The sequence below is a fragment of the Bradyrhizobium sp. SZCCHNS2022 genome, assembly GCF_032377575.1.
GTDB classification, from domain to species: domain Bacteria; phylum Pseudomonadota; class Alphaproteobacteria; order Rhizobiales; family Xanthobacteraceae; genus Bradyrhizobium; species Bradyrhizobium aeschynomenes.
On record NZ_JAUHHZ010000001.1, the window covers coordinates 1,992,016 to 2,049,686 of the forward strand.

General features: G+C 65.4%; 46 protein-coding genes and 1 tRNA gene (1 of these 47 running past the window's edge). 25 read left to right on the forward strand and 22 right to left on the reverse strand.

The window, feature by feature from the left end; genetic code table 11:
- The first annotated feature begins 336 nt into the window (after nt 1-336).
- Entirely contained in the window at nt 337-999 is a 663-nt protein-coding gene (locus QXZ94_RS08855; RefSeq protein ID WP_315726162.1) for a Spy/CpxP family protein refolding chaperone, read from the forward strand.
- 34 nt (nt 1,000-1,033) lie between these two features.
- On the opposite strand, the gene QXZ94_RS08860 is transcribed toward QXZ94_RS08855, so the two are convergent.
- On the reverse strand, nt 1,034-1,687 hold the full coding sequence (locus QXZ94_RS08860) for a TetR/AcrR family transcriptional regulator (RefSeq protein ID WP_315720089.1): 654 nt from the start codon (nt 1,685-1,687) through the stop codon (nt 1,034-1,036).
- A 57-nt stretch (nt 1,688-1,744) separates the two neighbouring features.
- Here QXZ94_RS08860 and QXZ94_RS08865 point away from each other — a divergent pair, with 57 nt between their 5' ends.
- Complete coding sequence (locus QXZ94_RS08865; RefSeq protein WP_315720090.1) at nt 1,745-2,476, forward strand: NIPSNAP family protein; 732 nt, start codon at nt 1,745-1,747, stop codon at nt 2,474-2,476.
- Between the two features lie 358 nt (nt 2,477-2,834).
- On the forward strand, nt 2,835-4,121 hold the full coding sequence (locus QXZ94_RS08870) for a hypothetical protein (RefSeq protein ID WP_315720091.1): 1,287 nt from the start codon (nt 2,835-2,837) through the stop codon (nt 4,119-4,121).
- A 308-nt stretch (nt 4,122-4,429) separates the two neighbouring features.
- Here the strand turns inward: QXZ94_RS08870 and QXZ94_RS08875 are convergent.
- Nucleotides 4,430-4,519: transfer RNA gene (locus QXZ94_RS08875), tRNA-Ser, on the reverse strand.
- Nucleotides 4,520-4,771: 252 nt separating this feature from the next.
- Between QXZ94_RS08875 and QXZ94_RS08880 the strand changes: the two genes are divergently transcribed.
- Both QXZ94_RS08880 and QXZ94_RS08885 read left to right on the forward strand, forming a co-directional pair.
- The gene (locus QXZ94_RS08880; protein ID WP_315720092.1) at nt 4,772-4,990 is read left to right on the forward strand and encodes a hypothetical protein; all 219 of its coding nucleotides are present in this window, start codon (nt 4,772-4,774) and stop codon (nt 4,988-4,990) included.
- A gap of 468 nt (nt 4,991-5,458) precedes the next feature.
- The gene (locus QXZ94_RS08885) at nt 5,459-6,379 is read left to right on the forward strand and encodes a septal ring lytic transglycosylase RlpA family protein (protein ID WP_315720093.1); all 921 of its coding nucleotides are present in this window, start codon (nt 5,459-5,461) and stop codon (nt 6,377-6,379) included.
- A gap of 80 nt (nt 6,380-6,459) precedes the next feature.
- Here QXZ94_RS08885 and QXZ94_RS08890 read toward each other — a convergent pair whose 3' ends face one another.
- Complete coding sequence (locus QXZ94_RS08890) at nt 6,460-10,917, reverse strand: beta strand repeat-containing protein (protein WP_315720094.1); 4,458 nt, start codon at nt 10,915-10,917, stop codon at nt 6,460-6,462.
- Between the two features lie 415 nt (nt 10,918-11,332).
- Here QXZ94_RS08890 and QXZ94_RS08895 point away from each other — a divergent pair, with 415 nt between their 5' ends.
- The 4 genes from QXZ94_RS08895 to QXZ94_RS08910 all read left to right on the forward strand — a co-directional run bounded on the left by QXZ94_RS08895 (nt 11,333) and on the right by QXZ94_RS08910 (nt 13,677).
- Nucleotides 11,333-11,878: a phage tail protein gene (locus tag QXZ94_RS08895; protein ID WP_315720095.1), complete on the forward strand. Its 546-nt coding sequence runs from the start codon at nt 11,333-11,335 to the stop codon at nt 11,876-11,878.
- A 126-nt stretch (nt 11,879-12,004) separates the two neighbouring features.
- A complete protein-coding gene (locus QXZ94_RS08900) occupies nt 12,005-12,538 on the forward strand; it encodes a phage tail protein (protein WP_315720096.1) in 534 nt (177 codons plus the stop codon).
- A 53-nt stretch (nt 12,539-12,591) separates the two neighbouring features.
- Nucleotides 12,592-13,140 carry a phage tail protein gene (locus QXZ94_RS08905; RefSeq protein ID WP_315720097.1) on the forward strand — a complete coding sequence of 183 codons (549 nt, stop codon included), beginning with the start codon at nt 12,592-12,594 and terminating at the stop codon, nt 13,138-13,140.
- An 18-nt stretch (nt 13,141-13,158) separates the two neighbouring features.
- Nucleotides 13,159-13,677, forward strand: coding sequence for a GNAT family N-acetyltransferase (locus QXZ94_RS08910; protein ID WP_315720098.1), 519 nt, complete (start codon nt 13,159-13,161; stop codon nt 13,675-13,677).
- Nucleotides 13,678-13,689: 12 nt separating this feature from the next.
- Here the strand turns inward: QXZ94_RS08910 and QXZ94_RS08915 are convergent, their stop codons facing one another.
- Entirely contained in the window at nt 13,690-14,652 is a 963-nt protein-coding gene (locus QXZ94_RS08915) for an alpha/beta hydrolase (protein WP_315720099.1), read from the reverse strand.
- A gap of 251 nt (nt 14,653-14,903) precedes the next feature.
- Here QXZ94_RS08915 and QXZ94_RS08920 point away from each other — a divergent pair, with 251 nt between their 5' ends.
- The 8 genes from QXZ94_RS08920 to QXZ94_RS08955 all read left to right on the forward strand — a co-directional run bounded on the left by QXZ94_RS08920 (nt 14,904) and on the right by QXZ94_RS08955 (nt 24,244).
- Nucleotides 14,904-16,058: a D-alanyl-D-alanine carboxypeptidase family protein gene (locus QXZ94_RS08920; RefSeq protein ID WP_409998502.1), complete on the forward strand. Its 1,155-nt coding sequence runs from the start codon at nt 14,904-14,906 to the stop codon at nt 16,056-16,058.
- A 4-nt stretch (nt 16,059-16,062) separates the two neighbouring features.
- Nucleotides 16,063-16,743: a dTMP kinase gene (tmk, locus tag QXZ94_RS08925; protein WP_315720100.1), complete on the forward strand. Its 681-nt coding sequence runs from the start codon at nt 16,063-16,065 to the stop codon at nt 16,741-16,743.
- The gene (locus QXZ94_RS08930; protein ID WP_315720101.1) at nt 16,740-17,780 is read left to right on the forward strand and encodes a DNA polymerase III subunit delta'; all 1,041 of its coding nucleotides are present in this window, start codon (nt 16,740-16,742) and stop codon (nt 17,778-17,780) included. The genes tmk and QXZ94_RS08930 overlap by 4 nt, the downstream gene beginning before the upstream one ends.
- A 69-nt stretch (nt 17,781-17,849) precedes the next feature.
- A complete protein-coding gene (gene metG / locus QXZ94_RS08935) occupies nt 17,850-19,997 on the forward strand; it encodes a methionine--tRNA ligase (RefSeq protein ID WP_315720102.1) in 2,148 nt (715 codons plus the stop codon).
- Entirely contained in the window at nt 19,997-20,788 is a 792-nt protein-coding gene (locus QXZ94_RS08940) for a TatD family hydrolase (RefSeq protein WP_315720103.1), read from the forward strand. The genes metG and QXZ94_RS08940 overlap by 1 nt, the downstream gene beginning before the upstream one ends.
- Nucleotides 20,785-21,585: an MBL fold metallo-hydrolase gene (locus QXZ94_RS08945; protein WP_315720104.1), complete on the forward strand. Its 801-nt coding sequence runs from the start codon at nt 20,785-20,787 to the stop codon at nt 21,583-21,585. The genes QXZ94_RS08940 and QXZ94_RS08945 overlap by 4 nt, the downstream gene beginning before the upstream one ends.
- A 154-nt stretch (nt 21,586-21,739) precedes the next feature.
- Nucleotides 21,740-22,360: an antibiotic biosynthesis monooxygenase family protein gene (locus QXZ94_RS08950; RefSeq protein WP_315720105.1), complete on the forward strand. Its 621-nt coding sequence runs from the start codon at nt 21,740-21,742 to the stop codon at nt 22,358-22,360.
- Between the two features lie 348 nt (nt 22,361-22,708).
- Nucleotides 22,709-24,244, forward strand: a complete 1,536-nt coding sequence (locus QXZ94_RS08955; protein ID WP_315720106.1) for a dGTP triphosphohydrolase — start codon at nt 22,709-22,711, stop codon at nt 24,242-24,244.
- A gap of 685 nt (nt 24,245-24,929) precedes the next feature.
- On the opposite strand, the gene QXZ94_RS08960 is transcribed toward QXZ94_RS08955, so the two are convergent.
- Genes QXZ94_RS08960 through QXZ94_RS08970 form a run of 3 tightly spaced genes read right to left on the reverse strand, consistent with a single transcriptional unit; the run spans nt 24,930 to nt 29,541 of the window.
- Nucleotides 24,930-26,573 (reverse strand): acyl-CoA synthetase, encoded by a 1,644-nt coding sequence (locus tag QXZ94_RS08960; protein ID WP_315720107.1) that lies wholly within the window; start codon nt 26,571-26,573, stop codon nt 24,930-24,932.
- Between the two features lie 28 nt (nt 26,574-26,601).
- Nucleotides 26,602-28,488: a TRAP transporter large permease subunit gene (locus tag QXZ94_RS08965; protein ID WP_315720108.1), complete on the reverse strand. Its 1,887-nt coding sequence runs from the start codon at nt 28,486-28,488 to the stop codon at nt 26,602-26,604.
- Between the two features lie 33 nt (nt 28,489-28,521).
- Nucleotides 28,522-29,541 (reverse strand): TRAP transporter substrate-binding protein, encoded by a 1,020-nt coding sequence (locus tag QXZ94_RS08970; RefSeq protein ID WP_315720109.1) that lies wholly within the window; start codon nt 29,539-29,541, stop codon nt 28,522-28,524.
- 529 nt (nt 29,542-30,070) lie between these two features.
- On the opposite strand from QXZ94_RS08970, the gene QXZ94_RS08975 reads away from it, so the two are divergent.
- The gene (locus tag QXZ94_RS08975) at nt 30,071-30,274 is read left to right on the forward strand and encodes a hypothetical protein (RefSeq protein ID WP_315720110.1); all 204 of its coding nucleotides are present in this window, start codon (nt 30,071-30,073) and stop codon (nt 30,272-30,274) included.
- Between the two features lie 24 nt (nt 30,275-30,298).
- Here QXZ94_RS08975 and QXZ94_RS08980 read toward each other — a convergent pair whose 3' ends face one another.
- The 4 genes from QXZ94_RS08980 to QXZ94_RS08995 all read right to left on the reverse strand — a co-directional run bounded on the left by QXZ94_RS08980 (nt 30,299) and on the right by QXZ94_RS08995 (nt 36,365).
- The gene (locus QXZ94_RS08980) at nt 30,299-31,951 is read right to left on the reverse strand and encodes a hypothetical protein (protein ID WP_315720111.1); all 1,653 of its coding nucleotides are present in this window, start codon (nt 31,949-31,951) and stop codon (nt 30,299-30,301) included.
- A gap of 29 nt (nt 31,952-31,980) precedes the next feature.
- Complete coding sequence (locus QXZ94_RS08985; protein WP_315720112.1) at nt 31,981-34,401, reverse strand: chitosanase; 2,421 nt, start codon at nt 34,399-34,401, stop codon at nt 31,981-31,983.
- A 15-nt stretch (nt 34,402-34,416) separates the two neighbouring features.
- On the reverse strand, nt 34,417-35,058 hold the full coding sequence (locus tag QXZ94_RS08990) for a papain-like cysteine protease family protein (RefSeq protein WP_315720113.1): 642 nt from the start codon (nt 35,056-35,058) through the stop codon (nt 34,417-34,419).
- A gap of 164 nt (nt 35,059-35,222) precedes the next feature.
- The gene (locus QXZ94_RS08995) at nt 35,223-36,365 is read right to left on the reverse strand and encodes a hypothetical protein (protein WP_315720114.1); all 1,143 of its coding nucleotides are present in this window, start codon (nt 36,363-36,365) and stop codon (nt 35,223-35,225) included.
- Nucleotides 36,366-36,831: 466 nt separating this feature from the next.
- Here QXZ94_RS08995 and QXZ94_RS09000 point away from each other — a divergent pair, with 466 nt between their 5' ends.
- The gene (locus tag QXZ94_RS09000) at nt 36,832-37,683 is read left to right on the forward strand and encodes a hypothetical protein (RefSeq protein WP_315720115.1); all 852 of its coding nucleotides are present in this window, start codon (nt 36,832-36,834) and stop codon (nt 37,681-37,683) included.
- Between the two features lie 434 nt (nt 37,684-38,117).
- The gene (locus tag QXZ94_RS09005; RefSeq protein WP_315720116.1) at nt 38,118-38,933 is read left to right on the forward strand and encodes a hypothetical protein; all 816 of its coding nucleotides are present in this window, start codon (nt 38,118-38,120) and stop codon (nt 38,931-38,933) included.
- Between the two features lie 45 nt (nt 38,934-38,978).
- Here QXZ94_RS09005 and QXZ94_RS09010 read toward each other — a convergent pair whose 3' ends face one another.
- The gene (locus tag QXZ94_RS09010; RefSeq protein WP_315720117.1) at nt 38,979-39,875 is read right to left on the reverse strand and encodes a hypothetical protein; all 897 of its coding nucleotides are present in this window, start codon (nt 39,873-39,875) and stop codon (nt 38,979-38,981) included.
- Between the two features lie 228 nt (nt 39,876-40,103).
- Complete coding sequence (locus tag QXZ94_RS09015; RefSeq protein WP_315720118.1) at nt 40,104-41,564, reverse strand: GH1 family beta-glucosidase; 1,461 nt, start codon at nt 41,562-41,564, stop codon at nt 40,104-40,106.
- A 196-nt stretch (nt 41,565-41,760) separates the two neighbouring features.
- Here QXZ94_RS09015 and nthA point away from each other — a divergent pair, with 196 nt between their 5' ends.
- From nthA to QXZ94_RS09035, 4 genes are all read left to right on the forward strand, one after another.
- On the forward strand, nt 41,761-42,411 hold the full coding sequence (gene nthA / locus QXZ94_RS09020) for a nitrile hydratase subunit alpha (protein ID WP_315726166.1): 651 nt from the start codon (nt 41,761-41,763) through the stop codon (nt 42,409-42,411).
- Nucleotides 42,411-43,070: a nitrile hydratase subunit beta gene (gene nthB / locus QXZ94_RS09025; protein ID WP_172182903.1), complete on the forward strand. Its 660-nt coding sequence runs from the start codon at nt 42,411-42,413 to the stop codon at nt 43,068-43,070. The genes nthA and nthB overlap by 1 nt, the downstream gene beginning before the upstream one ends.
- Complete coding sequence (locus QXZ94_RS09030) at nt 43,067-43,456, forward strand: nitrile hydratase accessory protein (RefSeq protein ID WP_172182905.1); 390 nt, start codon at nt 43,067-43,069, stop codon at nt 43,454-43,456. The genes nthB and QXZ94_RS09030 overlap by 4 nt, the downstream gene beginning before the upstream one ends.
- A gap of 165 nt (nt 43,457-43,621) precedes the next feature.
- Nucleotides 43,622-44,434, forward strand: coding sequence for a hypothetical protein (locus QXZ94_RS09035; RefSeq protein ID WP_315720119.1), 813 nt, complete (start codon nt 43,622-43,624; stop codon nt 44,432-44,434).
- Between the two features lie 54 nt (nt 44,435-44,488).
- Here QXZ94_RS09035 and queC read toward each other — a convergent pair whose 3' ends face one another.
- Nucleotides 44,489-45,199, reverse strand: a complete 711-nt coding sequence (queC, locus tag QXZ94_RS09040; RefSeq protein WP_315720120.1) for a 7-cyano-7-deazaguanine synthase QueC — start codon at nt 45,197-45,199, stop codon at nt 44,489-44,491.
- A gap of 132 nt (nt 45,200-45,331) precedes the next feature.
- Here queC and mazG point away from each other — a divergent pair, with 132 nt between their 5' ends.
- On the forward strand, nt 45,332-46,150 hold the full coding sequence (gene mazG, locus QXZ94_RS09045) for a nucleoside triphosphate pyrophosphohydrolase (protein ID WP_315720121.1): 819 nt from the start codon (nt 45,332-45,334) through the stop codon (nt 46,148-46,150).
- Between the two features lie 54 nt (nt 46,151-46,204).
- Here the strand turns inward: mazG and QXZ94_RS09050 are convergent, their stop codons facing one another.
- The 8 genes from QXZ94_RS09050 to QXZ94_RS09085 all read right to left on the reverse strand — a co-directional run.
- Nucleotides 46,205-48,148, reverse strand: a complete 1,944-nt coding sequence (locus tag QXZ94_RS09050) for a D-Ala-D-Ala carboxypeptidase family metallohydrolase (protein ID WP_315720122.1) — start codon at nt 48,146-48,148, stop codon at nt 46,205-46,207.
- A gap of 30 nt (nt 48,149-48,178) precedes the next feature.
- A complete protein-coding gene (locus QXZ94_RS09055) occupies nt 48,179-49,102 on the reverse strand; it encodes a hypothetical protein (RefSeq protein WP_315720123.1) in 924 nt (307 codons plus the stop codon).
- A gap of 198 nt (nt 49,103-49,300) precedes the next feature.
- A complete protein-coding gene (hflX, locus tag QXZ94_RS09060) occupies nt 49,301-50,680 on the reverse strand; it encodes a GTPase HflX (protein WP_315720124.1) in 1,380 nt (459 codons plus the stop codon).
- A gap of 11 nt (nt 50,681-50,691) precedes the next feature.
- The gene (hfq, locus tag QXZ94_RS09065) at nt 50,692-50,940 is read right to left on the reverse strand and encodes an RNA chaperone Hfq (protein ID WP_006613906.1); all 249 of its coding nucleotides are present in this window, start codon (nt 50,938-50,940) and stop codon (nt 50,692-50,694) included.
- 271 nt (nt 50,941-51,211) lie between these two features.
- Complete coding sequence (locus tag QXZ94_RS09070) at nt 51,212-52,582, reverse strand: sigma-54-dependent transcriptional regulator (RefSeq protein ID WP_172108838.1); 1,371 nt, start codon at nt 52,580-52,582, stop codon at nt 51,212-51,214.
- A 17-nt stretch (nt 52,583-52,599) separates the two neighbouring features.
- Complete coding sequence (locus QXZ94_RS09075; protein WP_315720125.1) at nt 52,600-54,942, reverse strand: PAS domain-containing sensor histidine kinase; 2,343 nt, start codon at nt 54,940-54,942, stop codon at nt 52,600-52,602.
- A gap of 178 nt (nt 54,943-55,120) precedes the next feature.
- Nucleotides 55,121-56,563 carry a nitrogen regulation protein NR(I) gene (gene ntrC / locus QXZ94_RS09080; protein WP_172108835.1) on the reverse strand — a complete coding sequence of 481 codons (1,443 nt, stop codon included), beginning with the start codon at nt 56,561-56,563 and terminating at the stop codon, nt 55,121-55,123.
- Nucleotides 56,564-56,572: 9 nt separating this feature from the next.
- Nucleotides 56,573-57,671, reverse strand: partial view of a nitrogen regulation protein NR(II) gene (locus tag QXZ94_RS09085; RefSeq protein WP_315720126.1) — the 3' portion only. The gene runs 77 nt beyond the window's last position; the window shows 1,099 of its 1,176 coding nt (coding positions 78-1,176); its start codon lies beyond the right edge, outside the window — the gene reads right to left on this strand; its stop codon occupies nt 56,573-56,575.

Here is a 57,671-nt window from a genome sequence, read left to right on the forward strand (position 1 = left end):
GCGCGGCTGTCGAGAAAGCAGGTGCGACGAAACTTAGAACTAATGGCGTGCGCAATTCGTCGCAGGGGCCTCGACTGATCGCGTTGCAATGAACAGCGCTGCAACGCGAAGCGGAGACGGAAGCAGGCGAGGTCACCGCGACTCGTCGCGGCCCGCATGCCGACAGATGGACTTGCGCGTTGCGGCAAAGGTAGAATTCTGGCGACTCGGGGGCCGCCGCTTCATCTCGTCGATGTGGTCTCCCTGGTGTTGGCAGGGGAGTGCGAGCCGATGACGTTCAGCCGATGGACGGGGGTGAGGCGCCGTCGTCTCTGCGTTGCAGCAGGCCTGTTGCTGATGCTCGGCGGCGCAGCGGTGCTGCCGCGTCAGGTTGCCGCGCAGGGCCTGTTCAAAGGAGTCGAGCAGGGAGCTCGCGAAGGCAACAGGGCGGCGGGCCCGGTCGGCGGCGTGCTCGGCGGCGCGATCGGCGGTGTCGTCGGCGTGGTCACCGGCGTGACCGGAGCGTTCACCGGCAACAGCGACCAGCACAGTGCGCAACCGGCGCCGCCGCCGTCGGAAAGCAAGAAGGCGAAGCCCTCGAAGACGACGAAGACGAAGGTGGCAAAGGCCGCGCCGATGCTGACGCAGTCGGGCGCGCCGCAGCTCACCGCCGAGCAGATCGTCGCCAACAGCGACGCCAATGTCGAGCGCCTGAAGGCCGGACTGAACCTGACCGAGGAGCAGGCGAAGAGCTGGGGTCCGTTCGCCGACGCCATGCACGCGCTCGGCCGCAACGGCGCCGACCGGCTCAATCTGCGCATCGCGCGGGCGAAGCGCGATCCGCCTGACGACATCGTCGAGCAGATGCGCAACGAGGCGCAGTTCCTCGTCGACCGCGCCGCCGACCAGCGCGCGGTGGCCGACGCCTCCGAGCCGCTCTTCACCAGCCTCGACGACAGGCAGAAGCAGATCTTCATCGATGAGATGGTGCGCCTCAGCCGCGAACGCGGGCTGGATTAGTTCAGCGCGCCGGCCCTGGCCTGCTGCGACTGCGTCAACCGGCCGGCATCGCGCCGCGGTATTTGGCGGCGAGCAGCGCCGCCAGCTCGACTCTCGCATCGACCAGCGGAATGGCGTCCTGGCGGGCCTTGGCCATCGCCATCGCCCCGGAATAGGCGGCAATCACCAGAGTTGCGAGGCTGTCGGGATGCAGGTCGCGGGCACGGCCGGCGAGCACGTCGGCATAGAGTTTCGCACGCAGGGCGCCGTGCCAGGCCGCGAAGATGGCATCGAGCGCGCGGCGCATCTCGGCGTCATGCGCCGAAATTTCCATCGCCATGTTGTTCAGCGGGCAGCCGGACACGGCGCGCTTGCCGGTCAGCTCGGTGATGATGGTCGCGAAGATGGCGTCGATGGCGGAGGGCGCGTCGGCATGAGCCTCCAGTGGCGCGATCCAGGTCTGCGCGACCGCCTGCGCCACGCGATCCTGAATCACCGCGAGGCCGAGATCGCGCTTGGCCGGGAAATGGTACGCCATCGCACCGCCCGACACTGACGCCTTCTCGCGGATCTCCAGCATCCCCGTGGCGAGATAACCGTGGCGGACGAACGTGTCGTAGGCGGCGTCGACGATGCGCCGCCGCACGCCCTCGGGATCGTTGGTTCGCCGGGATGTCTTCATCTCGGCCAGAGAATAGCGGCTTGACAAAACGGGTCAATCATCCTGTTGTACAAAACAGGACGATTGACCCGTTGGAGCACGGCCATGCAATATCATGCGATCTTCGAGCTGCGCCGCTACCGCATGCGCCCTGACGGACGGGACACGCTGATCGACCTGTTCGACAGCACCTTCATCGAGCCGCAGGAGGCGCTGGGGATGCGCATCGAGGGGGAGTTCAGGGATCGCGACGATCCCAATGCCTTCGTCTGGGTGCGCTCCTTCGCCGACCTGGACGCGCGAACGCAGGCGCTGCAGTCGTTCTATGGCGGCGATGTCTGGGCCGCGCATCGCGCCGCGGCGAATGCGACGATGCTCAATTCCGACAACGTGCTGCTGCTGAAGCCGGCCGGGGCCGAGCTGCCGTTCGCCGGCAATCTGCCGCGCGCCGAGGAAGGGAACCGCTCGTTGCCGGCCAGCGGCATCGTCGTCGTGAGCACCTGCTCACTGGCGCCGGGAAAGGAGACCGCTCTGGCCGGCTTCTTCTCCGAGCACGCCCGTCCGATCCTGCGCGAGGCGGGCGCGCGCATCGAGGCCATGCTCATCAGCGAGCACAGCCCGAACGGCTTCCCGAGGCTGCCGGTCCGGGAGGGAGAGACGGTGTTCGTGTGGCTCGAATGTCATCAGGACGAGGCCAGCCTGTTGCGCTATCGCGAGCGCCTTTCGCGCAATTCCGACTGGACTGATCATGTCCAGCCCTCCATCGACGCCCAGTGCTGGCGGCCGATCGAGGTGTCATACCTCACCCCCAGCTCACGATCGCTCTGCGCCTGGTGATCCCCGGCGGCGCTAGTTCCGTCTGCAGCGACCGCTACCCTGCGTCCATTTGGTCGCGTTGACCGGGCGGGCGGCGGCGGCTAAGCCGCGTCATGACGTGCGCGCCGCGAGTTGCACAACTTTCGCATGGCACCATCACAGCCGCAGAGTTTGCGCTGAAATATATGTTAACGTGCGTTGCGATCAATTCGCATATATAGAGTTGCGACGTAGACGCCCCTGCGGCGGCGTCTGGATTGCACTGAGGTCATTGTTGAGCCAGACGTGCCCGAAGCTAATCCTGGCGGGCGGCTTCCGACTGGTGTGGAGAGCCATTTTGTTATCGAGAGTGCGCGTGCGCCGATGGATTGAATCTCGGTTGGGTCGTGGCAAAGCGAGCACCGCCGAGAGGCTCGATGCGGATGCGAAACGCTTCATCGAAGCTGTGCAGGCGGAGTTGAAGGCTGCCAAGGATGACGCGCAGCGCTACAAGCGCATCACCGAGGAGATGGGCGTGATCATGGGCCGGCTGCGCGATGAGCGCGACGGCTACAGGCTGGAGTGGGAGGCCGCATCCGCGGAGCTTCGCCGGCTGACCCGACCGCGCGCGACGCCGGCCTTCGGCAATGGCTCCGCGCGCCGCGCCGGCAACGGCCATGACGGATCCGCCTTGAAGAATACGCCGCGGTCCGCGCTTCGCGTGCTGTGCGTGGGGACAGGGCGCGACGGCACGACGTCCCTCGCACGGATGATGCAGGAGGTCTTCGACAACCAGGGCAACGGCGACCGCGCGGTGCACGAGTGGGCGTCGGGCGAGCTCAACGAGCTGTTCTGCCAGCTCAAGGAAACCAACGATCCCGGCTTCGAGGATCAGATCCGCCAGACGATTCTCGATTGCCCCCATGCCTGCGTCGTCGGCAATGGATATGCGGCCGTGCTGCCGATCATCGCCGAGCTGCTCGGCGACCAGGTCACGCTGGTGCATCTGCGCCGCCGCGACCGCGCGGCCTGCATCGCAAGTCTGGCGGAGAACGCCGAGGTCGCGCCGGAGAACCACTTCTACTACGCCGACTCGCCGGCCGCGCAGCGCAAGCGGCCGACGGCTTTCCACTTCGGCGAGATGTCGAAGCAGCAATGGCTGGATCTGCCGCTGACCGAAAAGTTCGGCTGGTACTACGACAAGACCCACGCTCTGATCGAGAAGTCCAAGGGCCTGTTTCCGAATACGCTGTCGGTCGACACCGAGGACCTCGCTCTGGACAGCGTGCGCGCGGCGCTGGCCCATGCGGCCGGCAGCACCGAAGCGCCGCGGGCTTTCCACGTCAACCGCTTCGTCGATCTGCGCCACGTGCCGGCCGAACGCCGCAGCTTCGTGCAGCGCCTGCTGGGCCAGCTCGACGTCCAGAAGCTCGCTCACGACGATCTCTACGGCGTGCGGCAGGTGCTGAACGAGCTGATCTATCATCTCGCGCATTTTCCGGACGAGGCGCCGGGCGCGCTGGATGAGCTGCGCTGGACGTTGAGCGAGACCTATCGGCTTCTCGACCACCGCATCAGCGACGTTCGCGAGCTGATGGAGCGGGTCGGGGTCACGCCGGAGACGGCAGCTCCATTGACTGAGCATGGCGCTCCACGCCGCCACGACGGCGTGCGCCTGAACAGTTGAGCGGCCTGGTCCCCAGGGCCGGCAAGCTCAGTCCCCGAAGCGCGTCGTCAACCGGCTCGCTGCAGCAAAGGGGCGATTGGATCTGCCCGCCACTGCCTCGCGCAGCCATGAGCCAACGAAACCGACAGCATTGCGCGTCCGCCAAGTCTGTCCGCCTTGCCCAAGAATTTTTCAGGCGCGGGACGATGTAGCAGCGACGACCGCGGTCGAATCGGCCGTCGCAATCACAATCAGACCGGCGCTGCCGCAAAGACCGCGTGCAACGTCCGCAGGAAACTTCAAAGCGGAATCGACCATGAAAGTGGGTCTGGCGGAAGGGGTGGGATTCGAACCCACGGTACCCTTGCGGGCACGCCGGTTTTCAAGACCGGTGCCTTAAACCACTCGGCCACCCTTCCATCCGGCGTCGTGTCCGGAACGTCGGCGTCGTCCACGCATGACCGCGGCATCGACGCGATCCTTGTTTAGGGGGTGGGGTTGCGGCTCGTCAACGGCGCATTCGCGCCTGTCCGGATGCCATCGATCTCAAAGCTCGCGCTCACCTGAGCGCGAAAACCATCAGGCCCGAGCACAAGACGGCCATGCTCAATGCCGTCAGGGCGAGAAAGCTGCCCGTGAGCCAGTCCTGACGTCCTAGATCTCGGTGTCGCATGGGCCACCTGCTGTGGCTGGGTTGCCGGTTCGGCCTCGGGCGGATCGCCAAGGTCGATCGCAAAGGGTCGGTCGCAAAAGAAAACCGATCGGAAGAAGCGGAGGATCAGAAAAGACGCGGTCTTGAAAACCTGCCGGTCGAAACTGTCACCTTCAGGGTTGCACCTGAAGTGTCGCCAGTGAAGCGGACGAAAACATCGGACGAGAGCCGACCGTGACGTCGGCTGTCCGATCCGTCCAGACTCAGGCCCGCGACCGGACCCCTTCAAACGCATGAGCGAGGAAGATGCCGGCGCCAACCAAGCCCATCACCGCTGTCATTGCTTCAATCATCGTGAACACACCCTTGTTGCGCCCCGTGTGAAGGAAACGACGTGCAGCCCTGCACAGTCAAAATGATTCAGGCCCCGGAAAATGAGAACCGTCCTAAGTGAGGTTTTCACGCAACATATGTGTCTAAAAAGGTGCACTCGCAACATCGCGACGTGGGGACATGCACGCACGGGCAGCTATTGCACCCCGCGAACAACCGCGGGAAAGCTCCGGTTAACCACGGCGGGGGCCACCCCATTTCCGCCGTGTTCGGGTTGCGTTAGTCTCGTGCATTGAGTTGCAGGGGATGCGACTCGGGGAAGAGCGGCTTGGCGCGGGCAGGGCGACAGCCGCTGAAGTGGTCATTGGGGTCGATGGGGATTGGTCAAACAGATCCGGTCGGACGAGCGGCGCGCGGTGCCGTCGCTGTCCTGGCCTGCCTGATGGTCGCGAATTGCGCCTCCTCGAACAAATTCGCCAGCAAGGTCGATCCGAAATACGGCGTGTCGTCCAGCCCGCGCGTCGTCGGCTTTGGCGAGCCGGTGCCGAAGGGGGGCGGCGTGTACCGAATCGGGAAGCCCTATACGGTCGCCGGCAAGACCTACGTCCCCGAAGAGGACGCCAACTATCGCGCCGAGGGCATGGCCTCCTGGTACGGCGACGATTTTCACGGCCGCCTGACCGCCAATGGCGAGGTGTTCGACATGACCTCGCTGACGGCCGCCCATCCGACGCTGCCGCTGCCCAGCTATGCCCGCGTCACCAATCTCGCCAACGGCAAATCACTGATCGTCCGCATCAATGATCGCGGCCCGTACCACGGCAACCGGCTGATCGATGTCTCCAACAAGGCGGCCGATCTGCTCGAGTTCAAGGGCAACGGCATCGCCAAGGTGCGTGTCGAATATGTCGGCCGCGCGCCGCTGGAAGGCTCCGACGACACCCAGCTGATGGCGACCTTGCGCACCGGCATCCCTGCGCCGGCGCCGTCACTGGTCCGCGTCGCCTCGGCCAAGCCGTTCGTACCCGACATGGGCGCCAGCCATCCGATTCGCGGCGAGATCCCGCTGCCCGAGGGCCGGCCGTATACGCTGGGCAACAGCTCGGCCGACATGGCCTCGATCAACGCGACCTCCGAGTTGTCGGCATCGAGCCGGACGCGGGGGCGCAGCCTCGATAATCCGCGCGCGGTGTCCTACGATCAAGCCGGCCGTTACGTCCCGCAGGGGCAAGCGAGCGGCAATGACGGCGCCGATGAGGCCCGCGACATCATGGGCGGTCGCGGCCTGTACTGATCCGCCCCCCCCCAACCGGCACACGATTTCAGCGCACCGCCCCGATCGGGGCGGTTCTTGATTCTGGCGTCCGACACGTCCTATCGCGCCGAGAACGGTACGCGGCCGCGCGCCGAGAACGTCCAGACCTGGGTGTTGCTGCCGATGCCGCCGAGTTGGGCACCGACTCCGAGGCTGGCGCCGCCCGGCGTAACGATGCCGAGGCCGCCGGTCGCACGTGCCGACCAGCCCTGTAGCAGCGGTGTCGAGGCGAGGCCGGTTGTGAAGGCGTTCGCATCATCCTTGGAGAAGTAGTAATCGCCATAGAGGCCCGCGAACGGCGTCAGCACGATGCCGCTGTCGAACCACGACACCGGGTAGGCGACCCGCAGACCGCCCGAAGCGCGGCCGCTGGCGAAGTCGTTGGTGCCCTGCCGCGTGCCGAGCGAGTCGGTATAGGCGTTCTGGTGCTCCCACAGCGCGTAGACCTTGGCGGAAGGCTCGAGCAGCAGGCCAGCCCAGTTGTACGTGCCGGTCAGGCCGGTGGAGAGCAGCCAGCGCTGGCCGTCGAAATTGCCCTGCGCGGTCCCGGCCGTGCCGTTGTAGCCGATACCCGAATAGGCGACCGCGGCATCGAAGCGCAGGGTGGGGACGATCTTCCAGCCGAGATAGGCGCCGGTGGTCCAGCCGTCACCTTTGAGCCGTCCGTTGATGTCCTGCTGGGTGTAGCTGAACGTCTCGTAGCCGCCGACGACGCCGACCAGGAAGCTCGGCGTTGCGCGATAGGTCAGTCCCAGCATGGCATTGAGCTGCTGGCCGTAGAGCGTCGACTGGCTGGACTGAACCACGCCGCCCGTCGTCGTCGTGCCCCAGCGATCGACGCCGGTGCCGCGCACGTCGGCCCATAGCAGCCACTCCTTCTGCTCCTGCCATCTCGGCGCGGCCGATTTCTTTTGGCCGTGATCGATCGCCGCGAAGGCATCGTCGACCCGGCCGCGGCTGCGTCCACGTCCGGCAGCATAGCTGCTGCCGCCCGCACCATCGCCGGCGGCCTGCGAATCGTCGTCGCGCGGATCAGCGGAGAAATTGAAGCGCATGCGGGCATTGCCGGGGGTGACGAACGCGCCGCCATCGTTGAAGCCCGATGCGATCGCGTCATCGATCGCCCCGGAGATCGCCTGGCCCGAGTTCTGCGCCACCAGCTTGCTGACGGTCTGCTGCAGCGAGCGCAGCCTGGCGCTGTCGGCGGGTACGTTCACGGTCTGCGCGAGGCCGGGCGACGTGCTGGCCGTGAATGGCGGATTGCCGGCATAGACCGCCGTGATCGTGTGGCTGCCGGCGACCAGGGTCGTCGTCGTGAAGGTCGCGACGCCGCCGCTCAGCGTGCCCGTGCCGATCGGAGAGCCGTTGTCGTTGAACGTCACCGTCCCCGTCGGCGTGCCGCCCGACGCCGTCACGGTCGCGGTGAAGGTCACGGCCTGGCCGAACTGGCTCGGGTTCTGCGACGAGGTCAGCGCGGTCTGGGTCGCCGGTGACTGATAGGTGAAGCGATCGGCCGCCGATGTCGCGGAGGTCTGGCTGTTGTTGGTGACGGTGACGTCCACCGTTCCGGTTCCGGCGGGCGAGACGGCGGTGATCGAGGTGGCCGAGTTCACGGTGTAGCTGGCCGCGTTGACCGCACCGAACTTCACGCCGCCCGCGCCCGTGGTGCCGCTGAAGCCCGTGCCCGTGATCGTCACCGAGGTGCCGCCGCCCACGGGTCCTGTGGTCGGCGAGATCGAGCTGACCGTCGGTGCGGCCGCGTAGGTGAACTGGTCGGCTGCGGAGATCGCCGACGTGCCGCCCGGCGTGGTCACCGTGACATCCACCGTGCCGGTGCCGGCAGGCGAGGTGGCCGTGATCGAGGTGGCGGAATTGACCGTGAAGCTCGCCGCCGGTGTCGCGCCGAACGCCACGGCGGTGGCCCCGGTGAGGTTGGTGCCGGTGATGGTCACCGACGTGCCGCCGCCGAGCGGGCCTCCGCTCGGCGAGATCGCCGTCACCGTCGGTGCTGCCGCATAGGTGAACTGGTCCGCCGCCGAAATCGCCGAGGTGCCGTTGGGCGTGGTGACCCGGACGTCGACCGTGCCGGTGCCGGCCGGCGAGGTCGCCGTGATCGAGGTCGCCGAGTTCACCGTGAAGCTGGCCGCCGCACTGGCGCCGAACGCCACGGCTGTGGCGCCGGTAAAGCCGCTGCCCGTGATGGTCACGGTCGTGCCGCCCGCGACAGGTCCACCCGTCGGAGAGATCGAGCTCACGACCGGCGGGCCGATATAGGTGAACTGGTCGGATGCCGATGTTGCCGAGATGCCGCCCGGCGTCGTCACGCGAACGTCGATCGTCCCGGTCGTGCCGGCCGGTGAGGTGGCCGTGATCGAGGTCGCGGAGTTCACCGTGAAGCTGGCTGCGGCCGTGGCGCCGAACGCCACGGCGGTCGCACCGGTGAAGTTGGTGCCGGTGATCGTCACCGAGGTGCCGCCGGCGGTCGGCCCGGATGTCGGCGAGATCGAGGTCACGGTCGGCGCCGGGATATAGGTGAACTGATCGGACACCGACGTCGCCGAGGTACCGCCTGCGGTCGTGACCCGGATGTCGACCGTGCCGGTGCCGGCCGGCGAGGTCGCCGTGATCGAGGTCGCCGAGTTCACCGTGAAGCCGGTGGCCGGGGTCGCGCCGAACGACACGGCGGTGGCGCCGGTGAAGTTCGTGCCGGTGACGGTCACCGAGGTGCCGCCGCTGCCCGGTCCCGACGTCGGCGAGATCGAGGTCACCGTCGGTGCCGCCACGTAGGTGAACTGGTCGGCCGCCGACGTCGCCGAGGTGCCGCCCGGCGTCGTCACCGTCACATCCACCGTGCCGGTGCCGGCCGGAGAGGTCGCCGTGATCGAGGTCGCCGAATTGACGGTGAATCCGGCCGCGGGGGTGCCGCCGAAGTTCACGGCGGTGGCGCCCGTGAGATTGGTTCCGGTGATCGAGACGGTGGTGCCACCCCCGGTCGGACCTGAGGTCGGCGAGATCGACGTCACCGCCGGCGGACCCGTGTAGGAGAACTGATCGGACGCCGAGGTGGCGGAGGTGCCGCCCGGGGTGGTGACCCTGATATCGACGATGCCGGTGCCGGCCGGCGACGTCGTGGTGATCGAGGTCGCCGAGTTGACGGTGAAGCTCGCTGCGGCGTTGCCGCCGAAGGCGACCGCGGTGGCACCGGTGAAGTTGGTGCCGGTGATGGTGACGCTGGTGCCGCCGGCCAGCGGTCCCGAGGCCGGCGAGACCGAAGTCACCGTCGGCGCGGCGATGTAGGTGAACTGATCGGACGCCGACGTCGCCGAGGTGCCGCCTGCCGTGGTCACGCGGACGTCGACGGTGCCGGTGCCGGCCGGCGAGGTCGCGGTGATCGAGGTCGCCGAGTTGACGGTGAAGCCGGTCGCAGCGGTGCCGCCGAACGATACGGCCGTCGCGCCCGTGAAGTTGGTGCCGGTCACGGTCACCGTCGTGCTGCCCGATGCCGGGCCCGATGTCGGCGAGATCGAGCTGACCGTGGGAGCGGGGACGTAGGTGAATTGATCGGCAGCCGTGATCGCCGAGGTGCCGCCTGCCGTGGTGACCGTCACATCGACGGTGCCGGTGCCGGCCGGTGAGGTTGCGGTGATCTGGGTGGCCGAATCGACGGTGAATCCGGCCGCGGGTGTGCCGCCGAACGATACTCCGGTTGCGCCGGAGAAATTGGTGCCGGTGATGACCACCGACGTGCCGCCGCTCGCCGGTCCCGAGGTCGGCGCGATCGACGTCACCGTGGGCGCGGCGACATAGGTGAACTGATCGGATGCCGAAGTCGCCGAGGTCTGGCCGCCATTGGTCACGGTCACGTCGACCGTGCCCGCCGTGCCCGCTGGCGCCGTCGCCGTGATCGAGGTTGCGGAGTTGACGGTGTAGCCGGTGGCGTTGGTGGCGCCGAACTTGACGCCGCCGGCGCCGCTGGTGCCGGTGAAGCCGGTGCCGGTGATGGTCACGGTGGTGCCGCCCGCGGTGGGGCCCGACGTCGGTGAGATCGACGTCACCGTGGGAACGGGCAGGTTCACCGTGATCGTGAAGGACGTATTGGTGATGCCGCTGCCGGAACAGCTGTTGGCGGCATGCGAGCAGTCGCTGGCGTACCAGACCGTGATCGTATCGGTCCCGGATCCCGACTGAGTGTCGATCCTGATGCTGTATTCCGGGACCTGCGAGAAATCTCCCCCGATGGGAACCGGAATCAGCGTGTAAGTCGCCTTGCTGCCGCTATAGCTCAGATTGCTGTAGCTCAAGCCGCCCGCGGTCATAGGGACATTGTTGAAGGCATCGATGCTGGGATTGGCGCCGTTGGATTGTCCGTACAAGCCCCACAGCACGACGTCGTTCTGCACGCAGAGGCCGACGGCATTGCCCGCACCCGTGCCGTTGATCGTGATGGTGGCGCCGCTCGTCGAAGCGGTCGTGAAATTACAGGCCGCCTGCGCAGCCAGGGTTGCGCCGAGCAGCATGGCAAGAGCCACACCGACACGGGTTAGCGCCCGTCGCAGTTGCGCGCAGCCCTCGCGAAATTTCCGGCGCCCAATTCCGGTTGACAATTTGACCGTGCCCCTCGTGGCCCCTCATTGAACTGAGGGTGCCGCCCAAAAAAATTATCGTTTCCAACAAATTTGGTAACACAACCGCAACCTTGGATGCTTGGCCGCTCACGAGCAAGTTTATTCAACCCTACAGCGAACAACTTCCGCCTTGCGTTGCATGTGTGCAACAGCAGAAGTTGTGGAACTTTATGCACTTGACGGATACGCGCATCACAACTTAGACTTCTCTCTGAGGTTGTTTCTCGACGGCAAGATTTCAGCGTGCGGTGGTGGTGCTCAAAGCCCCGCTCCTCGTTTCAAAGAATGACATTGGGAGAAGAAGCGCATGCCGATGACGCCTGTGTTGGGGCAGATCATGCCTTTTGCGGGATCTCAGCCACCGAGAGGATGGGCGCTCTGCAACGGTGCGCTGCTCGCGATTCAGACGAATCAGGGCCTGTTCTCACTGCTCGGCACCTATTACGGCGGCAACGGCGTCACCACCTTCGCGCTTCCTGATCTGCGCGGCCGGGCCATCCTCGGCTCGACCGGGAGCAGCGGCCAGTTTCCGGCGGGCATGGTCAGCGGCGAGACCACGGTGACCCTGAACGTGTCGCAGATTGCCGCGCACAATCACAATTTCAATGCCTCGACCACAGCCGGCGCCGGTCGCGGTGCATCTCCCGCCAACAATCTGTTCGGGGCCAACACGCTGCCGCCGCCGCCGAATGCCAAGGCGATCTTCGCCACTGCGGGCGCGCAGGAAGAGCCGCTGGCGCTGGGCACCAACATCACGGACACCGGAGGCGGGCAGGCGCACAACAACATGCAGCCCTACCTCGTGATCAACTACCTGATTGCAATGCAGGGGGTCTATCCCTCGCGCGATTGAGGCGGCAGCAAAGCACTGCGTTTCGGCGCCACCCGATCCGTGTCCTTCAGCGCAGCTCCTTCGCCCAATTCCTTCGCACCGCGCTCAGCGCGGTCGCGCTGCAAACCCCAATGAAAGGATCTCGGGATGTCAGACCCGTTTCTCGGCGAGATCAGGCTGTTTGCCTTTCCGCGCATTCCCGACGGCTGGCTCGCTTGCGACGGGAGCGCGCAGTCGATCTCCGCCTTTGATGCGCTCTACGCGGTGATCGGCACCACCTTTGGCGGTGACGGCGTCCAGACCTTCAACCTTCCCGACCTGCGCGGCCGCGTTCCGATCGGGCAGGGGCAGCCGCCGGGCGGATCGGCGCCCTACATCCTCGGCCAAATGGCCGGCGAGGACGAGCATTTGCTGATCGAAAGCGAGATGCCGGCGCACAATCACGGGCTGCTGTCGTCACTCGCCGTCGCCGATATCACCGAACCGGGACCCACCGTCCATCTGGCGACCGCGTCGACCGGAAATCTCTACGCGCCGGCTGCCGACGCCGCACCCTACGCGGTGATGTCGCCGACGTCCCTCGCGACGGCGGGACAGAGCCAGCCGCACAACAACATCATGCCGACCGTCGTGGGCAACTACTGCATCTGCATCAACGGCATCTTCCCGTCGCCAGGCTGAAGCCCGCTCGCAATTCAATCGGCTTCATCCGTACATTCTCGAGGAGAGACGACGTGTCTGATCCCTTCGTTGGCGAAATCCAGGCCTTCCCCTTCACCTTTGCGACCGGTGGCTTCAACAATGCCTGGCTGCCGTGCTTTGGCCAGGTGCTGCCGATCCAGCGGTTCACGCCACTGTTTGCCTTGATAGGAACCTATTATGGCGGCAACGGCACGACCAATTTCCAGCTACCGAACCTGAGCGGCAGCATCACCAACGGCCAGGGCGATGGACCCGGCCTCCAGCCGCGCGTCATCGGCGAAACGATGGGCAGCAGCACCGTGTCCCTCCTGTCCACCGAGTTGCCCGCCCACACGCACAACCTGCAGCTCGGGAGCAGGGGGGCTGCGAACGCCGCGCCGGGGCCGGGCACGCCTTCGACCATGACCGCCATCGATCCCACCTTCAACGGCTTCGTGGCACCGCCGGCCAACACCACCTTCTCGGTCAATGCCGTGACACTGACCGGGCAGAACATTCCGCACGACAACATGCAGCCGACCCAGGCGCTGATCTGGTGCATCTGCTACGCTGGCCTCTTCCCGTCGTTCAACAATTCCTGACGCCACGGCGCGATCGCGGTGCCGACGATCGAAAGCGAGATCGTGTCGACGGACGCGCGTCTGCGGCTGCGTGTCGCCGAGACCGCCGACGAACCGTTCCTGAGCGACCTCTTCAGATCCGTCAAAGGCGCACAACTGGCCACCGGCGGTTTGCCGCCCGAGATGATCGAAGTCGTGCTGGCGCAGCAATTTCGTGCGCAGCGCGCAGGCTATGCGGTGCAATGTCCCGCGGCGCAGTCGCTGATCATCCTGCGCGACGGTGCGCCCGTGGGGCGATTGCTGCTCGACCGCGGGACGTCGCGATGGCACGTGGTCGATCTCGCGCTGTTGCCGGGCGCCCGCAACGCGGGCGTCGGACGCGAGATCATGCAGTCTGTCGCCGCAGCCGCGCGGCAGCAGGGCGCCGACGTGCTCTCGCTCGCGGTCTCCACCGCCAATGAGGACGCGATGCGGTTCTACGTCCGGCTGGGATTCCGCGATGTCGCCGAGGACGCCACCGCGGCGCATCGCCGGATGGAGCTGGTGCTGAGCCCCTGATCGTCGCTTCGCTCATGCGCCGACAGGCGCGACCTCGCGCAGGAATGCGATCAGCGCCGCATTCACCTCGTCGGCGCATTCCTGCTGAATCCAATGGCCGGCGCCGGGGATGATCAGCTTGCGCCTGAGATCGGGCAGCACGCGCTCCATCTCCTGAATGCGCTTGGCACCGATCAGTCCGGTCACCACGGCATCCTCGCTGCCGGCGATGAACAGCGCCGGCTGCCGGATCTGCGCATCCTGCCACGGCGCGGTGAGTGCCCAATTGCGATCGATATTCCGGTACCAGTTGAGGCCGCCGCGAAAGCCCGAGGCGCGGTAGGCCGCGACGAACGCCGCCAGGTCGGCCTCGCTCAGCCACGCCGGCAAGGGCAGGTCGGGGTTCACCGCGCCGAGGAAGCCCTTGCCTGGCGCGACGAACAGGGACTGCGGATCGGAGAAGCCGCGCGCCAGCATCGTGCGCATGGTCAGCGCCACGTCGCGCTCGAACTCGGTTTCGGCCACACCGGGCGCCTGAAAATACTGCCAGTAGAAATTCTCGATACCGCCGGCGCGGAGCGTGTCGAGCGGCCGGCCGCGTCCGCGGAACGGGGGCGGCACGCTCAGGCCGGCGACCGCCGTGAACATGTCCGGCCGGAACATCGCTGCGTGCCAGGCCACCGGCGCGCCCCAGTCGTGACCGACGATGACCGCCTTGTCCTCGCCGAGCGCCGTGACCAGCGCCACCATGTCGCCCACGATGTCGAAGATGGAATAGGCGGTGACGTCCGCCGGTGCCTGCGAGCCGCCGAAGCCGCGCATGTCGGGTGCGACGACGCGATAGCCGGCTTCCGCAAGCGCCGGCATCTGATGCCGCCACGAATAGGACAGCTCGGGCCAGCCGTGGCAGAGAACCACGAGCGGTCCCTTGCCCTGCTCGCGCACGAACAGCTCGATCCCATTGACCTTGATGACACCCGGCGACACCGCTTCCACAATCGACGTCCTATTTTTGCGCAATCATGATCGCATCGCGCGCAGCCCGGTGCAAATCACGGGACAGCCGCCGTCCCCGCGGGATTGCCGAGTTGTTTGCGCTCCGCCCAGCTGCTAGATTCCCAGCGCGCTCCAGAGCTTAGCCGATGAACCTCATGCCCTCACCGTTCCGTCGCGCCGGTTTCACCTCCGGGCGGGCCGCGCGCGCGCTCGTCATATTGACGGCGGCCTTGGCGATCGGCTGGAGCGGCATGCTCTACGCCGCCAATCAGAGCGTCCAGGGCGCGAAGAAGGATGACGGCGGCTTCGACGGCGACGCGCCGACGGCGATCCTGATCGAGGCCAACAGCGGCAGCGTGCTGTTCGAGAAGAACGCCGATGAGCTGCGCGCGCCCTCCAGCATGATGAAGCTGATGACGGCCGAGGTGGTGTTCAACGCCGTCAAGCAGGGCACCATCAAGCTCAACGACGAGTATCGGATCAGCGAGAACGCCTGGCGCAAGGGCGGGGCGCCGTCGGGCACCTCGACGATGTTCGCCGCGCTCAACAGCAAGGTCTCCGTCAGCGATCTCCTGCACGGCGCGATCATCCAGAGCGGCAACGACGCCTGCATCGCGCTCGCGGAGGGCATGGCCGGCAACGAGAAGATCTTCGCCGCCGACTACATGACCAAGCGGGCGCGTGAGCTCGGCCTGACCAAGTCGACCTTCGCCAATTCCAACGGGCTGCCCGACCCCGGCAACAAGATGACGGTGCGGGAGCTGTCGATGCTCGCCCGCCACATCATCCTGGACTTCCCTGAATTCTATAAGCTGTTCGGGGAGAAGGAATTCACCTGGAACAAGATCCGGCAGCAGAATCGCAATCCCTTGCTCAATGCGATGGAAGGCGCCGACGGGCTGAAGACCGGCTACACCAAGGAGGGCGGCTACGGGATGGTCGGCTCGGCCGTGCAGAACGGCACAAGGCTGATCGTCGTGGTCAACGGCCTGGAGGATCCCGAGGATCGCGCCACCGAGGCCAAGAAGATGCTGGAATGGGGTTTCCGCAACTTCGAGACCCGCACTCTGTTCGCGGCGGATCAGCCGGTCGGGTACGCCAAGGTGTTCGGCGGCGAGAGCCGTTCCGTCAAGCTGTCGAGCCCGGTGCCGCTCAAGGTGATGGTGCAGAAGAACGGCGGCGACAAGCTGATCGCGCGCATCGTCTACAGCGGTCCGGTCAAGGCTCCGATCGAGCCCGGGCAGAAGGTCGGGGTTGTCAGGGTCTGGCGCGGCCCCAATATCGCCATGGAGGCCCCCGTCTATGCTGCGGAGGCGGTGGGCAGGGGGTCCACGATGCGGCGCGCGATCGATGGGGCGAGCGAGCTCGTGATCGGGATGTTCCGCGCCGGGGCCGAGAAGCTCTAGAGACATGGCGGAAGCAGCTTTGAAACGTGGTCCTGGCCGCGGCCGATTCGTCACCTTCGAGGGCGGCGAGGGCGCTGGAAAATCTACGCAGATCAAGATGTTGGCGGACCGTCTGGAGAAAGAGGGTTTGCGCGTGGTGCTGACCCGCGAGCCCGGCGGTTCCCCCGGCGCCGAGATCATGCGCCATCTCGTGCTGTCCGGGATGGGCAAGCTGCTCGGCGCGGAGGCCGAGACGCTGCTGTTCGCCGCCGCGCGCGACGACCATGTGCGCAACGTGATTCTCCCGGCGCTGAACCAGGGCAGCTGGGTGCTGTGCGACCGCTTCTTCGATTCGACGCGGGCCTATCAGGGCAGCCAGGGCAAGGTCGCGCCCGACGTGCTCAATGCGATGCAGCGGGTCACGATCGGCGACCTCAAGCCGGACCTCACGCTCATCCTCGACGTCCCCGTCGAGGTCGGCCTGCAGCGCGCCTCGGCGCGGCGCGGGAGCGGTACGCCGGATCGGTTCGAAGGCGAGGACATCAAGTTCCACAAGGGCTTGCGCGACGCCTTTCACAAGATCGCGGCCAACGAGCCGCGGCGCTGCGTGCTGATCGACGCCACGGCGAGCGCCGAAGCCGTGTCGCTCATCGTCTGGGATGCCGTGCGAGAGCGGCTGTTCACGGCCGTGGCGGCGGCATCATGAGCGCGCGCAAGGTCGAGCCCGAGATCGCGGTCCGGCATCCGCGCGAGACTACGGCGCTGTTTGGGCACCGCGAGGCGGAGGCGGCGCTGCTGGCGGCCTATCGCAGCGGGCGGATGGCCCATGCCTGGCTGATCGGCGGCCCGCAGGGCATCGGCAAGGCGACCCTGGCCTATCGCATGGCGCGGTTCGTGCTGACGCATCGCGATCCCATGGCGCCAGAGGTCCGCGCAGCCGACTCGCTCCACGTCGACGCCGACGACCACGTCGCACGGCTGATCGCATCAGAAGCGCATGGCGGGCTGCTGACGCTGGAGCGCTCGGCCAACGACAAGGGCGTGCTGCGCACCGTCATCACCGTGGACGAGACCCGCGAGACGATCTCGTTCTTCGGCTCGACCGCGGCCGTCGAGGGCTGGCGGGTATGCATCGTCGACACCGTCGACGAGCTCAATCCGAACGCGGCGAATGCGCTGCTCAAGATCCTCGAGGAGCCGCCGCAGCAGTCGCTGTTCCTGCTGGTCAGCCACGCGCCGGCGCGGGTGCTCGCCACCATCAAGTCGCGCTGCCGACGGCTCTCGCTGCGGGCGCTGTCGACCGAGGACGTCATCAGCGCGGCTGCGGAGGCCACCGGCATGGACGGCGGTGAGCCGGCGCTGCGGGAGGCCGCCAAAGCCTCCGAAGGCAGCGTCTCCAGGACCCTGATGCTGATGGGCGGCGACGGGTTGCAGCTGCAGACCCGGACCGCCGCGCTGCTGGCGAGCCTGCCGCGAATCGACGCCGGCGAGCTGCATGCCCTGGGCGATGCGCTCGGCACCAGCGACCGCGTCGCGCTGGCGAGCTTTCTCGACAGCATCGAGCGCTGGGTGGCGGAACGGCTGCGGGCGCAAGATCCCAACGCGGAACTGCCGCGCCTTGCACGGCTGGCGGAGGTATGGGAAAAGATCGTCCGCGCCGCGCGCGACACCGAATCCTATAATCTGGAGCGAAAACCGCTGGTTTTCTCGGTGTTCGGGATGCTCGCCGAAGCCACGCGGTAACGCGCCGACCATCATCCCGGGATCATCAGGATCAATCCGTCCACCGACGGCGTCAAAGAGGAATCTGCCGTGGCCAAGGCCAGCAAGACAACCGTGAAGAAGGGCAAGCCGGCGACCAAGGGCGCCGCGAAAAAGGCTGCCGCCAAGAAGGCCGTCAAGTCGCCCGCGAAGGCCAAGGCCGGCGCGAAGGACAAGGCGGCGAAGGGCAAGGACATCAAGGACAAGGCGAACAAGGCAAAAGCCGCCAAGGTAGCGGCCGCGAAAGCCAAGGCACCGAAGTCCAAGGCGCCGGCGTCAAAGGCACCGACGTCAAAGGCACCGACGTCAAAGGCGGCCAAGAGCGCCCCGAAGAAGGCAGTGAAAGCGCCTGCCAAGAAAGCCGCGGCCAAGCCTTCGACGGCGCCAGCCAAGAAGACAGCCGGCAAGCCCGCTGCGGCGAAGAAGCCTGCGGCAGCCAAGCCGCCGGCCGCGCCGAAAAAATCCGTCGCCCCCGTCGTAGTCGAGACGCCGAAGGCGCCGCGTCCCGCGAAGCCCAAGGCGCCGCGCAAGCCGAAGGCCGAGGCCGCTGCAATTCCCGAGATTGAAGTTGCCGAGGTCGAGCTTGTCGAAGTGGAGGAGCTCGAGGTGACCGAGGCCGCGGAAGCCGCAGCGCCCGTCGCCGCCGCGCCCGACAACGCCAACACCTTCTACGTCACCACGGCGATCGCCTATCCCAATGGCAGCCCGCATATCGGCCACGCCTATGAGGCGATCGCGACCGACGCCATTGCGCGCTTTGCGCGGCTCGACGGCAAGGATGTGTTCTTCCTGACCGGCACCGACGAGCACGGCCTGAAGATGGTGCAGACCGCGCAGAACGAGGGGCTGACGCCGTCGGAGCTTGCGACCCGCAACGCCGGCCGCTTCCGCGAGATGGACGAGCGGCTGAACGTGTCGTTCGATCGCTTCATCCGCACCACCGAGCCCGCCCACCACACATCGGTGCAGGCGATCTGGACACGGATGCTCGAGAACGGCGACATCTATGCCGACACCTATTCCGGCTGGTACTCGGTCCGCGACGAGGCCTATTACGCCGAGGACGAGACCACAGTCGGCGAGGACAACGTCCGCCGCGGGCCGCAGGGCACGCCCGTTGAGTGGGTCGAGGAGAAGAGCTACTTCTTCCGCCTGTCGGCCTATCAGGACAAGCTGCTGGCGCTGTATGAGAGCCAGCCCGATTTCATCGGCCCGGACGCGCGGCGCAACGAGATCACGAGCTTCGTCCGGGGCGGGCTGAAGGACCTCTCGATCTCGCGCACCACCTTCGACTGGGGCGTCCGCGTGCCGCATGACGACGAGCACGTGATGTATGTCTGGGTCGACGCGCTGACCAACTACATCACCGGTGTCGGCTTCCCCGACGAGAATGATCCGAACTGGAAATATTGGCCGGCCGACGTGCACGTCATCGGCAAGGACATCATCCGCTTCCATGCGGTATACTGGCCGGCGTTCCTGATGTCGGCCGGCGTGCCCGTGCCGAAGCGGGTCTATGCGCACGGCTTCCTGTTCAACAGGGGCGAGAAGATGTCGAAGTCGGTCGGCAACGTCGTCGATCCGTTCAATCTCGCCGACCAGTATGGCGTCGACCAGCTGCGCTATTTCTTCCTGCGCGAGGTGCCGTTCGGCCAGGACGGCAACTACAATCACGAGGCGATCGTCGCGCGCATCAACGCCGATCTCGCCAACGACCTCGGCAATCTCGCGCAGCGCTCGCTGTCGATGATCACGAAGCAGCTCGGCGGCGTGCTGCCGGAGCCCGGCGAGTTGTCCGCGAACGACAAGGCGATCCTGGCCGAGGCCGATGCGATGATCGGCGCGGCGCGCAAGGCGATGGCGACGCAGCAGATCCACCAATGGCTGAACGCCGTGTGGTCAGTCGTGGCCGAGGCCAACCGCTATTTCGCGGGCGAGGCGCCGTGGGCGCTGGCCAAGACCGATCCGAAGCGCCAGCACACCGTGCTCTACGTCACCGCGGAGGTGATCCGGCAGGTCGCGATCCTGACCCAACCGGTGATGCCGGCGGCGTCGGCGAAGCTGCTCGACAGCCTCGGCATCCCCGAAGGTGAGCGCAGCTTCGCACAGCTCGGCGGGGATGTGCGCATCGCGGCCGGCACGCAGCTGCCCGCGCCGCAGGCGGTGTTCCCGCGCTACATCGAGCCGACGGCGGCGTGATGCTGGTCGACAGTCACTGCCATCTGGATTTTCCGGATTTCGCCGAGGATCTGGAGGGCATCGTCACGCGCGCCGCCGCCGCCGGCGTCGGCCGCCTGGTGACGATCTCGACGCGGGTGCGGCGTTTGCCGGAGTTGCTCGCCATCGCCGAGCGGTTCGACAACGTGTTCTGCTCGGTCGGTACCCATCCGCACAATGCGGATGAGGAAGATGGCATCACGGCCGAGGAGTTGATCGCGCTGACTGATCATCCGAAGGTCGTCGCGCTCGGCGAGGCCGGGCTCGATAATTTCTACGATCACGGCTCAAAGGACGCCCAGGAGCGCGGGTTCCGCGCGCATATCGCGGCCGCCCGTGAAACCGGCCTGCCGCTGGTGATCCACACCCGCGAGGCCGACGAGCAGTGCAGCCGCATTCTCGACGAGGAGATGGCGCGCGGACCTTTCAAGGCCGTGCTGCATTGCTACACCGGCGGACGCGAGCTGGCGATGAAGGCGATCGATCTCGGGCTGCACATCTCGTTCACGGGCATCGTGACGTTCAAGAAGTCGGAGGGCTTGCGCGCGCTTGCCGCCGAGGTGCCGGCCGACCGCATCATGGTCGAGACCGACGCGCCGTATCTCGCGCCGGGAAAATTCCGCGGCAAGCGCAACGAGCCGGCCTATGTGGTGGAGACCGCGAAGGTGCTGGCGGAAGCGCGCGGCGTGTCGTTCGAGGAATTCTCACAACAGACGACCGAGACCTTCTTCAAGCTGTTCTCCAAGGTGCCGCGACCGCAGGAGCTCTCATGACCCTGACGCTCACCATCCTCGGCTGCGGCTCCTCGGCGGGCGTGCCGCGCCCGGCGCTGGGGTGGGGCGCCTGCGATCCCAACAACCCGAAGAACCGCCGCCGGCGCTGCTCGCTGCTGGCCGAGCGCCGCGGCGCGCATGGCGTGACGCGGGTGGTCATCGACACCTCGCCGGACCTGCGCGAGCAGTTGATCGACACCCAGGTCGATCACATCGATGCGGTGTTCCTGACGCATGAGCACGCCGACCAGACCCACGGCATCGACGATCTGCGCTCCGTGGTGATGCACCAGCGCCGGCGCATTCCGGTCTACCTGAACCAGTCGACCGCCAAGGACATCATGCACCGGTTCTCCTACTGCTTCATCTCGCCGCCGGGCAGTGACTATCCGCCGATCCTGACGCAGCATTCGATCGAGGCCGGCGAGACCCAGGCGGTGGAAGGGAAGGGTGGTGAGCTGAGGCTGACGGCGTTCCTGGTCCAGCATGGCAACATTCCCGCGCTCGGCTACCGCATCGGTGACGCCGCTTACACGCCCGATCTGAACGACATTCCCGAGGAGAGCTGGGGCGCGCTGGAGGACCTCGACCTCTGGATCGTCGATGGCCTGCGGCCTGCGTCACATCCGAGCCATTTCTCGGTCAACGACGCGCTCGCCTGGATCGAGCGCTTCAAGCCGAGGCGCGCCGTCATCACCAACATGACCGCGGACCTCGACTACGAGGTGCTGCGCCAGAGCCTGCCGGCCGGCGTGGTGCCGGCGTATGACGGGATGCGGCTGGAGCTGACGGCGTAGGGTGGGCAAAGGCGCGGGCATGCGCTTTCCGCGTACGAGATCGCCATGGCGCCGTGCCCACCATCTTGCGGATGAGTACGCCGCCTGACGGCGCCGCTTTGCCCACCCTACGCAGTAATTGCGATTTGCGCGAACTAACAAGGAGCGGCTTGCCATGCTGTCGCTGTTCTTCGAGGTCGAGGTCAAGCCCGGTCATCTCGACCAGTATCTCCAGCTTGCCGCCGCGCTGCGGCCGGAGCTCGATGCGCTCGGCGGCTGCCTGTTCCTCGACCGCTTCAAGAGCCTGTCGCGCGACAATCTGATCCTGTCCTACCAGATCTGGCAGGACGAGGGCGCCATGACCGCCTGGCGCGTGCACGCCCGTCACCACGACATCCAGACCCTCGGCCGCGACAAGGTGTTCTCGGACTATCGCCTGCGTATCGCCGAGTTGGTCCACGAGGTAAAGCCAGGGCAGGCGGCTTGGCAGCCGGAGCGGCGAGGCACCTACAATGATCCGAAGCGGCGTGCGCCGACGTATGTGCTGGCCGTCGAGACGGCGGCCCCGCAATTGAGCGGCGTGAAGGACCTGCCGGTCGCGAGCTTTTCCAACGTCTACCGTGACGGCTGCTTCGCGCATCTCGTCGAGCTGCCGGACGAAGCCACCGGCGTCACGCTGAGCACGCGACTGCTCACCGAACCCGGCGCCGACAACATCCGCGTCGTCGAGGTTAGCAGAGACTACGGAATGTATGACCGCCGTGAAGCGCCACAGTATTATCCGGAGAAGAGTTAGGGGGGCGCAGCCGAGTGAGTCTGGGGCTTACGCAGACTGAATAGCGAGCCATTGCGGTGCCCAATGAATGCGCCTTCTCCCCCAGGGCGAAGCGGAGCTTCGCCCTGGGGGAGAAGGCTCAAAGGTAGTTGCTACGCAGTCACTTGGGTGAGGGTCCGTGCCGCCCAGCCAGCTTCGGTGGTTCGCATTGCAGGCATCGAGCACGGCGATCGCGAGGCCGCGCGTCGGTACCATCTGGGCCGGGTAAAATCCGAAGGTTCAATTCTATAACAAGCTTGTATAAGAAGTTAATTCCGGCAAAGATGCCACTTTAGAGTGCAGACGCCATCCTACGCTTAGGAGGAGGGAATGCAGTTCGACCACCGAGAAATTTGCAATGGTCTTTCGCCGAACCCTTCGAATCTCGGCAGCCATTTTCCTGCTGAAGGTAAAGATGCCTTCGAGATTGCATATAGCAATACCGAAAAAATTATAAATTGCTCCGCATTCCGAAGAATGCAGGGGAAAACGCAAGTTTATCCGTTTCCTGACACAGACGCTGTCCGCAACCGTCTCACACATTCGATCGAAGTTGCTCATATCGGACAAACAATTGCGGCTCGCATTTATGCTCGAGTGGCATGTGACGATACTATCAAACGGGCTGCTCAGCAGATCGTCAATAATGGTTGCTTGCTTCACGATATAGGAAACCCGCCTTTTGGGCACGGAGGAGAAGAGGCAATACGCGAGTTCTTTCGTGCTTCCACAAAGACAGAGATTGTCGAGCACGCACTTCAAAACGAACAATATAAGAATGATTTCGTCTGTTTCGATGGCAATGCACAAGGATTCCGAATCGCAACAACTCTGAATGGCCGGAAGTACGCTGGGGGGCTGCGTCTCGGAGCGGCTACGCTTTGCGCTATGGCGAAGTACCCATACGGCAGCTCTGACCCTTGTGGGAAAAAGGGCAAATTTGGATACATGACCTCTGAGGAGAAGCTTTTCGAGGCCGCATTTCAGACATGCGGCTTGGCTGATGGAAAAGGCTCAGTCTTTCGAAGCCCGCTTTCTCTAATCGTTGAGGCGGCTGATGATATCGCGTACCTGACCGCCGACCTTCAAGATGCTTATATTAATGGCGACTTAGACTTCAGTCAGGCTCAAGCTGAGTTGGTGGATCTAGCTGATGAGCTTGGCGCTTCCTACGCTCACGAGAATTTCGCTGACCAGCGTGACGCCATCTCTGAGATTAGATCATTGGCCGTCAAAAACATGATCGCTTTGGCATCGGATCAATTGTATATCGATGTATTCAGAAATCGAACTATGGTTGATCGCTATCAGCCCTTTCCGCTATGGCGCAGACAAGCGGCGGAGGCAGTAGGGGCGACCGAAGATCGAATTCGCGCCAAGAGCAATGAAAAAATCTACCGTGGAAGACGAAAGGTAACGTTGCAGGTCGCCGGGGGACGCATAATAAAATTCGTACTTAAGATGCAAATTCAAGCACTAAACGATCTATACTTTTATCTACTCAGATATCGGACGACCGTAGATTCAATGGACAGCGATATCAAAGACAAACTGTCTGGATTGCCGCCTTCTCTGGAAAAGCTCGCTGACTATTTATTCGACAATTTGGAGAAAGGCATTGAAAGTAGGGAGTCGGCACAAGTTATTCTGAGGATGCCCAACGAAACTCACAGGCAGATAAAAAAATTGTTTATCGAGTCCTGCGATTTAGATCGCATCAAAGCAGGGCACAACAAGGACGGTGGACCGATCGACGCAGAACTGGCATATAGGCTTGTACAGATCTCCCTAGACTTTGTTTCAGGAACAACGGATCGGTATCTCAACAATTATAGCAAGGACTGGGCAGGTCCTTCGCTGACCTAACAACAATGCAAACTGCAGACTCCGATTTATCCCTGTCGAAGTCTGCAGCTCTAAACCCGGCATTGGTCGAATACTTAGTTACAAGTTGCTAGGTCTTCCGGAACAGTTTCCTGCTATTCTGCTGCTTCCTGAGAGTTGGCCTCGAACACCCACCGAGCAGCCATCTCTGCAAGGGCTAATTGGACTACCCGTGTCTCTTCGCCGCTACCCAAGCCACGGAATACTCGGCCTGCACCTATCTCAATGCAGTGACGAAGGGGAGCATTCGGTTGCTTGCGATGATAGTCGCGACTGTAGTCCGCAATCTGATCAAGGACTTCTTTGATGTGATTGTCGGCCTCGACTGCCGCAGGATCTGAGAAAGTCTGTGTAGTTTGTTGCATGATGTCTCCGGTGCAGCTGCAGCTTGCGAGAACATAAAGAGAACGCGCGGGATTGTCTAGCACCTTTTACTTTACGCTCACTTTATTCCGCCGTGGTGAGAAGAGGCCGCCCCTATCAACAGTTTTGGCAGCACGATCCACACGAATTGCTGCCCTGTGTGCAATACGGCGCTTTGAATAAAGCTTGCTTCATAAGCTTGATTCTTCGCTTGATCATAGCTCAGGACCAGCCTTCGAGGAACTCAAGTGCACATGCTGGACCAACTGACGCTATCAGACCGAATCATAGTACTCTGAGCCGATCACGCCGTGATCGCCTTCGCCGAATTCACCTCGTTGCGCAGCAGGAATTTCTGGATCTTGCCCGTCGACGTCTTCGGGATAGGCCCGAACACCACCACCTTCGGCGTCTTGAAGCCGGACATGTGGCTGCGGCAGTACGCGATAATCTCCGCTTCGGTCGCCTCCGCACCGTCCTTCAGCTCGATGAAGGCGCAGGGGACCTCGCCCCATTTCGGATCGGGCTTGGCGACGACGGCGGCGAACAGCACGGCGGGGTGCTTGTAGAGGATGTCCTCGACCTCGACGGAGGAGATGTTCTCGCCGCCGGAGATGATGATGTCCTTGGAGCGGTCCTTGATGATGACGTAGCCGTGCTCGTCGAGCACGCCGAGGTCGCCGGTGTGGAACCAGCCGCCGGCAAAGGCGTCCTGCGTCGCCTTCTCGTTCTTCAGATAGCCCTTCATGACGATGTTGCCGCGGAACATGACCTCGCCGATGGTCTCGCCGTCGCGCGGCACCTCCTGCATCGTCTCCGGATTGAGCACGGTGACGGCTTCCTGGAGGGGATAGGGCACGCCCTGGCGCCGCTTCAGCCGCGCGCGCTCGGGCGCGGGCAGGTCGTCCCAGCCGGGCTGCTCGGCGCAGACGGAGGCGGGGCCATAGACCTCGGTCAGGCCGTAGACATGGGTCAGCTTGATGCCGATGCTCTCGGCGCCCTCGAGCACGGCGACCGGGGGCGCGGCGCCGGCGATCAGGCCGACCACCGGCTTCTCGCGCCTGCCCTTGGGCGCATCAGGCGCATTGATCAGCACGTTGTAGACGATCGGCGCGCCGCACATGTGGGTGACGCCGTGGGTCTTGATCAGCTCGAAGATCCTGGTCGGCTCGACCTTGCGCAGGCAGACATTGATGCCGGCCGCCGCCGCCATGGTCCAGGGGAAGCACCAGCCGTTGCAGTGGAACATCGGCAGCGTCCAGAGATAGACCGGATGCTGGCCGAGCCCGCCGGCGAGAATGTTGCTGACGGCGTTCAGATAGGCGCCGCGGTGATGCGTCACGACGCCCTTGGGATTGCCGGTGGTGCCCGACGTGTAGCTCATCGCGATCGCGTCCCACTCATCGGCAGGACGGCGCGGTTCGAAGCTCGGATCGCCCGCGGCGACGGCGGCCTCGTATTCGATCTCGCCGATGCGGCTGCCGCCGGTGTAGGAGGCGTCATCGACGTCGATCACGAACGGCTTGGGGCCGCTCATCAGCTTCAGCGCCTCGCCGATCACTCCGGAGAACTCAGGGTCCACCAGGATGATCCTGGCCGGGCCGTGATCGAGCTGGAACGCGATCGACGGCGCATCGAGCCGGATGTTGAGCGTGTTGAGCACGGCGCCGGCCATCGGCACGGCAAAATGCGCTTCATTCATCGCGGGGATATTGGGCAGCATCGCCGCGACCGTGTCACCCTCGCCGATGCCGCGACCTGCGAGATAGGACGCGAAGCGCCGGCAGCGCTCATAGGTCTGGCGCCAGGTGAAGCTGCGGCCCTCATAGACCGTGCTGACGTGGTCGGGATAGACGGCCGCGCTGCGCGCCAGGAAGCTGAGCGGCGTCAGCGGCACGTAGTTGGCGGGGTTCTTGTCGAGGCCGAGCTGGTACTGGTTCGTGCTCATGGCTGCCCTCCCTTGTCACCTCAAGAGTTTACAGGAACCCGATCGAAATCCACGGAAAAATCGCAACGATGATCAGGCCGATGAGAAGCGCCAGCATGTAGCCCCAGATCGGCCGGATACCTTCGGCGGGATCGACCCGGCCGATCGCGCAGGCGGCGTAATATCCAACTCCGAACGGCGGCGCGAACAGACCAATTCCCATCGCCAGGATGACCACCATGGCATAATGCACCTCGTGCACGCCGACGGCGCGCGCGATCGGAAACAGCAGCGGCCCGAACAACACGATCGCCGGGATGCCCTCGAGCACGCTGCCAAGGATGGTGAAGGCCACGATCGAGACCGCGATGAACGTGGCCGGGCCCCCCGGCAAGCCGGTCATGGCGGCGGCCAGCGAGCGCGAGAAGCCGGATTGTGTCAGGCCCCAGGCCATGCCGGTGGCCGTGCCGATGATCAGCAGGATCGCGCCGGACAGCGCGGCGGTTTCGATCAGCATCGGCATCAGCCGGCGCCACTCGAACTTCCGATAGATCAGCAGGCCCGCGAGCACGCCGTAGACGATACCGATGGTGGAGACTTCCGTCGCAGTCGCGATGCCCTCGACGACGGCGGCGCGGATCACGAAGGGCAGGGCCAGGGCAGGGAGCGACACGATGAACGCCTTGCCGATCTCGGCTCCGGTCGCGCGGCGGACGCCGCTCATGTCCTCGTTGCGGTAACGCCACCAGACCAGCGCGCACAGCGTGATCGCCAGCACCACGCCCGGCAGCAGGCCGCCGGTGAACAGCGCCGCGATCGAGACGCCGGTGACGGAGCCGATGGTGATCAGCACCAGGCTCGGCGGGATGGTTTCGGTCTGTGCGCCGGTGGCGGCGAGCAGGGCGACGAGATCGCCGGGCTTGGCGCCGCGCGCCTTCATCTCCGGAAACAGCACCGGCGCGACCGCGGCCATGTCGGCCGCCTTGGCGCCGGAGATGCCGGACACCAGATACATCGCGCCGACCAGCACGTAATGCAGTCCGCCGCGGACGTGGCCGAGCAGGCTCGCGAGGAACGCGACCATGGCGCGGGCCATGCCGGTCATCTCGATCAAGAGGCCGAGGAAGACGAACAACGGCACCGACAGCAGGATCAGGTGGCTCATGCCCTCGTCCATCCGGCCGACCAGCACCATCAGCGGCGTGCGGGTGGTCAGCGCGAGATAGCCGAAGATCGCGAGCCCGAACGCGAACGCGATCGGCACGCCGGCGAAGACGCAGAACCCGACCACGCCGACGAAGAAGATCACGAGATTGATGTTGCCGAGCGGCTTCAGCACCGGCTGCGCCAGCCAGAACAGCGCCAGGATCGCCGCGATGGACACCACGGCGAGCAGCATCGTCCTGGCGTTGGCCGCGCGCGCCAGGCGGATCAGCGCGAACAGCGCCATCAGCCCGATGCCGACCGGCAACGCGGCCGCGCGACAGATGTTGGAGATCTGCAGCGCCGGCGTCGTGATGTAGCTTTCCTCGTAGGCGTATTCCCAGGACGGCCAGGCGATCATCACCAGGAACGCCAGCGCGGCGGACGTTGCGACCAGATCGAGATAGCCACGCAAGCTCGGGCTTGCGCGCGCCACCATCGCCGTCATCCGCATGTGCTCGCCGCGGCGGAACGCCACCGCGGCGCCGAGCATCGCGAGCCACAGGAACAGGATCGACGCCAGCTCGTCCGACCAGATCAGCGGCTGGTGCACGACGTAGCGTGCCACCACGCCCGCGAACAGGATGACGATCTCGGCCACGACCAGCAGCGCAGCCGGGATCTCGACCAGGAGGCCGAGCAGGGCCTCCAGGCGGTCGAGCCAGGACCAGCGGCGAGGGGTCTCGATGACCACCTCGCTGATGGCTATTTCCGTGAACTCGGCATGCGCCATGACGTCACCCGAACGCGTCTAAGTCAGTCCAACTCAGGACAGCTTGCCGACGGCCTTTTCCAGGAGCGCCCAGGCCTCGTCGCCATACTTGCCCTTCCATTCGGCGTAGAAGCCGGCGGTGCGCAGCTTGTCGCGGAACGGCGCCACGTTGGGCTGATTGAACGTCAGGCCCTTGGCCGCGAGATCCGCCTGCAGGCCGGCATTCAGCTTGGCGACGTCCTCGCGCTCCTTCACGGCGGCGGCGTTGATGTGCTTGGCGACGATGGCGCGCATGTCGGCCGGCACGGCCTCCCAGGCGCGGCGATTGGCCAGGAACCAGAAGCCGTCCCACATGTGGTTCGTCAGCGAGCAGTACTTCTGCACCTCGTAGAGCTTCGCCGTCGAAATGATCGCCAGCGGGTTCTCCTGGCCCTCGACGACCTTGGTCTGCAGCGCCGAATAGACCTCACTGAAATTGATCGAGGCGGGCGCCGCGTCGAACGCCTTGAACATCGAGGTCCACAGCGGCGACACCGGCACGCGGATCTTGAAGCCCTTGAGATCGTCTGGGCCGTTGATCGGCTTGGTCGACGACGTCGTCTGGCGGAAGCCGTTGTCCCAGATCTTGTCCATGACCATCAGGCCGGCCTTGTTGATCTGGCCGCGCACGTAAGCGCCGAGATCGCCGTCCATGGCCTTCCAGACCGTGTCGTAGTCCGGGAATGCGAAGCCGATGCCGTTGATCGACGCCGCCGGCACCAGGGTCGCCAGGATCAGGCCGGACAGCGTGAAGAACTCGACGCCGCCGGAGCGGATCTGGCTCAGCATGTCGGTGTCGGAGCCGAGCTGGTTGTTCGGGAAGATCTGCAGGTCGAACTTGCCGTTGGTCTCCGCCTTGATCGCCGCCGCCATCTCCTTGGCGCGGACGTTCAGCGGATGGGTGTCGGGCAGGTTGTTGGCGTATTTGTAGGTGAACTCGGCGCTCTCAGCGCGCGCGACATGCGGGGCCGCAATCCCACCCAGAACGGCCGAGGCCGCCGTGGCCTTCAGCAGCGCGCGTCGTGACAGGCTCATTCTCGTTTCTCCCTGAAGAAGCTTCTTCTTGTTGCATCGCGCCGCGGGCGACGCCGGACGAATCCGGGCGACGTCGGCGACATCATCTGCGCTTATTGCAGCGATGGGCCGCAGCAGCAATATCGGCGTTCGCAGCGGGCCATGCGCGACGCGATTCTCGGATGTCTGCAAGGTGCGGAAGATAGCGCTGCCGAGGCGCGCCGGAGCGTCCGTCGCGGCCGAAGTTTGAGGTTTTGGCGCCAAGCCCTTGATCTGCCTGGACATATAAATATTCCATAATATACCTTATGCGAATTGGCTATCGACAGATCGTTCCGCTGTTGGGCTGTCGGTCTCGTCCGATGCCCGTGCGCATCATCGGACCCGATTTGCGAGAAACCTCACCTGTCCGGCAGCGCCTGCTCCATCGTGCCTTGCCGAAGCCCGGTTGCGGTCCTAGATCGAGGCTGGTGATGGCCCGCGCGACGCTGGATGCGGGACCGCACGGATGGCCACACGTGAGGCCTGCAGATCAGACAGAGCACGGCAGATGAGCCCGGCGAGTGACGACCATGGACCGCTGGCTGCGCGGCGCATTCCGGCGAGCGAGTATGACGCGAGCTTCCTGAGCAACCTCAAGGCTCAGCACAAGGTTGCGGCGGTCGACGAGAGCTGGACTGCCGAACAGCTGCGCAGTCTGCCTCCGAACGTGAAGTACCTGCTCTATCCCAACGGCGACCTCGAGCACCTCTGACGCCCGACGCCGCGGCACAGACGATCAGCGGCACACCAGGCGTGGGGCCCATTGGCAGCCACAGGCGAAGCCGTCCCGCTTCAGCACGCTCTTGCCCCCTTCCATCACCAGTGCGTGCGTCATTCGTCCGTCCCGCTTCTTTCCCGCGCCGCTCAGCGATGGCGTCGCTTCGCTCAGATCGATCTGCTGACGCTGAATCAGGCCCGCAACGAAGTTGTAGGACGCGGCCTCCTGGCTCATGGCGCCGTCATAGGGAGCAGCTCCATAGGTGGCCGACGCGACGGCAAACCGCCCCTCGTCTTCCGGCGCATGCACCTCCAACTGCAGATCTCTCCCGATGGTCAGCGGGCGAAGCGGAAGGTCGGGCGTCTCGCCGAAGCCCAGGCGGTGCGCATCATCGTCCTTTCTGTCCTCATAGGAATAGATGATCGCGGCGCCTCCAGCGCCCGTCATGTCGAGCGCGCCCAGATGGATGGCCTCCGGCAGCGGCGCCGCGCCCATCTGAAGCGTGGAAGCGACGGACAGGATGCCGTGCTCGAGGAACGCTCCCGTGAGCTCGGCTTTGTGTCGGCCCTCGAAGCGCGCCTCATCGGCCTGGATCATCGCCGCTGCGACCTGGCTGAAATAGGCCGAAGTGATCGAAGCGCCATGCACGGCGTCGATCAGGATCTGGGCGATGTTTTGGCTCACGCTCAAAAGGCTCGCCTCATCCTTCGACGGACCTGCGGAGAACATCCGAGCGAGCGCGTCGAGAAAGGCGCCGGTGAAGATGCGGGAAAACGAATGCTCCTCGCTCGACAGCAGGCTGGCATCCGCGACCGGCGGCACCAGATCTGGCCTGCGGTAGAAAAAGCGGTTGGCGGCGTTGCGCAGGCAGTCGCGCTCCACCGTTCGCGGACTGATCTGACGGAGGCCCCAGCCCAGTTGCTCAGCCAGACGTGACAGTCTGGAGCTCGTATTCAGCCGACCGCCGGTTTCCTCGATCACCGCCTTTCGCATCTCGGGAACCTGCAACGCGCACAGCAGCGCACTGATGTCGCCAAAGGATTCGTGGAACGCCCCTGTCTCGGTGTTCGCAACATGAAACAGTTGCGGGCGCAGTGCATCGAGCACCGCGTGTCCGAGTTCGTGACAGACGACATCCGGACTCTCGGCGGTGAAGATGTCGATCTCGCGCACCTTCTGCCGGTAGAAGCGCAAGCCGAACCGGCGCGTGTAGTTCGCGTTCAGTTGCGTCCCCGCCTCGACCAGGCTGACCTGCATCGGATTGGAAGTGGACCAGGTCGTGCCGGCGGGCAGCAGCGAGCCCCAGAACCGGATGCCCCGCGCCAGCGCTTCGTTAGCGACCCAGTAGCGAAACTCCGGCGTGCCGGGATTATAATTGGCGACCGGCGGCGCCTGATCCGCCGTGGTGACGCGCATCGCCGAGAACGTGTTGGTGACGACCGGGACCGGCCGGGTTGGGGCCAGCGGGGGATTTGTGCTTGGCACGGCCTCGCTGAAAGGATCGTCCCAGCTGCTCACCTGCCCCGCCCCCGCCCCCGCCGTGGCGGCGCCGCCGACGGCGCGGGACTTCATGAAGGCCTGCAGATCTTCGCTGGTCGACTGCATCAGCTCTGCAACGCGCTGCAGGGCTGCAATCGTGGCCGCGTCATCGTCCTTGCTCTTCTTCGCCATGGCGAAGCTCCTTCCGGTTCAGCGCGGCGTCACGCAAAACGCCCGGCGGCACCTGCCGGGATTTCGACGACGTCGATGATGTGCGCATCCAGCTGAGCCGTCGTATCGGCTCCGCCCCAGGTGCCTTCTGCAGATCGGCTCCCGCCACTGCCGGTGACCGTGACGTTGATGAAGCCGTATCCCTGCAGCCGGGCCGCAACCATGTCATTGCTGGCAAATTGCTCGAGCCCTTGCAGACTGAGCGTCGCGCGGTAGCGATGGCCGGTCTTGACCGAGAACGTCGCCTGCCGCGCGGCGACCGGCGCCATGGCCATGCCGGCGATGGCAGCGACCGTGTCGTGGTCGTGGGCAAGGACATAGACGAAGGTGCTGGCCTGCCAGCTGGCTCCGGTCCAGGGCCGCGAATCCGGGCCAACGCCGCCGCCATGCGATTCCAGCGTCTTGCCGCCCGAGATCAGGACAACATGGCCGATATGGCTGGACGTGTCCTGCGGCCGCAGAAACGCGATCCGCACCAGGCCGTCGCTCTGGGTCGCTGCGGCCACCGTCGACTTGGCAAATCCCTGCGCGCGGATCCAGTCATGCTGATTGACCGAGCCATCCGGAAACCTGAGCGCAGGGCTGGTGGCCCGGCGTAGCGCTTCGCGTACGAAGCCGCTGCAGTCAACCTGCGTGAAGTCACGGCCAGGGACTGCGCCGAGGAAAGGCACCTTCTTTCCAAGACCGTAGGTGACGCGCGGCCGCGACGTCATGCAGGCCTGCAGGAAGCTCCAGGCGGCATTCATGTCGAGGGTGAGCAGTGGAGCTGGACCCGCAGCGCCGCCGAGCGGGGCGAGATCGAGGGCACCGCCTTCGCCAAAATTCGCGATATCCTTTTCGCTCGCGAGGTCGTCGAACTCCCCTGCGACGGGCGCGCCGGGATCCTCCCCCCCAGTGTCCTGGACCATGGGAGCGTCCTGGACCAGGGGCTGATCGAAAAAGGGCACGCCAGGCGGCGGGCTTTCCGCTGCGATCTGAAGACCTCCGGGCGGGCGCGCATCGACCTGCACGCCGTTGGCTGAGATCGGCAGCATCGCGAGATCCCAATTGTTGCGGCCGATCTCGCGCATAAGATCTCGCGTCCGATAGGCGCTTGCCCGAACGGCAGGACGGTGATGGTTCAGCAGCCAGTCGTTGCGGGTCTCGGTGTACTCCCGGATCCAGGTCTGCTCATTGCCGCCGCGCGCTGGAACGGCTTCCCGGAAGCGCGCCCGCAGCAGATCGAGAATGCCACCGCTGTGAATGAAGGAATCGTAGATCACGAGGACTGACAATGCGCGGGTGAAGCCGTTGGTGTTCGCCCAGGCCAGCGCGGGCTTGAAATAGCGCCGATCGAAAAACACGTCCTGGGTCTCGCGCATCACCGGATCCTGCGCGCCGGCCTGGCGTAGCAAGCCCTTGAACGTGGCATCGTCGACCAGGGCTACTCTGCCGATCCGTTCGACATAGGGACGGAGCTCGTTCGAGAACCGACCACCGGCCTCGCTGTACATGGCGACCAGCTCGCGGAGATTGCCGTACTCCGTCGTCTGCGAGCGTCCATATGTGATCTGCCGGATGTCGTGCGGGCCGTCATTGAAGACGGTGATATTGCTGTAGTCGCCCTGCACCGAGCCGGTTTCGAAGGCATTGATCATGCGCTCGCAGACAAGGCGCTGGTCGGCCGTCAACTGAATGGTGGTGGCCGCGGCTGCACCGCCGGTCACTGCTGCCGGCGCGGCCATTGCCGGCGATGCGGCCGCCGGCCCGGTCTCGCTGAGCTGGCGCACTGCTCGATTGATCTGCAACGCCGCCTTGATCAGGCCATCGATGGCGCGCTGCAAGTCCGTCTGATCAGCTGGATTGGGCACGTTTCCACCTTTCTGCGCCGCTCGGCGCTTGCTTGCAGCGGCTTGGACGGCGCGCAAGATGAAGGACGCATCCTCGCGCGGCGGCAGCGGCTTGCTGGGATGGCCGTCGACGAGGGGAATGAAGATGTCACGGGGGCCGTGCAGCCAGAATGCCGACATGTAGATCGCCGGGATATCCAGGATGCGCGCTTCGAACTCGCCGGCCCGGCTGCCATAGGTTTGCTCGGCCTGCTCCGCGGCCTTCGCCAGACGCGCTGCGAGGTCGCCGCTGATCAGGCTGTCGAAATCGGGGGCGCCGGACGCATCGTGCTTCACATCGGCAACGGCCGATGCACCGCCGCCAATCACCAGATAGCGCCAGCCGACCGGCTTGGCGCGCGCAAGGAAGCCTGCATCGGTCAGCTCGTTCAGCTTCACCACGAACCGGCGAATGGGCTGGGTCAGCTGAGGCGCGCCGCTGCTCGCGGCGAACGCCGCAACGCGATCGGCCATCAGGTCGTTCAGCGCCATCTCGACGACGGCAACGCCACCGGCCGGTCCTGGCGGCATCCTGATGGCCATGCGGTACTCCCTCGGTCAGGCGGATATCGGAGAGTCTGAATCGGGCGATGGAGCTGCGGCGACCGCGATCGCCCGGTCGGTCGTGAAATAGCTGTGGCTCCACTCATCGCCGGGCGACTTGTAGGCCGAGACGAGATCGACAAACCGTTTCCGGGTCGGTCCGTAGAAAGAATCGCGGACGTCGACATATTGGGTGCCGTTGCCTGCGATTAGCCAGCCGCCTAGCGCGACGAAGTGAGCGCCGCCGCCGGCCCAGGCGATGCGGCAGCCGACCGGCCGCCTGGCATTGATCTCGGCCTGCACGGCGTCGAACGCGAGGCTTGCGGATGTCATCCGGTCGAAATGTCCGACGCTTCGCAGCGCCGTATCGAGCCTCCAGGGCTTGTTGCAGTCCCCCGCCGCGGCATCTCCACAGCAATTGAGCGGCGTCAATTCGGCGGAGGCGACGGCGCATTGCGTCCAGGACGCCTGGCCATAGAAATTCCCGACGCTGCTGCTGACGGCCGCCCAGCACCATTCCGCCTGCTCCTGCGGTGTGACGATAAAATCGGTCAGCGCCACCGCCGCCAACGTCGGTGCAGCACCGGCTGCCGGCGCTGCGTTGACGGGGGCCGTCGCCAGCGGCTGCAGCGGCTGCAAAAATCCCGCGAGAGCCATGTCATTACTCCCCACCAAGATACATTGGCGCAGATCGTCGACTCTGCCGTCGCCCAAATGATTTCGAAACTAATGACGCCTCGAACCGTTTTTCCGCTCCCGACCCTGGATCTCGAGCCTGGCCGTTGTTGCACGACAAGGGCGCCATCAGTTGCGCCCGAGCTTCATTTGCCTTTCGAGACTGCGTCGAATGCCTGCTCGATCTTCTTGAGATTCTCCTGCGAGAAGGCTGTCGTCACCGCCCCGGCGAAGGTCAGCATCTGCGTGACGGTCTTCCAGAGATCTGCCTGCGCGGCGCTGTTGTCGACGATCTCGTCATATTGCGCGACCAGGCCGTTGAACTTGTTGAGGGCCAGCGTGGTGTTGCCGGTATCGGCGATCTGGTCGTACGAGGCGGCCGTCTTCAGCGCGGCTTCGAGACCCTTCTCGAAGTGGTTCCAGATCAGCGCGTGGCACCTGCGGAACCGTCCACTGAGAATGCCCTTGTCGTTTCGCCTGTACATGCCCTCGTCCGCCCCACACGCCTCCTTCACCTCTTTCGAACTGAGATCGAGGGGATTGCCTGCGACCAGCGCGATCTGCTCGGCAAATTCTCCCGCCAGCATCAGGCGCCTGGCGAACAGATAGTCCGAGGTCGCTCGTGCAAGGCCGCGCCCGGCGCTGACGATATCCTGCTTGTGCTGATCATCCTTCAGGAACTCCTTGATCGCCGCACGTTTGCGCGCGTCGTTCAGGATGTTGGAGAAGTTGGTCAGGACGGGCTGCACGATCCCGGCGACCGTGTTGAACAATGCGCCGATCGGGCCGAAGAAGCTCAAATCCGGCAGTCCCGTGCCGCCGCCCAACGGAGCAGCAGCGGCGGCCAGTTCTGACGTTTGAGGAATGACGATGCCATAGTAGGCAGCATCGAACTCCTTCAGGTCGGCCTCGCAGCTCTTGCGAAACTGGCTCTCCATCTGCGGGTCGGCGCTCGGCTTCTTCGCCACGTCGACCTGGTAGCTGGAGAACAGCGACTTGATCGCAGACGGAATATCGGAGGCATCGCTCGGCGCGGCCAGCGCCTGCAACTGGCTCGTCACCGCATTGATGTAATCCTGCTGCGCCCGCGTCCCGAGATGGTCGACCGTGATCGAGGCAGCGTTTTCTCGCGGCGAGATCTTCGCCACGACCACTTTCTTGCTCCAGCGAAACTCACACAGCAGCTCCGCCTCGTCGAGGACGTCCGCAAGCGAGATCTTGTTGGTCGCATCCGTGACCGGCGCCTGGCCCGACGCATGAGGAAATGCCGCCAGAACCTTGGCGGTCACCTTTTGTCTAACGAACTCGCGCCGTGCGGCATTTCTTTCGTTCTGAATCAGATCGTTCGCCGAGACCGACATCGCGGACAACGCCGACACGAATGCCGAATAGCTGTTCTGGTTCTCACTCTGCGCAAAACTCGAGCTGCTATGGCAGCCGATCGAAATGAACAAAGAAAATGAAAGCAGAAATCTGCGCTGCACATGCATCAGCATGGCCCTCCCTCTACATCGGGAAGTTGCATCCTATACCGCAACCAAGCCGTGTCAATGCAGCATGCAGCGCGCAAAGCGATACGGGTCCGATGGTGAGATGTCACAGCCCGTGCCGGCCCGATGGCACCGCGCCGTCAGCCACGCAGGCGTGCGAAATCGCCCCTCACTGGTCACCCCTTAGTCTTGGTTTCGTCAAAGCCCTTGGCCAAATCGCTGGCGGGGATTGGGCACGGGCGTTTCGCGTACAGGACCCGAGGACATGTCAGTTCAGTCGGCGCCGAAGGAAGTTGATCCGGACGATGTCGCGCTGTCGCCCGACAACGAGATCTGCGAGCAGATCTATCAGCGCGTCCTCACTGAGGTGCGTGCTCGCATCGACCAGCGGATTGCGGCCATCGAGGCCCAGGCTGCGGCGGAGGCTGAAGTCGATGCTGAGGCCGTCGAAGCCGCCGAACCGTCGGCCGACGCCGGCAGCGCAGCTGCGCCAACCGCAACGAGGCGTCGGCCCGTGCTACGAGCCGCAATCACGCTCGCCGCCTCGGCCGGGCTCGTGGGCGCTGTCACCACATTGGCGCGCGATCATCAGGAGGCCATCACATCGGTGACCGATCGAATCGAGGCCGCGATCCAATCCATCCGTCGCGAGACGCCCCAGATGGCAATGCCGACCGGCGGAGGGGACGCGGCGACGTCCGGATCGAGCACAACCGAGACCGCAGACACGGTCCCGGCCGCATCATCTCCGTCCGCGTCGCCGTCACCGGAGCCGTCCTCCGGACGGTCCAGCGATCCATCCTCCGCAATGGCCGAAGCAACACCCGAGCGCGACATGCCGCCTGCGGCCGAGCGAGAGCTCGCCCCCCTGATGGAAAAGATCGCGCATGACGTCGCCGCGCTGCAGACCGGGCTGCAGGACCTCAAGGCCAGCCAGGAGCAGGCTAGCCGCGATCAAGCCAAGGCCATCGAGCAGCTGCAGGCCAGCCAGGAGCAGCTCGCGCGCGCCGTCCGGACGTCGAAGACCGAGCCCACGACCGTCGGCGCAGCCGCGCGTCTCGCGCCAAGACCGCCGCAGCCACCACAGACGCGCCAGCCTCGGTTTCCGAACTTCTGAGGATGAGATCCGAGCAGGGGTGCCCCTGCCCCCGGCACTCCTGCATATGACGATGGGAAGTATTGTGCGCGTCGTCTCCGTATCGTCATGGCCGGGCTCGTCCCGGCCCTTGGCGGACGGCGGCTCAGGCAGGCTGCCGCACAAGTGACTGAGCACCTCATGCACGTCGCAGGTCATGACGGCGAGAAGCGCCGCCAGCGCCAGACCAGATAGGTGCCGGCATATTCCAGCTTGACGCCGATGCAAGAAACTCGGGCTTTTCCAGCACTTTCCCACCACTCCTAGGCACCGCTGCGGGGGAATATTGTCCGAAAAGGCCCCCTCCTCGTCACGACGCTGTCTTGCTTTCGGCCAAAGCGGCGGGTCGAGTCACGTTTGAAAATTCAAAGAGAAATCGGCGTCGGCGGCGGGCGTTCAGGGTTTGGGGATCACCAATGCAGTCCACACAGAATGTGCAACAGATCGATCCGAGCGAGATCGGCCTCGCCCCGGAGAAGCCGGAGAAGACCAGCTACGATCAGTTGTATCGGCGGGTCCTGCGCGAGGTCCTGACGCGGATCGACACCCGGCTGGCGGCGATCGAGAAGCCGGGCGTGGCGGCGGATGCGGCCGCAGCCGCCAGTACCCGCGACGCTGCAGGTCCTGCGAGCAGCCGCTGGGCGCGCATCAAGGCACCGCTCGGCAAGTTGCGCGGCCGCAATGCCGTGGGGCTCGCGCTGCTGGTCGTCCTGGTCGGCGGATCCGTCGCCTGGTCGCAGCGCGACGCCGGCTCGTCGTTGATGGACCGCTGGATGCCTGGCGCGACCGAGGGGACACAGGATGAGGCGTCGGCCCAGCCGGGCAACGAGGAGGCCATGATGTCGAACGCCTCGTTGAGAGGCTCGGAAGACGGCGCCCGTGAGCCGGGAACGTTGATGCAGCGGATGGCGCGCGACATCGCCGAGCTGCAGCAGGGCATCGAGCAGATCAAGTCCACGCAGGATCAGGCCAGCCGCGATCACACCCGGGCCATCGAGCAGTTGCAGGCCGGCCAGGATCAGCTGATGCGCCTGGTGTCACGGATGTCGAACCAGGCGGCGCAGGCGCGCGGCGCGGGCGTGCCGCCGCCTCCGCCGCAGCAGATCGTCGTGACGCCGCAACCGCGGACCACGACGGGGCTGGCGCGAAACCAGCCGCCGCAGCAGGGCTCGACGATCGGGACGTTCCTGACCCGCAACAATTCCGGCATTCAATCGCCGCTGCCGCGCTGATCCTGGATCAGCAGCGGCCGCCAGCACGATCCCCAGCAATCGCGGTCAAGAGCAGGCGTGGAATTGCCCATCATAGCCGCGATAGGTGCCCTTCGCCGCATCATAGGTGCGGAAGGTCTTGCAGCTGACGCTGCCCCTCTTCGCCTCCCGCTTCAACTCGCTCTTCTTGCCGGCGTTGCGCTTTCGCTTGGCGGGCTTGTCCTGATCGCCATTGGCATGGTGATGGTGCGCGTGACCCTGGCGTTCGGGCTTGGCTGACGGGCTCGCAACGTCCTGCTTGGCGGCAGGCTTGTCCTGAGCGGCTGTCGGCTGCGCGGCCACGGCCGCAGACGGCAATGCGGGCTTGTTGGTCTCCGCCGCAGCAGGCGTTGGCTTTGCGTCCGCAGCCGCGGCAGGCTTCTCGGCAGGCGCTGCGACCGCAGGCTTGCTGTCAGCCTTTTCCTCGGCCTTGTCCTGGACCGGAGCGACGGCGTCCTTGGCAGCGGCCGGCTGAACGACCGGCTCGGCCGGCTTGGCCTCGGTGACGGCGGGCTTGGGAGCGGCATCGGCCTCCGGCTTGGATTCAGCCTTGGACTCTGCTGTCGACTCGTCGGCCTTCGGCTCTCCGGGCTTGCCGGCTGCAGTGTCCGTCGGCGCAACGGCAGCGGCCGCTGGTGCTGCGGGTTCAGCGGGCTTTTCGGCCGCCACCTTCTCCGGCTCGGCCGCACCCGCGGGCTTGTCCACCGCCTGCTCCACGGGCTTGCTGTCCGCGCCCGCCGGCTTCGCCTCGGCCTCGACGGGCTTCTCGGGCGGCGCCGTCGCGGAGCTTTCGCTGGCAGCCTTGTCTGCATCACTGGCCGAACTCTGCGCCCAGGCGCCGGAGCTCGCGATCGCGCCTACCATGCAGGACAGGACCGCAGCGCGCACAATCAGCGCGGGCGAACGAATGAGGAAAATTTGCATGCAAGAATTCTCTGTTGAGGAGCCGGCTGCCAGCGGTTTACGTCAAATTTCCTGTCCTTTCGCCTCGAAAACCTCGCGCGCGCAAAAGAGTCGCACGCGGTGTGCTTTCCAGATCATGGGTTTGCAATCAACACGTGAAGATTTGACGCCGATCAATCGACGTCCGGGGACGATCAGCGCCGCACGTCGTCATTCATTCGCACGGCGCCAGCGTGCGCGGCCACCTGCTCACGCGCTCACGGCGTTGCGCGTGATGACGTGGCGATAATAGGACGCGCTGAGCTTGGGCGTGCGCACCTGGGTGTCGAAGTCGACGTGATAGACGCCGAAACGCTGCTTGTAGCCGAACACCCACTCGAAATTGTCCATCAGGCTCCACAGGAAATAGCCCTTCACCGGCACCCCTTCGGACGTCGCGCGCTGCAACTGGGCGAGATAGTTGCGCAAGTACATCACGCGATCGAGGTCGTGGATCTTGCCGTCGGCCGTGATCATGTCGTCCGACGAGGTGCCGTTCTCGGTGATGTAGATGGTCTTGAGATTCCAGATCTTGGCGGCGAGCTTCGGCACCCAATAGGCGGTCTCCGGCCCGACCAAGAGCCACGGCGAGCTCATATGCGGAAACGAGGCCGGCATCGGAAGCACGTCGAAGCCTGGCGCGCGGTCGGACGCCACGACATAGGCCTGCGGCGCGTAGATGTTGAGCCCGACGAAATCGACCGGCGCGGCGATCGTCTTCAGCTCGTCCGCCGTGAAGACCGGCGCATCCTTGCCCGACCAGGCCAGGAAGCCGTCGGTGTAGCGGCCCTCGAGGATGACGTTGAGAAACCCGGCATTCATCTCGCGCGTGGCTATCTCGGCGGCGCGGATGTTCTCCGGCGTATCGATCGCCGGCAGGCAGGCGGTGATGTTCTCGGCCATGCCGACACGCGTGCCCGCCCGTCCCTGGGCGCGGATCGACTGGACGGCAAGGCCGTGCGCCAGCGCCACGTGATGGCGCGCCTGATTGACCTCCTGCGGCGGCAGCTTCAGCCCGGGCGCATCGACGCCGAGGCCGTAGCCGAACGGGATGAAGCGGCCGCATTCGTTGATGGTGAAGATGGTCTTGACCCGGTCGCTCAGATGCTGCGCGACGTAGCCGGCATAATGCGCGAACGCCTTGGCGGCGTCGGCCGAGCGCCAGCCGCCGATGCGGTCCTGCAGCGCCTGCGGCAGGTCCCAATGGTACAACGTCGCGTACGGCTCGATGCCGTTGGCCAGGAGCTCGTCGACCAGGCGGTTGTAGAAGTCGAGCCCCTTCGGATTGGGCGTCAGCCCGCCATCGGGAAACAGCCGCGGCCAGGCGATCGAGAAGCGATAGGCGCGGCAGCCGAGCTCCTTGATCAGCCGCACGTCATCCTTGTAGCGGTTGTAGTGATCGCAGGCGACGTCGCCGGTGCTGGCGTCCTCGATGTTGCCCTGAATGTGCGTGAACACGTCCCAGATCGAGGGGCCGCGGCCATCGGCAGTGGCGCCGCCCTCGATCTGATAGGACGAGGTCGCCGTGCCCCAGACGAAATCGGCGGGGAAACGACGGCTGGCATCTTCCCTCACGGCGGCCTCCTCGGCTTGCGCTGGCCCGTTCGCCGCCCCGAGGGCAGCCAGTCCGGCCAGCTTCGCAAGATCACGGCGGGAGACGTCGTTCGGCATTGATGAACCTCAATCCTGTGGTCGTTTTGCCCCCTGCCCGGCAGGCATCGTCCAACAGGAAGCATAACTCGGCGCCGATTTGAACCGGTGGAACCCGCCGAAAATGAAGTTACATTTTCAGCGTGCCTTCGCGACGGCTCACCACCTGGAAAACGCCTTGCTCGACAGTGCAGCGGGATCGCCGTATTTTCACGCCATGACCGATCACGATCACCCCCACGACCATCACCACGATCACTCGGAATTGTCCGAGACCGAGCTGCGCGTCCGTGCACTCGAGAGCATCCTCACCGAGAAGGGCTATATCGACCCGGCCGCGCTGGATGTGCTCATCGAAACCTATGAGAGCAAGGTCGGCCCCCGCAACGGCGCCCAGGTCGTGGCGCGGGCCTGGGCCGACCCGGCCTTTCGTGACCGCCTGCTGTCGGATGCCACGCCGGCCATCGGCGAGCTCGGCTATGCCGGGCGCCAGGGCGAGCACATCGTGACGGTCGAGAACACCCCCGATCTGCACAACATGGTCGTGTGCACCCTGTGCTCCTGCTATCCCTGGCCGGTGCTCGGCCTGCCGCCGGTCTGGTACAAGTCCGCCCCCTATCGCGCCAAGGCGGTCAAGGACCCGCGCGGCGTGCTCAGGGATTTCGGCTTCGAGCTGCCGCCGACGACGAAGATCCGGGTCTGGGATTCGACCGCGGAAATCCGCTATTTCGTGTTGCCGATGCGCCCCGCAGGCACCGACGGCTGGAGCGAGGAACAGCTCGCGGAGCTGGTCACGCGCGACAGCATGATCGGCACCGGCCTGCCGAAGCGACCCGATGAGGTGCAACGCTCCGGGGGGCGATCCTGATGGACGGCGCGCATGACATGGGCGGCGCTTCCGGCTTCGGCCCGGTCCGCCCCGAGCCGAACGAGCCGGTGTTTCACGCCCCGTGGGAGCGTCGTGCGCTCGCCATCACGCTGGCGATGGCGATGCCGGGCGGCTGGAACATCGACATGTCGCGCTTTGCGCGCGAGAACCGGCCGGCCGACGATTACCTCGGCATGAGCTACTACCAGATCTGGCTCGCCGGTCTCGCGCGCCTCATGCAGGAGCGGCATCTCGTCGAAGCCGACGAGCTCGCCGCCGGCAAGGTCCTGCATCCGCCGAAGCCCGTCGCGCGCATCCTCACGGCCGACGAGGTTGCTGGCACACTGCGTCGGGGTGGCCCGACGGAGCGCCCGGCGACCAGGCCCGCGCTGTTTGCGGTCGGCGACCGCGTGCGCGCCAAGGACATGCATCCGCCGACCCATACCCGCCTGCCGCGCTACGTCCGCGGCCATCTCGGCCGCATCGAGGCGGTCAGAGGGACGCACGTCTTCCCGGACAGCAACGCACATGGCGGCGGTGAGGATCCGCAATGGCTCTATACGGTGTCGTTCAGCGGCGCCGAGTTGTGGGCCGATGCGCCCGACCCGCTGCTCGAGGTGACCGTCGACGCCTTCGAGCCGTATCTGGAGCGCGCATGACGGGCCCCGATCATCACGCCGCGCTGGCGGCGACGCATGCCTTGCCCGGCATTCCCGTCGATGCCGACGGGCCGGTGTTTCGCGAGCCGTGGGAGGCCCACGCCTTCGCGATGGCGGTGACCTTGCACGCGCGCGGGCTGTTCACCTGGCCCGAATGGGCCGCAGCGCTCGCCGAGGAGATTGCGCGCGCGCAGGCCGAAGGCGATTCCGATTGCGGTGACACTTATTACCGGCATTGGCTCGCGACTCTGGAGCGCCTGGTCGCGGACAAGGGCGTGACCACGTCGGCCAACCTTGCCCGTTACCGCGACGCCTGGGATCACGCCGCCGACCGCACGCCCCACGGCAAGCCGATCGAGCTCTCGCCCGAAGATTTCGCCGGCTGAGCAGCGTTAAGCGCTGGTGACCAGCTTGCGCGGCATTTGACGATCATGTCTTAACGGGCCGGTATTCATGACGCGAAGAGCCGTATTTGCTCGAAATTGAACGTTCACGAGTGTGTCCGTAGCGTCCCGCGCATCTTCTGTGCTGAAGTTGAGGGGGACGCCGACATGCCCGCGCCAGAGTCTTTCGCCACCGTCATCGACACGCTCATGAGCGTGCGCCGCGACTATCACGAAAAGCTGAAGTCGATCCCGCAATACGAGGCCTTCCTGCTGATCGAGGACTCGACCGAGAAGGCGGCCGGCGCGCTGCATGGCACGGAGGCCTCTGGTTCGTCGATCGCGACCGACGTGATCGACTCGCTGCAATATGCGCGCACCCGGTTCGAGCAGCACATGACCTCGATCCCGCAATATCGCGTGCTCGTGGCGATCGACAGGGTGATCAAGGAAATCTCGCAGCATCTCGGCCTCACCGCGCAGGACGATGCAGCGGCCGCGCCGAGTGTGGCTGCAGCCGCCGATGACGCGAAGCCCGAGGCCGCCGCTGTGGGCGCAGAGGCCGCGAGCGAGACCGCGTCCGCGGAGACCGTCGCCGCCGAGGCCGCCGACGTCGACCAGGACAATGCCGAGAACGAGGCGGTCGAGCCCGCGGTCGCGGAGCAGCCCGCCGCCGAGCCCGCGGAAGCCGAGGTCGATGCAGAGCCGGCGACTCCCGCGCTGCGCGTCGTCGAGGCCACATCGCCGTCGATCGTGCCCGCGGATCATGAGGCCGATGCCGGCCACGATGACGACATCGTCGTCCTCAACGCGCCAGCCTGGGAGAAGAGCAGCAAGGATGCGAAGGACGACATCACCGCGCGTCTCGCTGCCCAGGCGGCCTCCGCCGCCGTCAGCCAGGACGACGACAGCCATGACGAGGCCGACACCGATCTCGTCGTCGTGAGCAAGCGCGAGCCGTCCGACCACGAAGCGGCCTGACCTCGATCACGTCAATCTGCGCCTGAGGCGGGGCCCGATGGCCCCGCTTTCGTATCAGGACCCGCCGCCGACATAAGCGTGCCAGCCATTGGCGCGCAGCTCGCAGGCGGGACATTGACCGCAGCCGTGCCCCCAATCGTGCCGTGCGCCGCGCTCGCCGAGATAGCAGGTGTGCGACTGGTCGCGGATGAGATCGACGAGGCCCCTGCCCCCGAGATCATGGGCAAGCTGCCAGGTCGCCGCCTTCGACAGCCACATCAGCGGTGTGTGCAGTTCGAAGCGACGGGCCATGCCGAGGCTCAGCGCCGTCTGCAGCGCCTTGATGGTCTCATCGCGGCAGTCCGGATAGCCGGAATAGTCGGTCTCGCACATGCCGCCGACGATGTGGCGGATGCCGCGCCGATAGGCCAAGGCCGCAGCAAAGGTCAGGAACACGAGGTTGCGGCCCGGCACGAAGGTGTTGGGCAGGCCGTCGGCGCCGATCTCGATGGCGACGTCGCGCGTCAGCGCGGTCTCTGAAATCGCCGCCAGCGTCGGAATGTCCAGCGTGTGCTCGCAGCCGAGCTTGGCCGCCCAGTCGGGGCGCATGTGCGCAAGGCCTTCGAGCAGCCTGGCGCGGCAATCGAGCTCGATCGCATGGCGCTGACCATAGGCGAATCCGATCGTCTCAACGCGGGCGAAGCGGTCGAGCGCCCATGCGAGGCAGGTCGTCGAATCCTGCCCGCCCGAGAACAGCACCAGGGCCGTGTCATCCTGTTCACTCATGCTTCTCCGCTTAGCATCATCATCAGGCCCGGCCAACCCGCCGCTCGCTGCGCTCTCCGGCCGTTTTTGCTGGGACCGGCGCGTGGCTTGAGGCATACAGGAGCCGATCGAAAGACGCCGTCAGGACCTGCCATGATCCCTTCCCGCGACATCTCACGCCTGATCGAAATCATGGCCGCGCTGCGGACGCCCGTCACCGGCTGTCCCTGGGACGTCGAGCAGACCTTCCAGACGATCGCGCCCTATACGATCGAGGAAGCCTATGAGGTGGCGGATGCGATCACGCGCGAGGATCTCGACGACCTGCGCGAGGAGCTTGGCGATCTCCTGTTGCAGGTGGTGTATCACGCCCGCATCGCCGAGGAGCAAGGCGCGTTCGCGTTCGGTGACGTCGTCGAAGGCATCACGAAGAAGATGATCCGCCGCCATCCGCATGTGTTTCCCGACGCGGACGGCAACGTCGCCAAGCCCAACAAGGGCAATTGGGATCGCATCAAGGCCGAGGAAAAGGCCGAGCGCGCCGCGCGACGGCCGGCCGAGGAGCACGCCGGCAAGTCCTCGCTGCTATCAGGCGTCAAGGCCGGGCAGCCGGCGCTGGTGCGCGCGATGGAGCTGCAGAAGAAGGCTGCCACCGTCGGCTTCGACTGGAACGATCCACGCGCGGTGTTGCAGAAGATCCGCGAGGAGGCCGACGAGATCGAAGCCGCGCTCGACAAGAGGGACGCCGCCGAGCTGACTGCCGAGACCGGCGACCTGCTGTTCGCGCTGGTCAACCTCGCCCGCCACGCCCAAGTCGATCCCGAGACTGCGCTGCGCAGCACCAACGCCAAGTTCGAACGTCGCTTCGCTCACATCGAGCACGCCCTCGCCGCCAAGGGACGCACGCTTGCTGAGGCCTCTCTCGACGAGATGGACGAGCTGTGGAACGAGGCGAAGCGGTTGGAGAAGTAGTTCACGCATTCGCGTATCTTGCCCACGCCGCGATCGAACCAGCCGCGCGGCCTCTCACCCCGTCCAATCCGCGTTGTAGCCGCGGGTGTCGACATGCACGAAGGATCGGTAGACGCCGATGCCGCCGGCGAAGACTCCGCGCGACCGGTACTCCTTCAGCTTCGCGGCCCAGACGGCGGGAGAGCCGCTATCGCAGGCGAAGTCGACCGCCTTGAACTGCATGTGGAAGCTGTTGACGGCCGAGCCGTCGATGCACCTGTTGTAGAGCGGTGACCGGTAGACACTGAGGATACGGATCGGAACATTCAGCTCCTCGCGCAACTTGTCGAGCACCGCCGCCGTCGGAGCGATATTCGGCCAGAGCGTTTCGGGTGGATAGGTGTTGAGACCCTTGCAGGTGCCTCCGGCATTCTGGCTGCCGAGATACAGCAGCTCGTCGGCGTCGAAATGGCGCAGGCCGAGCTGGGCGATGAAGGCGGCGAACCTCGCATAGAGCGGCCAGCCCGTATGCGGGCTGGTCCCTGCTACCGCTTCGGTAAGCGGTGCCGCACCACCCACCATGGCGGCTTCGCCGGCTTCATCGCTGGGCGCCGTGATATCGTCTTGCGGCGCCGTCACCACCGAGCTGACCAGATCGATGATGGCCGAGGGCGTCGCGAGATCGGCTGCGGCCACTGCGGCGCTGCTGACACCCCAGGAGTCCAGCGCGTATTGCGAGCCGTGAACGGCGCCGGTGCCGTCGACGAAGGTCATCTTGCGGGACCGCACGTCCCTGCGCCATCGCGGGCTGCTGCCGTCGGCGATGATCTTGGCGAAGTCACCGCGCAGCTGCCTCCCCGTCGCGGCGGAATGGCCTGCCTGCTTCAGCAGGTCCCGCTCCTCGTCGTCGAGCGCGTTCTGAACGGCCGCGTCGAACCAGAAGGCGGCATCCTGCATCGTCAGAGGCTTGCCTGGCATGAAGTCTGATATTCGGGATCTGGCGGCCTTCCAATAGACGTCATAAGCGTGCTCGATCTGGCCACGCCTCGCTTGCGGATAGGAGCCGACCCGCTTGAAGGCGTCCTTCCAGGGCTTCGCCACGTCGTATTTGTTGGCACCCAGCGAGATGCTGTCGGCCCAGGCCAGACGCTCCGCCTTGGTGGCGGACAGGATCGACATGAGCTGCGGATAGAGCGCGCCGAACGCCGTCGCAACCGAACCCGGGCGCATCGTCTCGATCCTGGTCAGCAGACGTCCGATCTCGCCGTTCGCGAGCGTGAAGCCGATCAGTCCGAACGTGATGCCAGCACCGTCGAAATTGCCGACAACGCGATCGAACGACGTGCCTTCATAGTCCGCCGTGATGTTGAGGCAGATATCGAACGGAGCGGGCAAGCGGTCGCTGCGCGTCAGCTTTTTCCACTGAGCCTCGTCGATGCCGTCATGCTCCTCGAAGCCGTTCGCCTTCTGCCAGCGCCGGAGCGCTCCGGCGGTGATGTTTCCGAAGGCGCCGTCGGGCTCGAGCGCCTGGCCGGCCCGGATCAGGGCGGCCTGGAGCGCCATGACCAGCGGGCCGCTGGGATCGCGGCAACCGGCCGGCGCGCGACCAAGCAGCACGCGGCCCATCTGTGCAGGTGGGTGGATGGGAGGCGGCGGAGGTGGAGGTGGCGGCACGACAGGTCCGGCGGGTCGGCCGCCGAGATTTGGCGAGGCCGGGCGTCCTGGAGCGGCGCCGGACTTCCTGTCGATCTTGTCTTTCAGCTCCTTGAGGTCGTCCAGGAAGAAGTTGGCGATGTTGTGCTTGATGGTCTCGATGGCCGCCTCGAGAATGGCGCTGAGCTTGTTGAGGATCGCGGCCCTTCTGAGCAGCTCACCGAGCGCGATGTCCTCCTGGAGATCCGCCAGCGCAATGAGCTGCTCACGTATTCCCTGTTGGACCTGCGCATTGCCCTCGGCCTCGGCATAGGCCGCGCGCAGCTTCTCCCTGGCCTCATCGATGAGATCGTCCAGCTCAGCCATGACTATGTCCCCCCGTCGCGGGTTCGGCCGCTATTTGGCTGCCAGCTCCGCGAGATGTTTGCGGGCGGCTTGTGACGCCGTTTCGAGTTCGATGGCGACTGTGGTCAGTCCCGTGATGGTTCCAACCACGGTCGGCGGCGCCTCGGCGGCCGCCTTCGCCTGATCGATCGACTTGATGGTGGCATCGAGCAGGATGACCCAGTCCGCGAGCAGCTTCCGATAGGTCTCCAGCTTCTCGACCTCCTGCTGAGTGAGCTTGCCTTCCGCCGCGGTCACGGCCACCCGCGATCGCCTCAACGTGGCCGCGGTGAGGACCGGAAAGATCGCTTCTGTTCCCTGTCTGAGCTCGACGAGAATGGCCCGAACCGGTTGGTGATACTCGATGACGTAGCGTCTGAATTCCTCGCGCGACTGATAGGTCAGCCCCATCTGAACCAACGGCTGCGCCTGGGTGAAGGCGGCGTTCAACAGTGCGCCGAGCGCTTGGATCTTGGCCTGGTTCGCGATTCCGAGCAGCGCGCCGGCCTCCCCCGCGGCATCGATGATCTTGCCGTTGAGCTGTCCCACCTTTGCTGTGAGCGCTGCCGCGGTCTGCCCGGTCGCGAGTCCGTAGAGGAGCTCGTTGTAGGCTTTGACCGCATCGATCGAATGGCGGAAGGCGGCCGTCCCGGGCGGATCGACGGCATCAGTGTAATAGCGCGCGAGGTTGGGATCGAACCTCAGCGATCCCGACGATCCATCGATACGGTAGCGGCGCAGAAACAGCGCGCGCTCCTGAACGGCAAGCTGATCGAGAATCGCGGTCGAGGCGCCGTAGGTCTTGTCGAAAGCGACCCGATAGGCTTCGAACTGCTCGACGCCCTGAACGCTAGCGCAAGACGCCAGGGCCAAGCCGACAATGAACATTGTGACGAGCCGCAGACGTGCTGCGACCGCCGAATACGCCTTAGCCACGCTTGCCCCCACAAACGAGACCCAGCTTCTTCTTCTAAGGGAGCTCCGAGATCATGCGAGCTCTGCTGGCCGGCCCCGATGACAATATGGCAAGATTAGGTCATATCCGAGCCGGGCGCAACCCGGGCGTGCTGTCCGCGCCGAGCGGTGTCTCCCACCGTTCCTGCGAGGAGAGCGAAAGCCAAGGCGACCGCTCGCTCACGCCACCCTTGGAATGCCGTGATAGCGCTCCACCACGATGTCGCGCTTGGTAGCGTCGACGCGCACGGTCATGTCGTAGTGGCCCTCGTGCAGTTCCTTGGCGAGCACCTCGGCGTTGCGATGCAGCCAGGAGATGCCGGCGCCGTCGGCGGCGTCGATGGTGAGGTCGAGCGTGGTTCGCGCAGCGGCGAGGCGGTCCTCGATTGCTTGCAGCAGCGCGTCGACGCCCTCCCCGGTCTCGGCCGAGACCATCAGGCACGGCCGCTCCGGCGGCCGCCGGCTGGCGATGTTGGCGAGGTTCTCGCGCGCCGCGTCGTCGAGCCGGTCGATCTTGTTCCAGACCTCGATGAGGCTGTCGGTCGCCTCGGGATCGATGCCGAGCTGGCTGAGCACCAGCTCGACATCGTGCTGCTGCGCCTCGGCGTCCTCATGCGACATGTCGCGGACGTGCAGGATGACATCCGCCTCCAGCACCTCCTCCAGCGTGGCGCGGAACGCCGCGACGAGCTGCGTCGGCAGGTTGGAGATGAAGCCCACGGTGTCCGACAGCATCGCCTTGCCGCCATGCGGCAGGCCGATCGCGCGCAGCGTCGGATCGAGCGTTGCGAACAGCATGTCGGCGGCCTGCACGTCGGCGCGGGTCAGGCGATTGAACAGTGTCGACTTGCCCGCATTGGTGTAACCGACCAGCGCGACCACGCGATAAGGCACGCGCTGGCGGCCCGCGCGATGCAGCCGCCGCGTCGCCTGGACCTTCTTCAGCTCGTTTTCGAGTCGCGTGATGCGATCGCCGATCAATCGCCGGTCCGCTTCGATCTGCGTCTCGCCGGGGCCCCCCATGAAGCCGAAGCCGCCGCGCTGGCGCTCGAGGTGGGTCCACGACCGCACCAGGCGGCTGCGTTGATAGTTGAGATGCGCGAGCTCGACCTGCAGCGCGCCTTCCTTGGTCTTGGCCCGGCGGCCGAAGATTTCGAGGATGAGTCCGGTGCGATCGAGCACCTTGGTGTTCCACGCCTTCTCGAGGTTGCGCTGCTGGATCGGCGACAGCGCGCAATCCATCACCACCAGCTCGGCATCCTGGCTGGCGATGACGCCGGCGATCTCGTCGACCTTGCCCTTGCCGAGATAGGTCGCAGGACGAATCTGACCGATCAGCGCGAGGATGGACTCGGCCACGGTGAGATTGATGGCGCGCGCCAGTCCCGCGGCCTCATCGATCCGCGCCTCGACATCTCGCATTTCGGATTGGCTGGCGGACGCGCCGTCGTCACCGCGGCGTGTCCGCAAATACGGGCCGACCACGATGACTCGGCCCGTTGTCTTGACGTCATCCGGCCTCGCAAGGCCGATGGTCCCTTCGCGATCCCTGGGTTCCAATCAGGTTACTCTCACGCAGAGGCGTCCTCGCCGCCTTCGAACAGCTGGATCGGGGCGCCCGGCATGATGGTGGAGATCGCATGCTTGTAGACGAGCTGCGAGTGACCGTCGCGCCGGAGCAACAGGCAGAAATTGTCGAACCATGTGACAATCCCCTGCAGTTTCACGCCATTGACCAGAAAGATCGTCAGCGGAGTCTTGGTTTTGCGGACATGGTTGAGAAAGGTGTCTTGTAGGTTTTGTGCGCGGTCTGCCGCCATTGTTGTTATCTCGCAGTCTTGTGCTTTTTCTTATTGAACCTTCGACGATCCGTTCGCAGGCCCCGGATTCGTCAAGGTGGCCCATGGTCCATTGAGATCCCCCTCGAGGGACCACGGGATGCCGGATTAGAAGACAGGCGAGCATATTAGGCAAGCCGCTTGCAGCGAAGCCGGTTCCAAAAGAACCGGATTCGCCCGTAAAATTCCGGAACTGGACGTTTTTTCCAATGTAAATTCGTCCAGCTCGGCAATTTTGGCCGGCCTGCGCGGATCACCCCACCCCGAGCGCCTTGAGCTTGCGATGCAGAGCCGAGCGCTCCATGCCGACGAACTCCGCGGTGCGCGAGATGTTGCCGGAGAAGCGGCTGATCTGCGCGATCAGATAATCGCGCTCGAACACCTCGCGTGCCTCGCGCAGCGGCAGCCCCATGATGTGCTCGCCATTGTTGCTGGTCGGCATCGCCGGCACCATCGAGCCGACGTCGGGCGGCAGCATGTCGGCGGTGATGATCACCTCCGGTCCGCCGGCGGCGAGAATCATCACGCGCTCGACGTTGTTGCGGAGCTGGCGGACGTTGCCGGGCCAGACATGCGACTGCAGCACCGCCATTGCGTCCTGGCCGATCTGCCGCTTCGGCAGGCCGGTCGTGACCGAGATCTGGTCCATGAAATAGTCGATCAGCTCGGGAATGTCCTCGCGCCGCTCCGACAGCGGCGGCACGCGGATCGGAACCACCGAGAGACGATGATAGAGATCCTCGCGGAAGCGGCCGCTGGCGATCTCCTCCTCCAGGTTCCGCGCCGTCGACGAGATGATACGCACGTCAACGTGCACCTTGGTGGTGCCGCCGGCGCGCTGGAAGGTCTGATCGACCAGAACGCGCAGAATCTTGTTCTGCGTCTCCCGCGGCATGTCGGCGATCTCGTCGACGAACAAGGTGCCGCCATGCGCCTCTTCGAGCGCGCCGGTCTTGCGCGACTGCTCGCCGTTGGACTGCTCGATGCCGAACAGCTCCTCTTCCATCCGTTCCGGCGTGATCGCGGCGGCGTTGATGACGACGAACGGTCCTTCGGCGCGCGGCGACTGCGCGTGCAGCGTGCGCGCGGCGAGCTCCTTGCCGGAGCCGGGAGGACCGACGATCAGGATGCGGCTGTTGGCCTTGGCGGCGCGCTCGATGGTCTGGCGCAGCTGGTTCATCGACGGCGAGCGTCCGGTCATCGCGCTGGCCGTCGGCGCCAGCTGCTTGAGCTCGCGGACCTCGCGCTTCAACCGCGAGGTCTCCAGCGCCCGCGTCGCGACCAGGATCAGGCGGTCCGACTTGAACGGCTTCTCGATGAAGTCGTAGGCGCCACGCTTGATCGCCGCGACCGCGGTCTCGATATTGCCGTGGCCGGAGATCATCACGACCGGCAGATCCGGGTGATCCTTCTTGATCTGCTCGAGCAGCTGCAGGCCATCAAGCTTCGAGCCCTGCAGCCAGATGTCGAGAAACACGAGATTCGGCCGGCGGCCCGCGATCTCGGCGAGCGCCGAATCGCTGTCGCGAGCCGTTCGAGTCGTGAAGCCTTCGTCGTCCAGGATGCCGGCCACCAGCTCCCGGATATCGGCCTCGTCGTCGACAATCAGAATATCACTCGCCATGGGTCACGCCTGTCTCGTCAGCTGCCGGTTGCAGCTTGGATTTTTGGTTGATCATTGGTCGCTTGAACGGTGCCCGCGGTTTCCCCGCCGGCCTCGGTCGTCTGCGGATTGCTCGAAGCGGCCGCGAGCTCCTTCGCCCCGGGCTGCGCGGCCTGGCCGGACACCGCAAAGCGCAGCCGCATCCAGGCGCCGCGCTGACCGGAACGAAAGTCAGACGCGTCCTTCAGCTCCAGCTTGCCGCCATGGTCTTCCAGCACACGGCCGACGATCGCGAGCCCGAGGCCGGTGCCCTTGGCGCGCGTGGTGACGTAGGGCTCGAGCAGCCGCTGCCGTGCCACCTTCGGCAGGCCGATGCCATTGTCGATCACGTCGATCAGCACGTCATCGCCTTCGCGCGAGGCGACGACGTCGATGCGCCCCTTGCCGAGTTCCGCCTCGGGCACCACCTCGATCGCCTCGGTCGCGTTCTTGATGATGTTGGTCAGCGCCTGCGAGATCAGCCGGCGGTCGAACTGCGCGCGCAGCGGGTCCTGCTTGATCTCGGTCTCGATATCGATCTCGGGATGCGCGACCTTCATCAGGAACACCGCTTGACGCACCGTGTCGGCGACGTCCTCGCCTTCCATCACCGGCTTCGGCATCCGCGCAAAGCGCGAGAACTCGTCGACCATTCGCCTGATGTCGTCGACCTGCCGCACGATCGTCTCGGTACATTGCTCAAATACGGCCTTGTCCTCGGTGATGACCTTGCCGAATTTGCGGCGGATCCGCTCGGCCGAGAGTTGAATGGGCGTCAGCGGATTCTTGATCTCATGCGCGATGCGGCGCGCGACGTCGCCCCAGGCCGAGGTGCGCTGCGCCGATACCAGCTCGGTGATGTCGTCGAGCGTGATGATGTAGCTGTCGCGCGCCTGGTTGGTCTGCTCGGCGGTGACGCGCACCGAGAGATTGCGCTCGTGTCCGTCGCGCTGGATCGTGATCTGTCCCTGCACCAGGCGCTGCTTGCCCTCGCGCGCGGTCTTCATCATGTCGTCGAGCTCGGGCAGCACGTCCGACAGCGGATGATCGAGCACCTCCTGCTCGGCATGACCGATCAGCTTCTCGGCGGAGCGGTTGAGGATGCCGACGCTGCCGGACGCATCGACGCCGATGATGCCCGCGGAGGCCGACGACAGCACCGCCTCGATGAAGCGCCGCCGGCTGTCGATCAGTTCGCTGGCGCTGACCAGCTCGTCGCGCTGGGTGCGCAGCTCCTGCGTCATCTTGTTGAAGGTGTGGCCGAGCTGGGCGAGATCACCCTCGGAGCGATGCTCCGGGACCCGGACGTTGAGATCGCCGGTCGCAACCGTGTGCGCGGCGTTCATCAGCTGCCGGATCGGCGACACCAGCCAGTTGGCGAAGTTCAATCCGATCAGCACCGAGGCCATCAGGATGGTCAGCGCGATCACCGCGAACATCAGGGCGAAAGCGACCTGGATGCCGAGGCGGCGCGACTCGACCTGGGCGTATTCGGCGACCGAGGTCTCGGTCTGCTTGAGCTGCGCGATCACCCGCGGATCGAGCAGCCGCGCGACGTAGAGAAAGGTGTCGTTGAAGGCGCGCAGGCGGATCACGGCGGCGACGTAGTTGGCGTCGGGGAACACCGCGATCTGCGGCTCGGTCTCGTTGACGTTGCTGAGGAAGTCGGCCGGCGGCGTCTGGAAGGTCTGCTGGATGCCGGTCTCCGCCGTCTCCAGGACGTTGCGGTCCTTGTCGATCAGCATCGCGCCCGGCAGATTGCGCGAGGCGGCGCTGGCGGTGAGCAGCTCGCGGAACGTGCCGCGGTCCTGGTCGTAGAGCGGCCGGGCGTGCGCGATGTCGTTGGCCATGCCGAGGATGTCGCCGCGGATCAGCTGGGCATGCTCATAGGTGTAGGCGCGGGCCACCGTCAGCGAGTTCTGGATCGCCTCCTTGGCAGGGCCGGAGAACAGCCGGTCGAGGCCGCGGTCGATGGTGACGTTGGCGACCAGCGACACCAGCACGGCCGGCAGCACCGCGATCACCGAGAACAGGCTGACGATCTGGACGTGCAGTCGCGCCGCGGCCCGGCCCCGCCGCCGTGCCTGGACCATCTGCCAGACCTCGCGGATGATGATCCCGACCAGGATCAGGATCGTTCCGGCGTCGATCAGCAGGAAGGTGCTGACGACCTCGGGCGTCGGCTCGATCGGGCTCAGGCCCACCAGCACGATGAAGGTCAAAAAGGCCGACAGCAGTGCGAGCCCGACCGCCACCGGCGCCAGCCAGGTGCGCCAGGTCCAGCGCCGGCCATCGGCGGACGAGGAGTCGAAGGGGGTGGCCGAGGCCTCTGCGCTGGTCATTCCGGCAATTGGTGTGATGCTGAACGCGGCACGTCCGGGAATCGGACTGATGCATTCCTACCACGCTGTTGCCAAATTGCGACAAATCCGCGGCGCGGGAGGGCGTCGCGGATTTGTCTACAATATTTCTCATCTGCGGCCGTCCCGGCCGCCCCGGTATGGTATTATTTAACCGTCATCATCCGCCGCTGCGGTAGACCTGGATGTCGAGGTCACGGATCTTCTTGCGCAGCGTGTTGCGGTTGAGGCCGAGCAGATCGGCCGCGCGGATCTGATTTCCCCGTGTCGCCGCCAGCGCGGCCGTGAGCAGCGGGATCTCGATTTCCTTCAGGATGCGGTGATACAGGCCCGGCGGCGGCACGCCGTTCGGAAATCCCTGGAAATGCGATGACAGGTACGCTTCTACCGCGCCGCCGAGATTGTCGATCGAGGTTGGCGTGTTGGAGCCGGTGGTCACCGCCGGCGGCGCCAGCTCGCCGTCGATCACCGACGCGGTGATGACGTCCTGCGGATACAGCGCGGCGAGGCGGCGGGCGAGATTCTCCAGCTCGCGGACGTTGCCCGGCCAGCGGTGCTGCTTGAGCCGTTCGAGCGCGGCGGCATCGAGCTTCTTCGGCGGCAGCCCGTCCTTCTCGGCCAGCGCGAAGAAGTGGCGGACGAGATCCGGCAGATCCTCGATGCGCTCGCGCAGCGGCGGCAGCCGCAGCGGCACGACGTTGAGGCGGAAGAACAGATCTTCCCGGAACAGACCCTGCTGGATCAGGATGCGCAGGTCCTTGTTCGACGCCGCGACGATACGCACGTCGGTCTTGATCGGGGTGCGGCCGCCGACGGTGGTGTACTCGCCCTGCTGCAGCACGCGCAAAAGCCGCGTCTGCGCCTCCATCGGCATGTCGCCGATCTCGTCGAGAAACAGCGTGCCGCCCTCGGCCTGCTCGAAGCGGCCGGAGGCGCGGGTGTTGGCCCCGGTGAAGGCGCCGCGCTCGTGGCCGAACAATTCCGATTCGATCAGGTCGCGCGGGATCGCCGCCATGTTGACGGCGACGAACGGACCGTTGCGGCGCTTGCCGTAATCGTGCAGCGCGCGCGCCACCAGCTCCTTGCCGGTGCCGCTCTCACCGGAGATCATCACCGTGAGATCGGTCTGCATCAGCCGCGCGAGCACGCGGTAGATGTCCTGCATCGCTGGCGAGCGGCCGACCAGCGGGATCGATTCGAACTCGCTGTCATCGGGCTGGCTCGCCGCCCGCTCCTTCGGCTCGGCCAGCGCGCGGCCGACGATCGCGATCAGCTCCTTCAGGTCGAACGGCTTCGGCAGATACTCATAGGCGCCGCGCTCGGAGGCCTTGATCGCGGTCATGAAGGTGTTCTGCGCGCTCATCACGATGACCGGCAGGTTCGGCCGCATCTTCTTGATCCGCGGCAAGAGGTCGAACGCGTTCTCGTCGGGCATCACCACGTCGGTGATGACGAGATCGCCCTCGCCCTGGCTCACCCAGCGCCACAAGGTGGCGGCGTTGCCGGTCAGCCGCACCTCGTAGCCGGCGCGTGACAGCGCCTGGTTCAGGACCGTGCGGATGGCCGTATCGTCGTCGGCAACGAGAATGCTACCTGCAGGCATGGGTGGTCCTCAATTTGATCCCTGAGAGGCATGCAACGGCGTCCCCGAAACGTCATCGCGATTGCTGTGGTCTGGTTGTTTGCTAGCGCTGTACATCGGCATCAGCACCCGGAAGGTCGTCTTGCGCGGCTGCGACTCGCACTCGATGATCCCGCCATGGTCGCCGATGATCTTGGCGACCAATGCAAGACCGAGGCCGCTTCCGGTCGGCTTGGTGGTCACGAACGGATCGAACAAATTCGGCATCAGGTCTTCCGGCACGCCGGGGCCGTTGTCCTTGACGCAGAACTCCAGCGGCAGCGACACCCGCGACTTCTTGCCGGGCACCGACAGCCGCACACCCGGGCGGAACGCCGTGGTAAGCTGAATCTCCGCATCGGAGCCGAGGTCGACGACCGCCTCGGCGGCGTTCTTGACCAGGTTCAAAAACACCTGGATCAGCTGGTCCTGGTTGGCGAGCACCGGCGGCAGCGACGGGTCGTAGTCCTCGATGAAGCGGATGTTGCGGGCGAAGCCGGACTGCGCCAGCCGCTTCACGTGATCGAGCACGGAGTGGATGTTGACCGGCCCGCGCGCCACCGGGCGGTCGTCGCCGAACACCTCCATGCGGTCCACCAGGGTGACGATGCGGTCGGCCTCGTCGCAGATCAGCCGGGTCAGCATGCGGTCCTCGGAGGAGGCCTGCTGCTCCAGCAGCTGCGCGGCGCCGCGGATGCCCGACAACGGGTTCTTGATCTCATGCGCCAGCATCGCGGCCAGCGCGATCACCGAGCGCGCGGCGCTGCGGTGGGTGAGCTGGCGGTCCATCTTGTCGGCGATGGTGCGCTCCTGCAGCATCACCACGATATGGCCCGGCCGCTCCGGCAAGGGGGCAACGTGAAGATCGACGAGCCGGTCGGCGCCGGTGCGCGGCGTGCCCAGATCGACCTTGTACTCGTTGACCGGCGCGCTGGTCGTCCGCACCTGATCGATCAGCGCCAGCAGCGGCGAGCCGAACGGCACCAGCTTCTTCAGCGACTGCCGCTGCAGAAACTGCGTCGAGGAATCGAAGAACGATTCCGCCGCCATGTTGGCGTCCATGATCATGCCGTCCGGGCCGATGACGAGC

What these genes read in the sequence shown, in the direction of transcription:
- QXZ94_RS08980 (WP_315720111.1), bottom strand. Translation starts at nt 31,951, where the DNA reads ATGGCGAAGAAGAGCAAGGACGATGACGCGGCCACGATTGCAGCCCTG.
- nthA (WP_315726166.1), top strand. Translation starts at nt 41,761, where the DNA reads ATGACCGATCACGATCACCCCCACGACCATCACCACGATCACTCGGAA.
- QXZ94_RS08895 (WP_315720095.1), top strand. Translation starts at nt 11,333, where the DNA reads ATGCCGATGACGCCTGTGTTGGGGCAGATCATGCCTTTTGCGGGATCT.
- QXZ94_RS09035 (WP_315720119.1), top strand. Translation starts at nt 43,622, where the DNA reads ATGCCCGCGCCAGAGTCTTTCGCCACCGTCATCGACACGCTCATGAGC.
- QXZ94_RS09015 (WP_315720118.1), bottom strand. Translation starts at nt 41,564, where the DNA reads ATGCCGAACGACGTCTCCCGCCGTGATCTTGCGAAGCTGGCCGGACTG.
- QXZ94_RS09010 (WP_315720117.1), bottom strand. Translation starts at nt 39,875, where the DNA reads ATGCAAATTTTCCTCATTCGTTCGCCCGCGCTGATTGTGCGCGCTGCG.
- queC (WP_315720120.1), bottom strand. Translation starts at nt 45,199, where the DNA reads ATGAGTGAACAGGATGACACGGCCCTGGTGCTGTTCTCGGGCGGGCAG.
- ntrC (WP_172108835.1), bottom strand. Translation starts at nt 56,563, where the DNA reads ATGCCTGCAGGTAGCATTCTCGTTGCCGACGACGATACGGCCATCCGC.
- QXZ94_RS08960 (WP_315720107.1), bottom strand. Translation starts at nt 26,573, where the DNA reads ATGAGCACGAACCAGTACCAGCTCGGCCTCGACAAGAACCCCGCCAAC.
- QXZ94_RS08975 (WP_315720110.1), top strand. Translation starts at nt 30,071, where the DNA reads ATGAGCCCGGCGAGTGACGACCATGGACCGCTGGCTGCGCGGCGCATT.
- QXZ94_RS08880 (WP_315720092.1), top strand. Translation starts at nt 4,772, where the DNA reads ATGGGCCACCTGCTGTGGCTGGGTTGCCGGTTCGGCCTCGGGCGGATC.
- QXZ94_RS09050 (WP_315720122.1), bottom strand. Translation starts at nt 48,148, where the DNA reads ATGGCTGAGCTGGACGATCTCATCGATGAGGCCAGGGAGAAGCTGCGC.
- QXZ94_RS08950 (WP_315720105.1), top strand. Translation starts at nt 21,740, where the DNA reads ATGCTGTCGCTGTTCTTCGAGGTCGAGGTCAAGCCCGGTCATCTCGAC.
- QXZ94_RS09070 (WP_172108838.1), bottom strand. Translation starts at nt 52,582, where the DNA reads ATGGCGAGTGATATTCTGATTGTCGACGACGAGGCCGATATCCGGGAG.
- QXZ94_RS08970 (WP_315720109.1), bottom strand. Translation starts at nt 29,541, where the DNA reads ATGAGCCTGTCACGACGCGCGCTGCTGAAGGCCACGGCGGCCTCGGCC.
- QXZ94_RS09030 (WP_172182905.1), top strand. Translation starts at nt 43,067, where the DNA reads ATGACGGGCCCCGATCATCACGCCGCGCTGGCGGCGACGCATGCCTTG.
- mazG (WP_315720121.1), top strand. Translation starts at nt 45,332, where the DNA reads ATGATCCCTTCCCGCGACATCTCACGCCTGATCGAAATCATGGCCGCG.
- QXZ94_RS08990 (WP_315720113.1), bottom strand. Translation starts at nt 35,058, where the DNA reads ATGGCTCTCGCGGGATTTTTGCAGCCGCTGCAGCCGCTGGCGACGGCC.
- QXZ94_RS08940 (WP_315720103.1), top strand. Translation starts at nt 19,997, where the DNA reads ATGCTGGTCGACAGTCACTGCCATCTGGATTTTCCGGATTTCGCCGAG.
- QXZ94_RS08890 (WP_315720094.1), bottom strand. Translation starts at nt 10,917, where the DNA reads ATGCTGCTCGGCGCAACCCTGGCTGCGCAGGCGGCCTGTAATTTCACG.
- QXZ94_RS08985 (WP_315720112.1), bottom strand. Translation starts at nt 34,401, where the DNA reads ATGGCCATCAGGATGCCGCCAGGACCGGCCGGTGGCGTTGCCGTCGTC.
- QXZ94_RS09075 (WP_315720125.1), bottom strand. Translation starts at nt 54,942, where the DNA reads ATGACCAGCGCAGAGGCCTCGGCCACCCCCTTCGACTCCTCGTCCGCC.
- QXZ94_RS09005 (WP_315720116.1), top strand. Translation starts at nt 38,118, where the DNA reads ATGCAGTCCACACAGAATGTGCAACAGATCGATCCGAGCGAGATCGGC.
- QXZ94_RS09000 (WP_315720115.1), top strand. Translation starts at nt 36,832, where the DNA reads ATGTCAGTTCAGTCGGCGCCGAAGGAAGTTGATCCGGACGATGTCGCG.
- QXZ94_RS08885 (WP_315720093.1), top strand. Translation starts at nt 5,459, where the DNA reads ATGGGGATTGGTCAAACAGATCCGGTCGGACGAGCGGCGCGCGGTGCC.
- QXZ94_RS08930 (WP_315720101.1), top strand. Translation starts at nt 16,740, where the DNA reads ATGAGCGCGCGCAAGGTCGAGCCCGAGATCGCGGTCCGGCATCCGCGC.
- QXZ94_RS08955 (WP_315720106.1), top strand. Translation starts at nt 22,709, where the DNA reads ATGCAGTTCGACCACCGAGAAATTTGCAATGGTCTTTCGCCGAACCCT.
- hfq (WP_006613906.1), bottom strand. Translation starts at nt 50,940, where the DNA reads ATGGCGGCAGACCGCGCACAAAACCTACAAGACACCTTTCTCAACCAT.
- nthB (WP_172182903.1), top strand. Translation starts at nt 42,411, where the DNA reads ATGGACGGCGCGCATGACATGGGCGGCGCTTCCGGCTTCGGCCCGGTC.
- QXZ94_RS08965 (WP_315720108.1), bottom strand. Translation starts at nt 28,488, where the DNA reads ATGGCGCATGCCGAGTTCACGGAAATAGCCATCAGCGAGGTGGTCATC.
- QXZ94_RS08865 (WP_315720090.1), top strand. Translation starts at nt 1,745, where the DNA reads ATGCAATATCATGCGATCTTCGAGCTGCGCCGCTACCGCATGCGCCCT.
- QXZ94_RS08945 (WP_315720104.1), top strand. Translation starts at nt 20,785, where the DNA reads ATGACCCTGACGCTCACCATCCTCGGCTGCGGCTCCTCGGCGGGCGTG.
- QXZ94_RS08855 (WP_315726162.1), top strand. Translation starts at nt 337, where the DNA reads ATGCTCGGCGGCGCAGCGGTGCTGCCGCGTCAGGTTGCCGCGCAGGGC.
- QXZ94_RS08900 (WP_315720096.1), top strand. Translation starts at nt 12,005, where the DNA reads ATGTCAGACCCGTTTCTCGGCGAGATCAGGCTGTTTGCCTTTCCGCGC.
- QXZ94_RS08920 (WP_409998502.1), top strand. Translation starts at nt 14,904, where the DNA reads ATGCTCTACGCCGCCAATCAGAGCGTCCAGGGCGCGAAGAAGGATGAC.
- tmk (WP_315720100.1), top strand. Translation starts at nt 16,063, where the DNA reads ATGGCGGAAGCAGCTTTGAAACGTGGTCCTGGCCGCGGCCGATTCGTC.